The sequence below is a fragment of the Candidatus Zixiibacteriota bacterium genome (assembly GCA_040752595.1).
Lineage (GTDB): Bacteria > Zixibacteria > MSB-5A5 > WJJR01 > WJJR01 > JACQFV01.
Map to the genome: position 1 here is coordinate 57,672 of JBFMGX010000005.1, position 57,671 is coordinate 115,342.

General features: G+C 62.1%; 47 protein-coding genes, 4 tRNA genes, 3 rRNA genes and 1 pseudogene (2 of these 55 cut by a window edge). 7 read left to right on the forward strand and 48 right to left on the reverse strand.

Annotation, left to right across the window (positions count from 1 at the left end; translation table 11 throughout):
• Positions 1 to 668: the 3' portion of a phosphotransferase gene (locus AB1792_02600; protein MEW5701108.1), read on the forward strand. Its footprint begins 337 nt before the window's first position; only the last 668 of its 1,005 coding nucleotides appear in the window; its start codon lies off the left edge, out of view; the stop codon is at positions 666 to 668.
• Positions 669 to 845: 177 nt separating this feature from the next.
• Here AB1792_02600 and AB1792_02605 read toward each other — a convergent pair whose 3' ends face one another.
• The 25 genes and pseudogenes from AB1792_02605 to AB1792_02725 all read right to left on the reverse strand — a co-directional run bounded on the left by AB1792_02605 (position 846) and on the right by AB1792_02725 (position 28,668).
• Positions 846 to 1,535 carry an SIMPL domain-containing protein gene (locus tag AB1792_02605; GenBank protein MEW5701109.1) on the reverse strand — a complete coding sequence of 230 codons (690 nt, stop codon included), beginning with the start codon at positions 1,533 to 1,535 and terminating at the stop codon, positions 846 to 848.
• A gap of 102 nt (positions 1,536 to 1,637) precedes the next feature.
• Positions 1,638 to 1,972: pseudogene (locus AB1792_02610) on the reverse strand (HepT-like ribonuclease domain-containing protein).
• The gene (locus AB1792_02615; GenBank protein MEW5701110.1) at positions 1,959 to 2,255 is read right to left on the reverse strand and encodes a nucleotidyltransferase family protein; all 297 of its coding nucleotides are present in this window, start codon (positions 2,253 to 2,255) and stop codon (positions 1,959 to 1,961) included. Before AB1792_02615 ends, AB1792_02610 begins: the two are co-directional and overlap by 14 nt.
• 298 nt (positions 2,256 to 2,553) lie before the next feature.
• Positions 2,554 to 2,670 (reverse strand): 5S ribosomal RNA (gene rrf / locus AB1792_02620).
• Between the two features lie 285 nt (positions 2,671 to 2,955).
• Positions 2,956 to 6,585: ribosomal RNA gene (locus tag AB1792_02625) — 23S ribosomal RNA — on the reverse strand.
• Positions 6,586 to 6,723: 138 nt separating this feature from the next.
• Positions 6,724 to 6,799 (reverse strand) — tRNA-Ala (locus AB1792_02630).
• A 61-nt stretch (positions 6,800 to 6,860) separates the two neighbouring features.
• Positions 6,861 to 6,934, reverse strand: a tRNA-Ile gene (locus tag AB1792_02635).
• Between the two features lie 161 nt (positions 6,935 to 7,095).
• Positions 7,096 to 8,655: ribosomal RNA gene (locus tag AB1792_02640) — 16S ribosomal RNA — on the reverse strand.
• Together the 16S, 23S and 5S rRNA genes with 2 tRNA genes alongside form the textbook arrangement of a ribosomal RNA operon.
• A 425-nt stretch (positions 8,656 to 9,080) precedes the next feature.
• Positions 9,081 to 10,697 (reverse strand): DUF2723 domain-containing protein, encoded by a 1,617-nt coding sequence (locus AB1792_02645; GenBank protein ID MEW5701111.1) that lies wholly within the window; start codon positions 10,695 to 10,697, stop codon positions 9,081 to 9,083.
• Positions 10,698 to 10,744: 47 nt separating this feature from the next.
• Positions 10,745 to 10,817 (reverse strand) — tRNA-Thr (locus tag AB1792_02650).
• Between the two features lie 42 nt (positions 10,818 to 10,859).
• Positions 10,860 to 10,932: transfer RNA gene (locus AB1792_02655), tRNA-Phe, on the reverse strand.
• A 111-nt stretch (positions 10,933 to 11,043) separates the two neighbouring features.
• Entirely contained in the window at positions 11,044 to 11,652 is a 609-nt protein-coding gene (locus AB1792_02660) for a hypothetical protein (GenBank protein MEW5701112.1), read from the reverse strand.
• Between the two features lie 137 nt (positions 11,653 to 11,789).
• Positions 11,790 to 12,941 carry a hypothetical protein gene (locus AB1792_02665; protein ID MEW5701113.1) on the reverse strand — a complete coding sequence of 384 codons (1,152 nt, stop codon included), beginning with the start codon at positions 12,939 to 12,941 and terminating at the stop codon, positions 11,790 to 11,792.
• Positions 12,942 to 13,340: 399 nt separating this feature from the next.
• Complete coding sequence (locus AB1792_02670; GenBank protein ID MEW5701114.1) at positions 13,341 to 13,826, reverse strand: tetratricopeptide repeat protein; 486 nt, start codon at positions 13,824 to 13,826, stop codon at positions 13,341 to 13,343.
• A complete protein-coding gene (locus AB1792_02675) occupies positions 13,817 to 14,305 on the reverse strand; it encodes a GNAT family N-acetyltransferase (GenBank protein MEW5701115.1) in 489 nt (162 codons plus the stop codon). Before AB1792_02675 ends, AB1792_02670 begins: the two co-directional genes overlap by 10 nt.
• 9 nt (positions 14,306 to 14,314) lie before the next feature.
• A complete protein-coding gene (locus tag AB1792_02680) occupies positions 14,315 to 15,154 on the reverse strand; it encodes an exonuclease domain-containing protein (GenBank protein MEW5701116.1) in 840 nt (279 codons plus the stop codon).
• Positions 15,155 to 15,221: 67 nt separating this feature from the next.
• Entirely contained in the window at positions 15,222 to 15,707 is a 486-nt protein-coding gene (locus tag AB1792_02685; GenBank protein ID MEW5701117.1) for a hypothetical protein, read from the reverse strand.
• A 138-nt stretch (positions 15,708 to 15,845) separates the two neighbouring features.
• A complete protein-coding gene (locus tag AB1792_02690; GenBank protein MEW5701118.1) occupies positions 15,846 to 16,784 on the reverse strand; it encodes a PorV/PorQ family protein in 939 nt (312 codons plus the stop codon).
• Positions 16,785 to 16,898: 114 nt separating this feature from the next.
• A complete protein-coding gene (locus tag AB1792_02695; protein MEW5701119.1) occupies positions 16,899 to 17,390 on the reverse strand; it encodes an LptE family protein in 492 nt (163 codons plus the stop codon).
• A gap of 202 nt (positions 17,391 to 17,592) precedes the next feature.
• Positions 17,593 to 18,858 carry an imidazolonepropionase gene (hutI, locus tag AB1792_02700; GenBank protein ID MEW5701120.1) on the reverse strand — a complete coding sequence of 422 codons (1,266 nt, stop codon included), beginning with the start codon at positions 18,856 to 18,858 and terminating at the stop codon, positions 17,593 to 17,595.
• Positions 18,859 to 18,889: 31 nt separating this feature from the next.
• On the reverse strand, positions 18,890 to 21,190 hold the full coding sequence (locus AB1792_02705; protein MEW5701121.1) for a TIGR03936 family radical SAM-associated protein: 2,301 nt from the start codon (positions 21,188 to 21,190) through the stop codon (positions 18,890 to 18,892).
• A 313-nt stretch (positions 21,191 to 21,503) separates the two neighbouring features.
• Positions 21,504 to 21,698, reverse strand: coding sequence for a hypothetical protein (locus tag AB1792_02710; protein MEW5701122.1), 195 nt, complete (start codon positions 21,696 to 21,698; stop codon positions 21,504 to 21,506).
• Between the two features lie 34 nt (positions 21,699 to 21,732).
• The gene (locus AB1792_02715; GenBank protein MEW5701123.1) at positions 21,733 to 22,239 is read right to left on the reverse strand and encodes a hypothetical protein; all 507 of its coding nucleotides are present in this window, start codon (positions 22,237 to 22,239) and stop codon (positions 21,733 to 21,735) included.
• Between the two features lie 82 nt (positions 22,240 to 22,321).
• Positions 22,322 to 27,802 (reverse strand): PKD domain-containing protein, encoded by a 5,481-nt coding sequence (locus AB1792_02720; protein MEW5701124.1) that lies wholly within the window; start codon positions 27,800 to 27,802, stop codon positions 22,322 to 22,324.
• A gap of 26 nt (positions 27,803 to 27,828) precedes the next feature.
• Positions 27,829 to 28,668, reverse strand: a complete 840-nt coding sequence (locus tag AB1792_02725; GenBank protein MEW5701125.1) for a cohesin domain-containing protein — start codon at positions 28,666 to 28,668, stop codon at positions 27,829 to 27,831.
• 195 nt (positions 28,669 to 28,863) lie between these two features.
• Between AB1792_02725 and AB1792_02730 the strand changes: the two genes are divergently transcribed.
• The 5 genes from AB1792_02730 to AB1792_02750 all read left to right on the forward strand — a co-directional run bounded on the left by AB1792_02730 (position 28,864) and on the right by AB1792_02750 (position 35,905).
• On the forward strand, positions 28,864 to 30,843 hold the full coding sequence (locus AB1792_02730) for a serine/threonine-protein kinase (GenBank protein MEW5701126.1): 1,980 nt from the start codon (positions 28,864 to 28,866) through the stop codon (positions 30,841 to 30,843).
• Between the two features lie 100 nt (positions 30,844 to 30,943).
• A complete protein-coding gene (locus AB1792_02735; protein MEW5701127.1) occupies positions 30,944 to 31,969 on the forward strand; it encodes a CsgG/HfaB family protein in 1,026 nt (341 codons plus the stop codon).
• Between the two features lie 122 nt (positions 31,970 to 32,091).
• Positions 32,092 to 33,456, forward strand: a complete 1,365-nt coding sequence (locus AB1792_02740; GenBank protein MEW5701128.1) for a tetratricopeptide repeat protein — start codon at positions 32,092 to 32,094, stop codon at positions 33,454 to 33,456.
• Positions 33,457 to 33,506: 50 nt separating this feature from the next.
• The gene (locus AB1792_02745; protein ID MEW5701129.1) at positions 33,507 to 34,631 is read left to right on the forward strand and encodes a hypothetical protein; all 1,125 of its coding nucleotides are present in this window, start codon (positions 33,507 to 33,509) and stop codon (positions 34,629 to 34,631) included.
• 155 nt (positions 34,632 to 34,786) lie between these two features.
• The gene (locus tag AB1792_02750) at positions 34,787 to 35,905 is read left to right on the forward strand and encodes a hypothetical protein (protein ID MEW5701130.1); all 1,119 of its coding nucleotides are present in this window, start codon (positions 34,787 to 34,789) and stop codon (positions 35,903 to 35,905) included.
• A gap of 294 nt (positions 35,906 to 36,199) precedes the next feature.
• On the opposite strand, the gene AB1792_02755 is transcribed toward AB1792_02750, so the two are convergent.
• The 5 genes from AB1792_02755 to AB1792_02775 all read right to left on the reverse strand — a co-directional run bounded on the left by AB1792_02755 (position 36,200) and on the right by AB1792_02775 (position 41,211).
• The gene (locus AB1792_02755; GenBank protein ID MEW5701131.1) at positions 36,200 to 36,580 is read right to left on the reverse strand and encodes a holo-ACP synthase; all 381 of its coding nucleotides are present in this window, start codon (positions 36,578 to 36,580) and stop codon (positions 36,200 to 36,202) included.
• Positions 36,581 to 36,894: 314 nt separating this feature from the next.
• Complete coding sequence (locus tag AB1792_02760; GenBank protein ID MEW5701132.1) at positions 36,895 to 37,857, reverse strand: DUF4340 domain-containing protein; 963 nt, start codon at positions 37,855 to 37,857, stop codon at positions 36,895 to 36,897.
• A gap of 58 nt (positions 37,858 to 37,915) precedes the next feature.
• Complete coding sequence (locus tag AB1792_02765) at positions 37,916 to 39,493, reverse strand: GldG family protein (protein MEW5701133.1); 1,578 nt, start codon at positions 39,491 to 39,493, stop codon at positions 37,916 to 37,918.
• A gap of 27 nt (positions 39,494 to 39,520) precedes the next feature.
• Complete coding sequence (locus tag AB1792_02770) at positions 39,521 to 40,237, reverse strand: ABC transporter permease (GenBank protein ID MEW5701134.1); 717 nt, start codon at positions 40,235 to 40,237, stop codon at positions 39,521 to 39,523.
• Between the two features lie 35 nt (positions 40,238 to 40,272).
• A complete protein-coding gene (locus tag AB1792_02775; protein ID MEW5701135.1) occupies positions 40,273 to 41,211 on the reverse strand; it encodes an ATP-binding cassette domain-containing protein in 939 nt (312 codons plus the stop codon).
• A gap of 396 nt (positions 41,212 to 41,607) precedes the next feature.
• Here AB1792_02775 and AB1792_02780 point away from each other — a divergent pair, with 396 nt between their 5' ends.
• Positions 41,608 to 41,823: a hypothetical protein gene (locus AB1792_02780; protein MEW5701136.1), complete on the forward strand. Its 216-nt coding sequence runs from the start codon at positions 41,608 to 41,610 to the stop codon at positions 41,821 to 41,823.
• A 136-nt stretch (positions 41,824 to 41,959) separates the two neighbouring features.
• Here the strand turns inward: AB1792_02780 and AB1792_02785 are convergent, their stop codons facing one another.
• From AB1792_02785 to AB1792_02870, 18 genes are all read right to left on the reverse strand, one after another.
• Complete coding sequence (locus AB1792_02785; protein ID MEW5701137.1) at positions 41,960 to 42,586, reverse strand: OmpA family protein; 627 nt, start codon at positions 42,584 to 42,586, stop codon at positions 41,960 to 41,962.
• Positions 42,587 to 42,923: 337 nt separating this feature from the next.
• Positions 42,924 to 43,709, reverse strand: coding sequence for a hypothetical protein (locus AB1792_02790; protein ID MEW5701138.1), 786 nt, complete (start codon positions 43,707 to 43,709; stop codon positions 42,924 to 42,926).
• Between the two features lie 37 nt (positions 43,710 to 43,746).
• A complete protein-coding gene (locus tag AB1792_02795) occupies positions 43,747 to 44,427 on the reverse strand; it encodes a site-2 protease family protein (protein ID MEW5701139.1) in 681 nt (226 codons plus the stop codon).
• Between the two features lie 188 nt (positions 44,428 to 44,615).
• On the reverse strand, positions 44,616 to 45,881 hold the full coding sequence (locus AB1792_02800; GenBank protein MEW5701140.1) for a Glu/Leu/Phe/Val dehydrogenase: 1,266 nt from the start codon (positions 45,879 to 45,881) through the stop codon (positions 44,616 to 44,618).
• Entirely contained in the window at positions 45,872 to 46,522 is a 651-nt protein-coding gene (locus AB1792_02805) for a DNA-3-methyladenine glycosylase (protein ID MEW5701141.1), read from the reverse strand. The genes AB1792_02800 and AB1792_02805 overlap by 10 nt, the downstream gene beginning before the upstream one ends.
• Before the next feature lie 54 nt (positions 46,523 to 46,576).
• The gene (uvrC, locus tag AB1792_02810) at positions 46,577 to 48,457 is read right to left on the reverse strand and encodes an excinuclease ABC subunit UvrC (protein ID MEW5701142.1); all 1,881 of its coding nucleotides are present in this window, start codon (positions 48,455 to 48,457) and stop codon (positions 46,577 to 46,579) included.
• 161 nt (positions 48,458 to 48,618) lie between these two features.
• Positions 48,619 to 49,236 carry a C40 family peptidase gene (locus tag AB1792_02815; protein ID MEW5701143.1) on the reverse strand — a complete coding sequence of 206 codons (618 nt, stop codon included), beginning with the start codon at positions 49,234 to 49,236 and terminating at the stop codon, positions 48,619 to 48,621.
• A gap of 17 nt (positions 49,237 to 49,253) precedes the next feature.
• Positions 49,254 to 50,198, reverse strand: coding sequence for a UbiA family prenyltransferase (locus AB1792_02820; protein ID MEW5701144.1), 945 nt, complete (start codon positions 50,196 to 50,198; stop codon positions 49,254 to 49,256).
• A 14-nt stretch (positions 50,199 to 50,212) separates the two neighbouring features.
• Positions 50,213 to 51,022: a phosphatidate cytidylyltransferase gene (locus tag AB1792_02825; protein MEW5701145.1), complete on the reverse strand. Its 810-nt coding sequence runs from the start codon at positions 51,020 to 51,022 to the stop codon at positions 50,213 to 50,215.
• Between the two features lie 161 nt (positions 51,023 to 51,183).
• Positions 51,184 to 51,984 carry an isoprenyl transferase gene (locus AB1792_02830; protein ID MEW5701146.1) on the reverse strand — a complete coding sequence of 267 codons (801 nt, stop codon included), beginning with the start codon at positions 51,982 to 51,984 and terminating at the stop codon, positions 51,184 to 51,186.
• Positions 51,985 to 51,991: 7 nt separating this feature from the next.
• The gene (gene frr, locus AB1792_02835; protein ID MEW5701147.1) at positions 51,992 to 52,558 is read right to left on the reverse strand and encodes a ribosome recycling factor; all 567 of its coding nucleotides are present in this window, start codon (positions 52,556 to 52,558) and stop codon (positions 51,992 to 51,994) included.
• 316 nt (positions 52,559 to 52,874) lie between these two features.
• Positions 52,875 to 53,633 (reverse strand): UMP kinase, encoded by a 759-nt coding sequence (gene pyrH, locus AB1792_02840; GenBank protein ID MEW5701148.1) that lies wholly within the window; start codon positions 53,631 to 53,633, stop codon positions 52,875 to 52,877.
• Between the two features lie 20 nt (positions 53,634 to 53,653).
• Complete coding sequence (tsf, locus tag AB1792_02845) at positions 53,654 to 54,247, reverse strand: translation elongation factor Ts (protein ID MEW5701149.1); 594 nt, start codon at positions 54,245 to 54,247, stop codon at positions 53,654 to 53,656.
• A gap of 262 nt (positions 54,248 to 54,509) precedes the next feature.
• The gene (gene rpsB / locus AB1792_02850; protein MEW5701150.1) at positions 54,510 to 55,289 is read right to left on the reverse strand and encodes a 30S ribosomal protein S2; all 780 of its coding nucleotides are present in this window, start codon (positions 55,287 to 55,289) and stop codon (positions 54,510 to 54,512) included.
• A 167-nt stretch (positions 55,290 to 55,456) separates the two neighbouring features.
• Entirely contained in the window at positions 55,457 to 55,849 is a 393-nt protein-coding gene (rpsI, locus tag AB1792_02855) for a 30S ribosomal protein S9 (GenBank protein ID MEW5701151.1), read from the reverse strand.
• A gap of 61 nt (positions 55,850 to 55,910) precedes the next feature.
• The gene (gene rplM, locus AB1792_02860) at positions 55,911 to 56,342 is read right to left on the reverse strand and encodes a 50S ribosomal protein L13 (GenBank protein MEW5701152.1); all 432 of its coding nucleotides are present in this window, start codon (positions 56,340 to 56,342) and stop codon (positions 55,911 to 55,913) included.
• A gap of 78 nt (positions 56,343 to 56,420) precedes the next feature.
• Positions 56,421 to 57,257, reverse strand: coding sequence for an alpha/beta hydrolase (locus tag AB1792_02865; protein ID MEW5701153.1), 837 nt, complete (start codon positions 57,255 to 57,257; stop codon positions 56,421 to 56,423).
• 122 nt (positions 57,258 to 57,379) lie between these two features.
• On the reverse strand, positions 57,380 to 57,671 hold the 3' portion of the coding sequence (locus tag AB1792_02870; GenBank protein MEW5701154.1) for a S8 family serine peptidase. 2,660 nt of this gene lie beyond the right edge of the window; only the last 292 of its 2,952 coding nucleotides appear in the window; the start codon falls outside the window, past its right edge; its stop codon occupies positions 57,380 to 57,382.

Here is a 57,671-nt window from a genome sequence, read left to right on the forward strand (position 1 = left end):
TTCGGACGTATCTCCGCCATCACCTGCAATGGTACCTCGACAATACCACAGTGGGTCCCATCACCCGGCTGCGGGGCCAAAGACGCGCGTGGCGCCGGGTGCCCACACCCGGCGCTGCTGTCGGGTGTGGGCACCCGACAGCACCGAGAAAGAGCTGTAAGACCGGTTGGAGCCAGGTCGGTGATCCCGCTGAGAGCTTGCACCGTGCGGCCACAGCATCGCTCGCGCTGCTTGAGGCGCAACCGCCGTTCGATCGACGCTTCGATTGCCTCGTGCACAATGATCTTGTGCCGGGGAATATCATCGTCACATCCGAGGGTGCCCGCCTGATCGACTGGGACTGGGCGATATGTTCCCATCCCGCGCTCGATCTCTGCGGCGTTATGTCGCCGTTCGTGACTTCCTGGGAGGGCGAACTAGCGTTGCAACACGAGCAAGTCGCGGCGTTCCTCGAGCGCTATCTGCAACCGTTCAGCCGTGCCGAGTCGCGCATCATCATGCGTGGCCTTCTCGATGCCTGGCAGGCATTCAACACGATCGTCGCCAACTGGACCTACCGCAATGCCGATCCCGCCCGTCCGCATTTCCGCGACCCCGCCTTCTACCGTCGCTCCTTCGCCCACGCCGCCGGGATGTGGGCGTTCATGCGCGCGGAAATGGCAACCTGAGGGATCCACAGACGAGATGGTGGGCGGAGCCCACCCTACAGATCTCGACGGCTTCGTCCTCGTAGGGTGGGCTCTGCCCACCAACGATCCAGCTCCGTCGCGTGCCCGCCATCTCTGATGGCGGTTCCGCGCGACCACGGTCCGAGACCGCGGGCACACCTGTTGGCAGGACCTGACTCATTCAAACAGGAAGCTCACAGTCACGGTTGAGACAATTTCCTTATCAATCGAGCGCTCGTCACTCATCCCCATGTCCGACACCTCCTGGGAGTTGAGAGCGCGGATCTGAAAGACGCCGACGCGCGCAGATGCCGGCGCACCGACCTTGCGTCCGGTTATTTCCGCAAGCTGATGCGCCCGCAGCTTCGCATTCTCCGTCGCTGCCCTGATCATGTCGATCTTCAGCGCATCCAGGCCCGTAAACAGGTAGCGCGGACTCCCGGAATAGAATTCTATGCCGGCTTCCACAAGCGAAGATGCCGTGCGGGAGAGACTCGTCACGCGATCAATGTCATCAAGGGCGACTTTGAGGGTCTGCCGCAGGCTGTAACCCGTCAGAACCCCCTCTCGGTTCATGTTCTTGGCGATTTGAACGGCGCCGATCTCGTATTGCCCTTGTTGAAACCCCTCTTGTCCGAGGAAGGCCTCGGTCTTCGCCAGATGCGACTTGAGCTGGGAGTATGCCTCTTCGATGTTGGCGGCAGTGACAGAGACTGTCCCCTCCCATAGGCCGCGGTTGGATCGTATCGGCTTCGACGCCGAGCCGGTGACGGTGATCGTCTGCCCGAAAGCCTTGACCTTGACGAATGCCTTGGTGACGATCAGAGTGCTGATAACAACTGCCAGCCCGAGAAGGAAGCTGGCCACGATGATCCCTCCCTCCCCTTTATGGGAACCCTGAGCTTCTGACGTTTTCGCCTCCCGTACTTCCTCGACGTGCGGTGCTCGCCACGCGAGCTCATCTCATCCTCACTCCAGAATCCTCTCCAACGCGGCGATCAGCGGCGGTAGGTCGTTGGTCACTACATCCCAAAGAATGTCGAAATCCACCTCTTCGTAGGCGTGGATCAAACGGTTGCGAATGCCACCATCTGGGGCCACTGGATTGCCGAACTGTTGGCTCGGGCCTCAGCGCTCACGCCACTGGCGGCCTCTCCAATCACTGTGAGAAGGCGCACCAGCGCGAGATTCAGCTTCCGATCCCGATCGAGGTCTGTTCGGCTGAGCCCGCGACACATCTCGATGGCCTCACGGGCATACTCCAACATGTCCTGCATCCGGCCGGGATCATCACGCAGCGTCATATACCGCCTCCGCCGTCCGGATCACGTCATCGCGATACCGCTTCCCCAAGAACCCAGCGGTATTGAAATCGACCTTCCGGCCCAGAATCTCGGAGAGCTCATCTCCCATCCCGAAAAACGCCAGCCCCGGCGTCTGGCCCGGCTCGAATTCGACCAAGACGTCGACGTCGCTGTCGGGGGTGAAATCGTCGCGCAGGACCGAGCCGAAGAACGACAGCTTGCGGATGTGATTGCGCCGGCAGAATTCCCGAATGCGCGCGTGATCGACCGGTATGCGCACCATGGCACGGACCTCTGCCGGTAATTACGGCGGAAACGGCGGCATGGCAATCATGAAAAGAGGGCCATCAAGAAACAGCAGATTCCTCACTTCGTTCGGAATGACAGGGGAACGCCCAGGGGGATCCTGTCACCCCGAGCGTGGGGAGGGGTCTGCTGTTTTCGCCGGCGATGGCCTGTAGGGGCGCATCGCGATGCGCCCGTCTATCCTGGAGAGGACGGGCGGTTCGCGAACCGCCCCTACATGTCCCGCCAAAAACAGAAAGCCCCATTCGCTGTGTGCGAACGGGGCTTCGATTTACTCCCGGCGGCGATCTACTCTCCCACCCGCGCGAGCGGGCAGTACCATCGACGCAGAGGGGCTTAACGGCCGTGTTCGGAATGGGAACGGGTGTTTCCCCCTCGCCATTGCCACCGGAAACTTGTGGCGTTGATCAACCCTGACCAGGGTCAGGGCCACATCCTCTCGTTGCCGAGACCAGGATAAGAACCCTCACCCCAGCCCTCTCCCTCCAGGGAGAGGGGGATTAGAACCGATCGGTTCGCCGACAACTTCATATGGGAAGTGAATAGTGCACTGATTTCTTCTGACCCTCGCCCTTCGACTATGCTCAGGGCGAGCCCCACCCTCTCCTGGAGGAGAGGGAAGGTCAAATCGATCAACCCACCCAGGGATTTCGTCTGAAATCCCGTGGGAATTTTATTCGGTCAAGTCGCACGGCCGATTAGTATCGCTCGGCTGAACCCCTCACGGGGCTTACACCTGCGACCTATCAACCAGGTAATCTACCTGGGGCCTACAGACTCCGAAGAGTGGGAAACCTAGTCTTGGGGTGGGCTTAGCACTTAGATGCATTCAGCGCTTATCCCTTCCGGACGCGGCTACCCGGCGGTGCCACTGGCGTGACAACCGGTACACCGGAGGTCCGTCCATTCCGGTCCTCTCGTACTAAGAACAGCTCCCCGCAAGTTTCCTACGCCCGTATCAGATAGGGACCGAACTGTCTCACGACGTTCTAAACCCAGCTCACGTACCGCTTTAATCGGCGAACAGCCGAACCCTTGGAACCTTCTCCAGCTCCAGGATGCGATGAGCCGACATCGAGGTGCCAAACCTCCTCGTCGATGTGAACTCTCGGAGGAGATAAGCCTGTTATCCCCGGAGTACCTTTTGTCCGATGAGTGACGGCGCTTCCACGCGCAACCGCCAGATCACTAAGCCCTGCTTTCGCACCTGCTCGACTTGTTGGTCTCGCAGTCAAGCTCCCTTGTGCCTTTACGCTCTGCGGCTGATTACCAAACAGCCTGAGGGAACCTTTGGGCGCCTCCGTTACCGTTTAGGAGGCAACCGCCCCAGTCAAACTGCCCGCCTGGCAATGTTCCCGAGCCGGATTCACGGCCCTGGGTTAGAATTCCAATATAACAAGGGTGGTATTTCAACGGCGACTCCACCGAGTCTAGCGACCCGGTCTCAACGTCTCCCACCTATGCTACACATGCCACATCAAAACCCAATGCCAGGTTACAGTAAAGGTTCACGGGGTCTTTCCGTCCCGATACGGGTAAGCGGCATCTTCACCGCTGCTACAGTTTCGCCGAGCCCCTCGTTGAGACAGCGCCCAAGTTGTTACACCATTCGTGCAGGTCGGAATTTACCCGACAAGGAATTTCGCTACCTTAGGCAGGTTGTTACAGATCCCGGCCATCACCAACCATCGAGGACAGCGGGCTTTCAGCCCGCTGCGCAGGGGGCTGGAAGCCCTCTGTCCTCACACGGGCGTGTGATTGCATGGACAGGATCGGCCCGATCGTTTCCGTCGGGCTCTGCATGTCGCCATGCAGGTCGGACTATGTCTTGACGCACAGACTCAACCTACTGTCATCCTGAGCCCGATTCGCACCTTGTGCGAATCGGTCGCGAAGGATCTGCTTTTCTTGGACAGCAGATTCCTCGCTGCGCTCGGAATGACAAGAGCGCGCGCGTCTCCGGCGTATAGTCTCTGGGGATTCCGCAAACGAACCGTCTTGCCGGGCACGGCACGCCGTGCCCCTACAAGAACTGTCAACTGCGGTCTTTCCTGCTGGTTGTCCGCACCGAGGACGTTGTCACACGCGTCGGGGACGTAGACGGGCGCGTTGCCATGCGCCTCCACAAGAGCCACAACGCCTGTAGTCTCGGATACACGGAGGTTCCAGCATATAGCCGGATTTGGTAACGGCCCTATTTTCGTTCTGCGGTTGCAGAACAAGGGTAGCGAATCGGATAAAGGGGACGTGATTGAACCGTTATAGTTACGGCCGCCGTTTACTGGGGCTTCGATTCAGAGCTTCGTCCGCCTTGCGGCGAACTGACCCCTCCTCTTAACCTTCCAGCACCGGGCAGGTGTCAGTCCGTATACGTCGCCTTCTTAGGCTTCGCACAGACATGTGTTTTTAGTAAACAGTCACCCAGGCCACTTTACTGTGGCTCCATTCCGCCGCCGTGGCGTGCACGACGACGTACTCAGGAGCACCCCTTCTTCCGAAGTTACGGGGCCATTTTGCCTAGTTCCTTAACGAGGGTTCTCTCGAGCACCTTAGGATATTCTCCTCACCCACCTGTGTCGGTTTACGGTACGGGCTCCCGAAGACACTCGCTTAGAGGTTTTTCTCGGCAGCGGGCTGAAGACCAGTTTGCGGGCTTGCGCCCTCCCCATCGCCTCTCGGAGTCATGGTGCGGTGGATTTGCCTGCCGCACCCTCCTACCAGCTTGGACCCGGACATCCGACACCGGGCTGGCCATTGCTTCTGCGTCACCCCATCGCTCAAACGCGTCCTCAGGAGGTACAGGAATGTTCGCCTGTTTGCCATCGCCTACGCCTCTCGGCCTCGGCTTAGGACCCGACTGACCCTGAGCGGATTAACCTTCCTCAGGAACCCTTGGGTTTTCGGTGGACGGGTTTCTCGCCCGTCTTATCGCTACTCGTTCCGGCATAATCACTTCCCAACGGTCCAGTCGTCCTCACGGACGGCCTTCGCCCCGTTGGCAATGCTCCCCTACCAAACCGCCCGAAGGCGGAGTTCGCGGCTTCGGCGGCACGCTTAGTCCCGGTAATTATCGGCGCAGGATCACTAGACTAGTGAGCTATTACGCACTCTTTAAATGGTGGCTGCTTCTAAGCCAACATCCTAGCTGTTTTAGTAGTCCTACATCCTTAGTCACTCAGCGTGCACTTGGGGGCCTTAGCCGGCGATCTGGGTTGTTTCCCTCTCGGACGCGAAGCTTATCCCTCGCGCCCTGACTCCCGTGGAACGATACCGCGGCATTCGGAGTTTGATTGGGGTCGGTAACCTTGTGGGGCCCCTAGCCCATTCAGTGCTCTACCTCCGCGGCTCTATGACACGAGGCTAGCCCGAAAGCTATTTCGGGGAGAACCAGCTATCGCCGAGTTTGATTGGCCTTTCACCCCTAGGCACAGCTCATCCCCCGGCTTTTCAACGCAGGTGGGTTCGGACCTCCAGCGCGTTTTACCGCGCTTTCATCCTGGCCATGCCTAGATCACACGGCTTCGGGTCTGCCGCATACGACCATATGACGCCCATTTCGGACTCGCTTTCGCTACGGCTGCGCCAGTGTTTGGCTTAACCGGCCATATGCGAGCAACTCGCCGGATCATTATTCAATAGGCACGCGGTCATCCCGCCCCGGTCCGAAGACCAGGGAAGGACTCCCACAGCTTGTAGGTATACGGTTTCAGGTACTATTTCACTCTCCGTCAGGAGTGCTTTTCACCTTTCCCTCGCGGTACTGGTTCACTATCGGTCACGGGTGAGTATTTAGCCTTATCGCGTGGTCGCGACGGATTCAGACGGGATTTCACGTGTCCCGCCCTACTTGGGTGCCCATCCTGGGAAGTCACATCCATTTCGCCTACAGGCCTTTCACCTTCTGTGGCGTATCGTTCCAGATACTTCGGCTATGAATGTGATTGGTAACTCCCCGGCCTCCCGGCATGGAGGCCACGAATGAGTCCCGCTACCCCGGCCGCACAACGGACGCCGCCTTTAACGTGCCAACCGGTTTGGGCTGTTCCCTGTTCGCTCGCCGCTACTGAGGGAATCACTATTGTCGTCTTGTCCTGAGGGTACTAAGATGTTTCAGTTCTCCTCGTTCGCTCCCGCCCGCCTATGGATTCAGCGGGGGGTGATTCCGTATGAACGGAACCGGGTTGCCCCATTCGGAAATCCCCGGATCAATGCGTGTTTGCCGCTACCCGAGGCTTATCGCAGCTTACCACGTCCTTCTTCGCCTACCCGTGCCAAGGCATCCCCCGTATACCCTTGGTAACTTGACCGAAAATCCTTGGGTGGCTCGATCGACTCTCTCGGTCGAAAGAGAAATCGAGACACTTCCCGTATGAAGTTGTCAAAGAACCGTCCGGCTGCGATCCCCCACCGGCGACCGCGAAACTTGTCGGGGCATGCACTGCCGTTGGTGGAGACGACCGGGATCGAACCGGCGACCTACGGCGTGCAAAACCGTCGCTCTCCCAGCTGAGCTACGTCCCCAGATCCTCTCCTGCCGACATCGCGCCTGATGGTGATATGCGGGCCGACCCGCGCATGACTATGGGCCTAAGTGGAGTTGAACCACTGACCTCGCGCTTATCAGGCGCGCGCTCTAACCGTCTGAGCTATAGGCCCTGCCCGGCTGCGACCCGGAGGTCCGAGGCCTGTGGCTTGAACCCCCGCTCAAACTGGCAGTATGGAAACAAATAGCGTGACAGGCCGTCGGCCGATTCGATGCGATCGACCTCGGTTGTTCTGTTCCGCCCGAAAGCGGAACGTCACACCGTACTCCTTAGAAAGGAGGTGATCCAGCCGCAGCTTCCGCTACGGCTACCTTGTTACGACTTAGCCCCAGTCATCGGGTTTACCTTGGGCATCGCCATCCCTTGCGGGTTAGAACGATGACTTTGGGTACCCCCGACTTCCATGGCTTGACGGGCGGTGTGTACAAGGCCCGGGAACGTATTCACCGCGGCGTGCTGATCCGCGATTACTAGCGATTCCACCTTCATGGAGTCGGGTTGCAGACTCCAATCTGAACTGAGGCCGGCTTTAGGGATTGGCTCCACCTTGCGGTCTTGCGACCCTCTGTACCGGCCATTGTAGTACGTGTGTAGCCCTGGACGTAAGGACCATGAGGACTTGACGTCATCCCCACCTTCCTCCCCGTTGACCGGGGCAGTCTCCCCAGAGTTCCCGGCATGATCCGCTGGCAACTGAGGACAGGGGTTGCGCTCGTTGCGGGACTTAACCCAACACCTCACGGCACGAGCTGACGACAGCCATGCAGCACCTGTGCGGCGACTCCCGAAGGAGAGGGGTCATCTCTGACCCGGTCCACCGCATGTCAAGCCCAGGTAAGGTTCTTCGCGTTGCGTCGAATTAAACCACATACTCCACCGCTTGTGCGGGCCCCCGTCAATTCCTTTGAGTTTCAACCTTGCGGCCGTACTCCCCAGGCGGGGCACTTAATGTGTTAACTGCGGCACCGGAGGGGTCGATACCTCCGACACCTAGTGCCCATCGTTTACCGCCGGGACTACCAGGGTATCTAATCCTGTTTGCTCCCCCGGCCTTCGTGCCTCAGCGTCAGTATCGGTCCAGGAAGCCGCCTTCGCCAACGGTGTTCCTCCTGATATCTACGCATTTCACCGCTACACCAGGAATTCCACTTCCCTCTCCCGTACTCAAGACCGGCAGTTTCGAATGCCAGCCCGCGGTTAAGCCGCGGGTTTTCACACCCGACTGACCGGCCCGCCTACGCACCCTTTACGCCCAGTAAATCCGAACAACGCTCGTTCCCCCCGTGTTACCGCGGCTGCTGGCACGGAGTTAGCCGGAACTTCCTCTCCGGGTACCGTCAGGGCCGTCCCATTTCCTGAACGACCGTTTCTTCCCCGGCGACAGGGTTTTACACTCCAAGGAGCTTCGTCACCCACGCGGCGTTGCTGCGTCAGGCTTTCGCCCATTGCGCAATATTCCCTACTGCTGCCTCCCGTAGGAGTCTGGGCCGTATCTCAGTCCCAGTGTGGCCGGTCACCCTCTCAGGTCGGCTATCCATCACGGCCTTGGTGGGCCATTACCCCGCCAACAAGCTAATGGACCGCGGGCCCATCCACCGGCGACGGCCACCCGAAAGTGACCGCCTTTGAACCGGAAGGGATGCCCCCTCCGGTTGTCGTTCGGTATTAGACCCCCTTTCGAGAGCTTATCCCGAACCGGTGGGCAGGTTGCCCACGTGTTACGCACCCGTGCGCCGCTTTACTAACGCCCCGAAGGACGCTTTCTCGCACGACTTGCATGTATGAGGCACGCCGCCAGCGTTCGTTCTGAGCCAGGATCAAACTCTCCGTGAGAAATCAACTCATCATCGATTCTCAGGAAGACGATCCGTGATGAACGTCTTCATTGTCCGAATTCGGCCTTGAAGATCGTGTGAGGATCTCCATAGGCCCGCATCAAAACTGCGTCTGGCCTGTCAACGCTATTCTCTTTTCAAAGAGCAGAAGACACCCTTGCCGCTCGCACGGCAAACTCTGATTATACAGGCGCAAGAAACAAAGTCAAGCGGAAAAAACCACAGCCTCTCCGCTCGCTCGCTTTTCCAAGCCCTATACGTGGTGCCGCATTACTCGTTTGCACCACTTCGAGTTATCGACAAGTTGCCCCAAGAATCGAACCCGGATGTGAATTCGTTCGCCTTGGCGGCACCACGCTCAAGTCGCGTCAAGACGCTATATCGCAATGGCTTACATTCTGAATGGGCGGTCTCGTGCCGGTGTCACTGCCACTGCACTCTGAGATCCTCCACAGCCACGACCCCATCACGAGCGACAGCAATCGGCCCCTTTCGCCATCGGTCCAGGACTGGGTCGTACAGGCGAACTGAGGTCGAATCACGCTCGTCGATCAGGAGAACCGTCCTGATTCGGGGCGGCAACTCCAGCACAGTCAGGGAATCCCGAATGGAGATACTGAGGTCTTCACACCGACCGGCGGAGCATGTCCAGCACCACCGCTGCCAGTGGCGGTTCACGAGCGCACTGGGTGCGGTGTAGTAACCCAGTACGTTGACTTGAAGCTCGCGTTCGTAGGCGTGGATGATGACCGTGCTGTCGGCAGGGAAGGCACTGATTGTATGCAAGTATCCCCTTAGGATGTCCTGCCATTTTTGCAAACCCTGGCGGGTGAAGTCGGACTGGTACTTATAGACCTTGGCGGCCACCGTCGGCCAGTTGCGCAACTGGAAATAGAACTCCGGGGGTTGAGCGGAGGGATACTTCTGGGATGGCGGTGGACACAGAGCGAACCAGCCGAACTCGATGACAGCGGTCGCCGCGAGCGCCCACCGCCATCCCCTTGAAACCCCGCGCCCCCGAACGACCCCGGTCAGGTATGCCAGAACGGGCACAAGGAAGCCCAGCATGTATCCCATCTGACCACAGTGAACAAGCAGGAAGAACAGGGCCGCCGGGCCGATCAACAAGAGCCACAAGCCGGCATCGGAATCGGCTGGCGCTCCACGAGCACGCCGTTGCCGCCGGCGAACAACAGCGACAAAAGCCAGGGCCAGCGGTGGCAGCAGTGGCCAGAGGAGTTGAAAGGCGGCCCCGCACCACGACAGCATGTTGTAGAAGACACCAGACAAGTTGTGCGAGAAGAGAGGCGAGCGGGTGAGAAGATAGTACTCGAACATGTCGCGAGATGCCGTCTTGTATTTCGACCACCCCTCACACAGGTACATCAGGGGCACGAACCAAAGCGTGACGCCCAGAACCGCGCCCGAAATCAGCCTGGTCCAAGCCACATCGCGACGCACCCGCCACAGATGCCGGAGGACGGCCGGTGCCGCCAGCAAGGCCGTGAACTGACGTATTCCCCCGGCTCCCGCCCACACCAGCCCAAGGAGAAACGCGCGTCCTGCCGTCGGGGAGTCGCGGTGCGAGAGGATGGCGTGGGCAATCAGCAGCGTCACGGCGGCATCGGCGGTGTAGACGGACGCGGTGCTCCCATAGTACCAGAAAAGGGGATGGAAGAGAACGACCGCGGCGATGAGAATCGTGTCGATGTGACCGATCATCCGGCGAAAGACGCTCGCGACCAGCGCCAGCGTCAACGCCTGCATCAGACCGTTGACAATGATGTAAGCAGAGTTGGGATCAGAGATCCACTGGTGGACGAATCGTGCCAGCAGGACGAAGAGGACATAACCCGGCGGGTGCGGGGAACCTCGAGAGAGATCGAAGACAGCCAGCGCGCGGGCATAATTGACCGCATCGGCGTCGAGCAGCCAGTCGGAATGGGTCCACCACCGGGTGAGAAGTAGCGCCGCCAACGGCAGGGCAAACACCAGGTACGTCGATGGACGGCGCGCCATGTGTCCCGGATGCAAAGACACTCTCCCGACATCCTCTTGAGAGTGGCAAGAGCGAGGGCGGAGCACAAAGCCACCGAGCGGGATCGAACCGCTGACCTGACGATTACGAATCGTCTGCTCTACCAGCTGAGCTACGGTGGCGTGGTCGAAGACAACCTGTGGGCCAGGCAACGATCACCAAAGTGCCGCCCCGCAGAGTTGAACTGCGGACACACGGATTTTCAGTCCGTTGCTCTACCAACTGAGCTAGGGCGGCATGCCATGCCCACATGGCCCCCACTTCTGTGAGTGGGAAACCGGGGCGCTTGATAGCCCAGAGCTTTGCCTGAAGTCAATGTCATTCTGGGAGGTGACCCGGTCGTCCTCGTTAGCGATCCCCCGCCTTGCCGCTCTCCTTTGTCGTCTTCTGACCGGTCTTGGGCGGCCACGGCGGCGCCGGTTTCTTGATCAACTCGAATTCCGGCTGAATCGAATTGAACGAGTTGGTCACAAACAGGAGGTTGTTCTCCGGAGGGAGACGGACTGCGGCCATCTTGAAGGCTTCAGTGGGAAAGGCAGACTTCGAGCTGAAGAATAAAGTTGCCAGCAATCCCTCGCCTGGGGGAATCGCCCCCGCCAGAATGGCCACGGAGTCCATTCCGGCCAGCATGTTCACCAGCAGCGTCTGGTTCTCCTTCTTGTACAGGGGCTGAGTGACGTGAAAGGAAGCCGCCCGCCCCTGTGTGGTCAGCAGTGAATCCAGCATGACGGAGTCGGCTCCCGGCGCGAACTTGAATGGCAGTGTGATTCCGACAACGGGGTTCACGTTCGTCATCCAGACTGTCACAATCGCTTTGTTGGGGGTCGCACCCGGGCCAAGGTACGCCGTGATCTTGTCCACCGAGGACTTCTCAGCGGCATGGACGACCAGACCGCCTGCCACCGCCAAGACGCACGCGGCCGCCACGAATGCGCTGTGCCTTATCTTCTGTCCCATGACTTGCTCCTCACATGAGTTCGGTCAGACCATCATCTCATTTATCGTCCGGCGCCGCATGGCGCTCCAGCGACCCAAGAACCCAATATACTGGTTTCCCTCCATCGTGGCGTCTGTTTCCGGTCCCCCACGAACTGTCACGGTCCGGCCGCTCCTGACCGTCGCGGCACCCGGCGCATTACCCGTTCATCATTCCTGCGCAGATAGTCGCCGATCGCCTCATGCCAATCTGCGGCCGCTCCCGCAAGGTCGCCGCGGAGCTCCCGCAGCTTGGCGCGAATCAAGGCCAGTTCCGGGTCGTGACGGCTGGTCTTCTCAAGGTGAGAGACCGCCTCGCGCACCAAAAGCGTGTCGCCGACAATCAATGCACACCGTGCCATCACGAAGCGGGGCGGCGTGAAGGTGGAATCCAGCGCCAGCGCTCGCGCGGCACAAGAGCGGGCCTCTTCGCAGCGCCCGCACAGCTCTTCGACCGCCGCCAGCGTGACCCAACCCCACGGATTGGTCGAATCGGCTTGGACCGCTGCCGCCGCCGCGGCGCGGGCCGATACCGTATCCTGAGCCTCCCAGTGCCACCACGACAAGAGAATCGACGGATCGGCCATGGTGGAGCAGGCCGACTGGACGCGACGAGCCAGTGCCTTGGCGCTGTCCCCGGCACCGCTTTGCCAGAGGAAGCGGGCATGGCTCAGATCACGACGACACCGGTACTCGATCGAATCAGGCATGACGGCGTGAGTCGTGTCCGTCATGGCGCCGCAATACGTGGAGATGATGCGGTCGCGCTGACGCCTCGACCATCCCACCTCCGCCAATTCCACGATCCCGCCCATACGCGCGATGATCACGGTCGGCACCGAAAGAAGACCCCAACGACGGACACGGTCGTACTCGGCATCATACCAGACCGGACCCTGGTATCCGGTTTGCCGCAGCGCCGCCTCAATCGATGCGGCCTCGCGTGAGTCGATGAGAGCGTGATCGACGTTGATCGGCATGATCTCCCAGCGCGCCGCACTCTTCGGTTCCGCGGCGACCAGGTCTTTGACCGCTCTCAGCGACGACGGAGACCAGCGCGCCCAGAAGATGATGATCGCCGGGGCCGAGGGAGTCCAGAGTCGTGCCTGTCCCTGCACCGTGTGACGGACAAACGACATGATGCGATCGCCGACCCACAGCAAGCGAAGGGACTCGGAAGCGCCGGCCTCCGGCGGATGCAGCATCGGCGCCGCCAGGATCAGCAGCACGAGAACCATGACGTTCAGCACGCGGCGCCGGCCGTCATTCAAGATCCCCCTGCTCCTTCTTGGAGCGTCTGACAGAATGAGAAGTCCGGGGTGCGTTGGGGCTTCGGCATTTTCAATGCGTCTGCGACAGCCCCTCACCCCTTCGACTTCGCTCAGGGTAGCCCTGCCCTCGCCCCACAAGGGAGAGGGGATGACAACCTCTCCCTCCGGCTTGCCCCGAGCGGAGTCGAGGGGGAGAGGTCGATCCGTCCGGAGGACGGATCGGGTGAGGCAGTTCTTTCGCCCGCTCACTTCGTCAGGGGCCCTTAGAACGATGGCGCTGATGCTCTCTTCATGGGTCGAGATAAGGGATCCTCTGTTTCCCGACACAGGTGCGGAACACCTCGCCCGAGGAGACGCCGGGAATGCCGGGGCACTTGTGCGCATGGTCTTCAGCATCCGTTAGAACAATCCCCGCCGGGGCAAGAGCGACAGCGCCCAGCGATAATAGTAGATCGCCGAGTCGGCCTGGCCCTGCGCCTCATACACACGGCCGATGAGGTAGTAAGCCTCGGGATTGCGCCACTGACCCAGCTTGGTGAACTTCCATGCGTACACGCCTGCGGAATCCGCCTGGCCACCAGCGAGAAAACTCTCCGCCAGTCCAGCGAGCGCATCCGCCGCGGCGGGCTGCAACTCGTGGGCGCGACGAAAGGCGGAGATGCGCGCCGTCATCCGACCGAGCGCGGCGTACACCTCCCCCAGTGCCAACCACAGATTCGCGTCGGTGGAATCCGCGCGGATTGCGCGGCGTACCATTGCCAGCGCCGAGTCGGCATGCCCTGTCCGAATGAGCGAAGCGGCGACGGCAGGAACATCGCGCTTGTTAGCGGGAGCATCCTGCGCCAGCGACGGCACCGCAGTGACCGTGAGCAGTGTCAGGAGCACAAGACGCAATCCGATCCTGGCAGACCGCCTACACATCCTCGCCATCCCGCTTGGAAAAGTACTCGATCTCTCTCATCAGGTTTATATCCCGCAAACAAGTACAAGGCGCGTGATGCATGGTTGTCGGCTTCGATGTGCGCACCGATGATGAACAACCCCCGCCGGCGCAACTCACGCTCGGCCGCCTGCAACAGTCGTGCACCGAGACGCGCCTGTCGGTTCTCAGGATGGACCGCCAGACGGTTGATCCAGCCGCGTCGGGTGTCGTCGGTGGCGATCACCGACCCGACGAGGTTTGTTGCCGCGAAGGCTCCCAGGAAGCCCTCCGGGTTTGTGCGCTGTTGCCGCGACAACTCGGCCAGGGTGTCCCGCCCGGCGGAACGGATCGCCACGCCCGAGTCACGCCACAGTCCCCACAAGCGCGGAATCTCCCCGGGCCTGAGGGGTCGGATCACGATGCCGTCATCGACCGGCTCCATCGTCGTTTTCTACTCCCGAAGATTCCAGTCGATGATGCGGTCCAGACGAAACCGACGCTCCTCGTGTCGCAGCAGGCAATCGGCCACGAGATACATGTGCCGGCCGACACGCACCGTATCCCGGACGAGAATCGACCGATGAGTCCGTGACCCGTCCGCCGACAGGTACACGATTTCGATCGGTCTTTGCGTGGCGATCATCTCCGCCAGCGAGGGCGGGAGGACCGGCTCCACCATCCCCGTCCGCCTGGATGAGAACGACTGGGTCACGGAGGTCAATTCCGCCACCGTGGGGTCGGAGTCGGGAAACACCCGTCGAATGATCGCTGCCAGGACCGCTCGTGTCGTTCGACAGTCCCCCAATGCCCGGTGCGCGTCAGGGTCGGGAATCCGAAAATGACGCGCCAGGGCACCCAGACGATGGGACGGCAGCCGCAGGTACCGGCGCGCCAGCGCCACCGTGTCGATTGTGGGGCGTTCCGGGAAGACCCGTCCCAAGCGGGCGTATTCGGCCCGGAGAAAACCCAAGTCGAAGGGGGCGTTGTGGGCCACGTAGACCGCATCCGCAAGCGCGGCATCGACGTGATCAGCGACATCCGCGTACGTGGGTGCGCCCACGAGCATCTCCGGCGTGATGCCATTGACGGCAAATGCCCCCTCCGACAGCGGCCGCTGCGGATCAATGAGCGTTGACCATTCCGCTGGTCGGTACCTGCCGGGTTGGCGGATCAGAGCCATCTCGCACACGCGGTCATCAAGATCCGGGCGCAGCCCGGTCGTCTCAACATCGATGAAGACCAGCGTGACCTGGGAGACCGGTAACGGGCCAAGTTGAACGTCCGATTCCATGGCATTGATCGTGAAAGACCGTCATCGATGGCGGGTGAATCCCGGGCACGGTCGACGGGAAGGCGCTTCACATCGTCCGAAAGCTGGTGATCACCCAACGACCGTCGCGATAGACGAGACGCATCTTGTTGTAGTACTGCACGCGCGTGAGTCGATCCAAGAACGACACTTCAACCAGGGCACTGTCGTCCAGAACCTGGGATGCTCCCAGAACGATCTGATTCTCCAGCCAGCGCTTGCGCAATACGCCTTCTCCCGTCATGGACGCGAGCAACAGTTGCCCCCAATCGGGTTCGCTTTCACCCGGCTGCGACGGCGCCAGATCGGCCCGCACATTCTGGGCCGCACTGGGCAGATCGATCAGCCGCGAAAGCTGGAGCGTGTCCGATCGCTCCATCGCGGCGAACATCTCTTTGACCGTGTCCTTGGGATCAGGACTGCTTGGGCCGCACGAGCCCAAAGCCAATCCGAGTGAGAATACCAAGAGCAGACAGCAATGCGGCACTCCGCCGATGACACTCCATCTCGCCGTACACGTCCATCGATCACTCATGATCGGCCTCGCTTTGGCTGCGGACGCACTTCCCGGCGCAATCGACGTTTTCGTCGACGTTCCGGTGATGTGATTTAATGAAATGGGACGCTCCCCGCCAGCAACATGTACGGCGGGTTAGCGACGGGCGGCGATGAGCTACAAGCTCGTTCGCAGGGTGAAACGGTGGGAATCGCCCAAGAGCGAATAGGATCCGTAGGCGTAATCAATGACGACCCGGTCGATGACGAAGCCAAGTCCCATGGTCATCCCGGCCCACTTGTCCCGTCCCGAGCCGGTGTCGATCTTCCCGACCAGGGTGTTGTACCCGGCGCGCAGATAGAGCGGCGACAGCGCGCTGAGTTCGAGACCGGCGGCGGCACCGAAATCATCATCCCTGGGTTTGAGCAGGTCAATTGCGGCCAAGAGCGGCGCCCCCTGGAGCCGGTGCGAGATCCCGGCGGCGAACGTGATCGGCAAATCGTCCTTAGGGCCACCGTCGGTCAGGGCCCGTGTCTGCACACCGGCATTGCGCACCGCCAGACCGAGGCGGGTGCGATTGTCTCCCAACTGATGCAAAAGCCCGACATCCGCCGCCAGCCCGAGGGAGGAACTATCATCCATCGACTCGGTGATGAAGCGCCCGGTGACGCCCCACTGCGTGCGCGCCCCCAGCGCACCGGCCAGCGACACGCCAATTGCCAGGTCCGAGGCGCCGAAGTCGGACCTTGGATTCCCCTCGCCGTCGCGGGCGATGAAGTCGCCGTAGTCCAGGTACTGCACGGATAAACCCAAACGGCCATTCTGTCCCACGCCGATGGCGCCGGCGAGGTAACCACTTTGAATATCAACCAGCCAGTTGTTATAAGTGGCCAAGAACTGTCTGGGCGGCGTCTTGGCCAGGGCCGCCGGGTTGTAGGCGACGGCACCCAGCCCATCACCCAATCCGGTTTGCGCGGAGGCCATCCCCTCGGCCCGTGCATCCGTGCCGATCTTCAGGAACGTGTACCCCGCATCCCCGGGGCTCCCGGCGATCGCCATGGAGGCAGTGGCTGCCAGAATGAGAAATGCCCAAGTGAACAGGCGTGTCTTTGACATCGTATCCCCTCTGCAAACCCGCTGAGAAAGGTAATGGGCAAAAGCCCCAACTGGTAGTTCAACCATCCAGCCCGGTTCGGGTTCCCAGCGACCTGGGCACCGGGCGCTCCACTATCACCAGCTTTTGATTGTCCGATTGAGCAGGTCCTCGGCCAGTTTGGCGATCGCCCGTTCCTGCCCCTTCTGCTCATCCTCGGAATCGGCCTTGTAGGGGCCGAAACCACGCATCCGCTCGACCGCCCAGACCGGTGTCTCTTCACCCTTCTTGGTCAGATCGGCAGTCACCCAGATTTCGACAATGTACTCGCTGACACGGTCCGTGGCGTCAAACGTGTAGGCGCGGCGCTTGTAGTCGACGATCCGACCGGTCAGAATCGCCTCGGCCGCCGACGCGTCCACCACCTTGACTTGATTGTCCTCCACGAACCCGTTGATGATCCCCTGTGTCAGATCTTCTGCCAAACCGAATTCCGGTGTCTGGTTCTCGAAGATCGGCACCGTGATCGACGCCACCAGCGCCGTCCGCCCGCCGGAGAACGAGTAGGGCGCGCAACCCAGGAGCCCTATGCCGATCAGGAGTAGGGCGGGCTTTGCCCGCCGAATCATCGTGTCTGAGGATCGCCGAGAGATAGTTGCCATTGTCAGTTCGAGTCCCGCCGTTCTCCGGCGGGGCGGGAATCTGCTGTCCGTGCAAAAAGCAAACAGCAGATCCCTCGCTTCATCCCGCGCTCGAAGAGCGCGGGATTCGCTCGGGATGACAGTCGGGGGCCAATGATCAAGTTCATGGTCATTCCGGCAATGCACTTGGCTAAGATCGAACATATCCGCCCTTCACCACGACCGCCGCAAGATTGATGCCGTAGTGGTAGGCGATCTCGCGATAGTCCTGCGCGTTCCACACGACAAGATCGCACTGCTTTCCCACGGCCAATGACCCGATCAGATCGGCGCGTCGGATCGCCCATGCGGCATTGATCGTGGCCGCGACCAACGCCTCGGCGGGGGACATCTTGTAGAGCACGCAGGCCTGATTCATCGCCACAGGGAGTGATTCGGTCATGTTGCTCCCGGGATTGCAGTCGGTCGCCAGGGCCACCGCAACACCGGCGTCGATCATCTGCCGCACCGGGGGACGCTTCGGCAAGTCCAGATAGTAGGCCGTGCCGGGCAACAAGACGGCGATGGTCCGGCTCCCGGCCAGCGCCGCGATCCCCTCCCGAGAAATGTACACCAAGTGATCGGCCGAGACCGCTCCCATCTGCGCCGCCAATGCCGCCCCGCCGACATCGGACAACTCGTCGGCATGGAATTTTAGGCCAAAGCCGAGCTTCTGCGCGGTGCGTTGAATCCGCTCCGTTTGACTGCGGTTGAAGACTCCCGTTTCGAAGAAGACGTCATTGAATTCCGCCAATCCCTCGGCGGCAATCGCCGGCAAGATCTCCTCGCAGACATTTGTCACATAGGCATCGGGATCCGACTTGTACTCCGCCGGGACTTCATGTGCCGGGAGCGCGGTCGGCACCCACTCGATCGGGTGACTGTCATTGATGGCCCGAATCACCCGTAGCAGCTTGATTTCATCGTCGCGATTCAGGCCATATCCGCCCTTGGCCTCGGCCGTGGTTGTGCCATGCGCCAGCATGCGATCGGCCACGCCGCGCGCCATGTCGCAGAGCGAATCGAACGAGGCCTGACGCGTGCGGGCGACAGAATTGATGATTCCGCCACCTTCGCGGGCGATCTCCTGATAGGTCTTGCCGGTTGCCCGTAGGGCGAACTCCATCGCCCGCGGCGCGGCGAATACGGGGTGTGTATGGGCATCGATCAATCCCGGCGTGACCACGCGTCCAGCGGCGTCGACTTCTTTCCCACCGGTAACCAGACGCACGTTGTGGCTCAGTTGGTCCGTGGCTCCGACCCAGACAATCCGGCCATCCAACGCCGCGACTGCGCCATCGGGGATGATGTACAACTCCGCAAGCGCCTTCCCTCTTCTGGAGGAACTGTCGCCCGCCGGATCGGCGATGGTGACCAATTCACCGGCGTGGGCGAGGATGAAGTCGGCGTCGCGCATCAAGTCCAACCGTCCGGATCGGTGCCGATGGTCAGATCGATTCGAATGGACTACGTACCACCCCGCCCTGCCGAATCAAGAGCGCGGTGCGGGCAATCACGGTCTCCGCCAATTGATCGGAGGTCAGGCCGAACAGCAATGTCGCCCAGTCGCCGGGACGGAGATTCCCTTCCCCGCCGAGGCGAAGGTCGAGGTCCCATCGCGTCCCCCGCTCGGTCGACTGAACGCTTGTCCCCAGCAGGTTCTTGCGCGGATCGATCGGCTTGCGGTCCAAGCGGTCGGGACGCCGCCAGCGGATCTCCTTCTGGGCACCGAACTCCTGGATTCGTCTTTCGGCCGCAGCGATCTCCACCGGGATGATCGCCTGATACACTGCCTCATTGATTAAATCGGACAATGCCGGAACACCGGCGGCAAACCCGCGTGCCTCCTTGATGGTCACCCCGTCCGGAAGGCAGCGTCCCAGCCGTTCGGCAAGCTCCGGCTCATAGTCTTCTTCGAGCACCAAATCGAAGTACTCCGCCTCGGAGGTCAATCCGAAGGCCAAGGGCGGCCCGAAGGACAACTTGAGACGCGGATGGAATCCCTCCGAGTACGCCGCCGGGAGTCCGGCGCGACGAATCGCCCGCTCGATGGCGCGCACGAGATCGAGATGCGAGTAGAAGCGCCATGAGGCATCGCGCGCCCAGCGAACACGCATCCGCACCAACGATGGCGCTGTCAGGCGCCGCGTGAAGGCGGCCTTGCGCTTGCGACGCCCGAACAGTTCCTCCCCGGGACCGGCGAGAAGGGATTCGCTCCCCTCATCACGGACGGTTGGAGCGGGAGGTTGTGAGTCATCCGACCAGACCGGTGCCTTCCGGCAGAAGGGGACATCGGGTGCGGCGCTCATCCCCGAGTCAAGACGCACCCACGAGAGCCAGTCGAACGGGAGCGCATCCTCGGTATTCCGATCGGACAACTCAAGGCGCTCCAGCCGGGGCCACAGATCGTGATCCGATGCCGCCAGCCAGAGTCCCGCGATCAGATCCTCCAGACGGTATGTTCCGACGGCGGCCCACTTCGAGAGATCATCTTTGAAGTGCCGGAATTCCCCGAGGAATCGCCGCAGATCATCCTCGTCGGGTGCGCTCGGCGGATCCTGCCAGCGATCCACGGGCGCGGGACGATACTCCAGCCGCAGGGAACGCTTGTCGGAAAAACCCTCGGTGGCGGCATGCCATCCCTCAATGATCGGTCGGACCACAGGAAACAGGGATGACAGTTCACGGAAACTCGCGAACGGCAGAACAAGTGTCAGCCCCTGCCAACCGTCGTTGAGAGCGCGGCGCCCGACGTCGATGAAGAGACCGACATCGGCGTCGGCGGCCATGCGCAGCCGCAGGATCGGCTTGAGCAGGTGCGGCTTATAGGAGCTCCAATGCGCCGCGAACGACGGCAAAGTCAGGGCCGGCCAGTGGGCGCGCACCCGTTTCATGTTGAAACGCCGCCCCATCTCGGTCAGCGCCGCGGCCACGGCTTCTCCATGGTCCCAGCCCGCTCCACAGAATCTCACGCCGTCGATCCCGGTCGCCTTCAAACCGTCGAGGGCATCGCGTGTGACGGCTGCCGCAGTGCGCGGGCCCAGCACGCCGCCGCCGTTCGGCATGGCCAGATCGACATCGGCGAAGTCATCGCCGATCTCGATCCGCGTCACCCAGCGCGGTGTCGCAGCGAATGGGCCTCCCATCAGCGGCGGATCAGACCTGCGGCCACTCCAGAACTGAGCCCAATCATCAGCATCGCGGCCATTGCACGAAACGGCGGGATCGGCCGTCGCGCCCGACAGTAGGTCGAGCGAGGATCTGGGCAGCCATCCACCGGGCGCGGGTATGACCCAATCAACATGGCCGAGGAGGAATCTCGGCGACCAGTGCCCGTCGACAACGACGCCGATGCGGGGCCGATGACTATCGCCGAGACCGAGCTTACGGATGATGCCGGGTATGAGCGCCGCCCGGAGTGGATCATTGACCCAGAATACGATCCAGTCGACCTCACATAGGTTGACAGCGCCGTCGATGGCGAATGGCGGCAGGCCGCGTTGGGCCAACTGTTGCCAAACATCGGCGGCATACCCGACCGCGCGCGCGCAGCGCACGTCGGACCGTCCCACCAACTGGAAGTACCCGCGCCGCCAGCCGGGATCGGACATGGCGATCTCGTAGCGGTCGGGGTGAAACCACACGACCGTCGGACCATGGACGGCTGACGAGGAGCCGGGAATACCGCCCTCACCGCCGAGATAGCGCCCCGGCTTGAGGACGTGGTAGAAGAACGCGGGACCGGGCATCAGATCCGTGGATTCAGTGGGAAGAGGACAACGCAGCGCGTGGCAGATCGAGTGTCGGCTTCACAACGTCCGAAGATCGCATCTCTGGTCACTCGACAAGGGCCTTAAGGGCGTGTTGAAAAAGCCACCGTTTCCGTGGCGCCGGGCGCCCACGGCCGGCGCAAGTGGCTGTGCATCAACGGTCGGGTGTGGGCACCCGACCGCACATGTGCGGAATTGGGAGGTTTTTCAACAAGCCCTTAAGCCCCTTGCCCACGACCGTAATCACGATTCCCTCGCGCCTCCGCGCCATCGCGACCGGCCACGAGTCCGATCAGGAGTCGTAGACTGCCTTCTGATTGCACTTGCAGACCACGACGATGCGCGTACGGAACTTCCACGCTCCCGTCTGAGCGTCCTGCTCCGGCTGCACGGTCTTGACCGGCTGCGCTGCCCCGCCGCACACCGGGCACAGTGTCTTTCCCTTGTCCTTCTTCAGCTTATCCTGGAACGTCTGTTTCTTGGCCATGACTGCTCTCCTTCATAAACTCGTATTATACTTCTCATCGTCCCTGCTCGCCAGTCCTTTTCCACAGATGCGGCTGCTCCTGCCGATTTCCGACTCCCCTAAGCAAGCACGCCAACCGCGAAGATCGCATAGAACAGCGCTGTCGCCGCCACCTCGAGGCGAGGTGCTGCTGCTGAACCTCCCGGAATTCCGGCGAAGGCGCCGTGACGGAGACAGGGGCGAGCTTGTGGAACCTGGGCTCCACGACGTTGTCAATGATCGGCCCCACAACGAACATCGCAGCGACGAGGACGATCTTCACAATGAGGAGAGTCGAGAATCCATAACCGATCAGGAGCCAGCCGATACCCGACACGGCCAGGATGACAAGCCCGAGGACAATCTGCCTCGTGATCGGCTTGGCAACCCGGTGGTAGACGGGAATACAGGACGGGTCGCGTCGGCACTTGAGCACAAGCACGAGCTTGGCAGTCGCCGCGCCGAGGCCGAGCGCCAATCCGATCAAGTGAGCGACTCTGAGTAGCGTCGGTAATACACTCATCCATGACCTCCCGCTTCCACAGGCCCATGTAGGGGGTGCCTCACCGACAGCGCCATGGGGTTGGTGACGTTCCTCAGGGCCTCTATTTCAGCAGCACCATCTTCCGTGTCTGCTGGTAATGCGGCGTTGCCAAGCGGGAGAAGTAGATCCCTGAGCCCACAGCGTAGCCCGTGTCGTCGCGGCCGTCCCAGAGCGCGCGGTACCTCCCCGCTTCCTGCTCGCCGTCAACAAGGGTGGTGACCCTGTGCCCGAGAATGTCGAACACCTCGAGGCGGACCGCGGTTCTGGCCGGCAACGAATACACGATGACTGTGGCGGGGTTGAAGGGATTCGGATAGTTCTGCTCGAGCGCAAAGTCACGCGGCAGCGCCCCCGGCTGACCGGCCCGTGCCTCTTCCAAGAGGACACGCAGCGCCGATTGTCCGGGCGGATTCCCCTGACAATCCTCAAGCCCGGCGATGAGTGCATCCAACACCGATGCCGGCCATTGTCTCGTCTCGGCCAACCAGGTCTCATGATGCAGCTTGGCCAGACCGGTGTCGCGGTCGAAGTACTCGGCAATGGCGCAGATGTCAATGGAGTCGATTCGGTCGTTCCCGTCCGTATTCGCGTAGGTTGCCGCCCGCGGCGTCCATGAGTGAGCTGGCTGGATCGAAAGCCCGGGGTAGATATGGGGCCACTCTGGGCCTGTCAACCCATAGAAGAGGCCCAACGGGAGGATGTCCGCCTCGTCGATCCTTCCGCTCCGGTCGGCGTCCCCCGGATAGACCCCCGGGCCGGTGTAGAAGACGAGCCGGTAATCATCATGCGGGGGGCCATCCTCGACACCGTTGCTGTCGCCGTCGAGCCGGTTGCCGTTCGTATCGGTGACGATGGCCCGCAGGATCACGGTGATCGTGTCATCGGGGAGAAACCACCGATCCGGCGAAAAATCGAGCGACAGACCCATAAGCCGCGCCTGCCCGGGAATAGCGGCGTTGTCCCGTCGGGAGCGCACGGAGAGAATGGTGTCGAGGGGGATGGTGACCATCGTCTCCGAGAACGTGAAATGGACTTCGTCGTCGATCGTCGCTTCGGTACCCTGCGCCGGAGAAGTCGATGCCACCCGTGGCGGCGTCTGCTCCCCGATACCCCGCCCGGAGACGCGGATCGTGTCGTCGGCCGCAGCCGGGTCATTGGAGCGAACCCGTACCCATCCCTTGAAATCCCCCTTGGCCAGGGGACTGAACCGTACCTGCCACTTCAGGCGTTTCTGCGGAGCCAACGTGCCGCCGCTCCCCGAGAAGATGTCGAACGGCGAACCGGACGTCGTCGGCGTCTGAATCGTCAGCGTGCACGCCTCCGCAACGGTGGAGGTGTTCGTAAGCGTCACCGAATCGGTGCGCGAGAATCCGACTTGCGCCGAATCCATCACCAAAGGAGACGGGAAGATCGACAGCAGCGGATCTGCCACGTAATGAAGCGATCGGGTGGCGATCTTCTTGACGGGCGCGTGAAGATCGTCGGTCCGGGCCGAATCGGTCGCCGCGAACTCCACGGTGTAATCACCTGTCGCCAGATCCCGGGTTGGAATGGCGCGCAACTCGGACGTGAGTGATGGAACGCCCGATGACGGCGAGAAACTGAAAGTCATCGTGCCCCGCCGTGGCTTGGTCGTCAGACGCGCAGCGAGGGTAACGGTGTGGTCGTATGGAATGACCAAGGTGTCGACTCGCACCGAATAGCGAATCGTATCTCCACTGGTTCCCACTGAATCGACAATCGCGGCCGCAAACCCGCCGACGACGATCTCTCTCGACGCACTCGTGTCGGCCCCGCAGGGATTGAGCGCGATCAATCTCGCCTGGTATACTCCGGGTGGATAGCGGTTCGTCGGATTGCGCAGATTCGACGTGTTCCCATCCCCGAACTCCCACTGCCACGACGAGGGGATGTTCGTGGACTGGTCGGTGAAGGCCGCGGTGAACGGCTCATAGCCGCTGTCGGACGACACCGCGAAGGCCGCCAGCGGCTGATCCCCGACGCCCACCGAGTCCGTCGCCCGAACGGTGTCCGTTCCGCACATGCTCTCGAGAACGAAGAACGGGTGATAGTAACCGATGGCTCCATAGGCGTGCTCGGCGACCGGTCCTCCCATCGCACTGCCGTCGCCGAAGTACCATTCCGATGAGATGTACTGGCCGGTCACGGCGGCGCTGCAACGCACCGTGCTCTGGCCGGCGCAGAGGAAGGTCGGCGTCACGGACACAGTGGCGGTCGGACGCGGGACCAGCTTGATGTAGTCGCGACGAACGGTCACCGTCGTGCCGCAGGCACTGGTCGCCGTCAACTGGACACCGAACGTGTCGGCATCCGTGTACGTATGCGTCGGCGTTGAGTCGGTCGAGAAGTGGTTGTCGCCGAAATCCCATTGGAATGCCGTGATCGGCTGATCGGAGAGATACCCGAATGTCACCGTGTGCGGAATGCACACCGGGCCGGGCGGCGGATCGACCCAATCGGAGGTGATGCTGATCGTCGGCGGCGGCTTGACGGTGATATAGCTGGTCTTGGTCACCGTTGTCGTGCCGCAGGCACTCCGGACGCGCAGTATCACCGTCCAGACGCCGGCGGAATCATACCGGTGGGTCACGACGGCGGTGCTCGAATCCACGACGCCGTCGCCGAAGTCCCAGACATATCGCAGCGACGCATTGATCGGGCTGGGCGTGAATGTCACGTCTAACGGCTTGCACCCGACCGTCGTGGAAGCCGAGAAATCGGCGGTAACCGGCGCGACCACATGGACAATGCCGTAGGCCGTATCGGCGTCCTTGTCGCCCCAGGCGACGAGGCGAACCGTGTAGTCACCCGCGCTGCCATAGGCGTGGACGGGGTTCTTGGCCGTCGATGAGCCGCCATCCCCGAAGGTCCATAACCAATTCTCATCGATGCAGGTCGAGTGATTGATGAAGACCGCCGTGTACGGAGTGCACACCGTCGTATCGTTCGGGTAGAAGATGGCGTGCTTATCCTCGTCGTAAAACTGGTCCGCCCCAATGTCCACCTTCCCGGCCGTCGTGCGGCTCTGATCGCCGTCGATGTCGTAGAGTAGACTGCCGGGTACCGATGTGATGCTGCCGTTGTTCCGTGCGGGAGAACTGCACGTGAGGTGGTAGTCTCCGGACGGCGCGTTGCGGAAGAGCGGGTCGGCGAAGATCCAACCGCAATTCGACACGCTCACCGGGCAGGTGTTGCCGTCGCCGTTGTTGTAGTACAGGTTGTTGCGCGCGAAGGCGCCCGCACCGAGCGTCGTCGCCACGAACCCACTACCCGGGCCATTGAACGCGACGATATTGTTGTCGAAGGCAAGGAGATTGGTCTGGCCGTCACCATTGATGTCAATGATTCGGATTCCCGCGGCGGCCGAACCCGACAGTTCGTAGTTACCGACGATCGTGTTGTTGACGACCTTGACATTGGCATCGTCGCGCAACAGCAGCGCCCCCGGCGAGCCGCCGTCCCCCTGATTATCCACGATCCAGTTGTTGGCGATCAACCCACCGAGACCATGGAAGCTGATTCCACCGGATCCGGCTGTCGCAACATTGCCGGCAATGATGTTGTTGCTGATGACCGCACGAGTCGGGTACTCAACGTAGATTCCCCCGGCGCACCCGGCGCAAACCGCTGAGAGCGAATTGTCACGGATCGTGAATCCATCGAGCATCGCGCTGTCGGCCAGACCGCCCACTGCCATCGTGACGACCGGCACGATCGCCGATCCGCTGCCCACGATGGTTGTCACAAACGGCCCCTGCTCGGAACGCAGCAGGGTCGTTTGCATCTCGGGAAAATCAATCGGCCCCTGGTAGATCCCGGGGCGGACCATCACCGTCTTGTCCGGCCCCGAGACGTCCAATGCGTACTGAATCGTGCGGAACGGCGCTCCATATGACCCGTCACCGGTCACGTCGCTCCCTGCCGTGTCGACCCAGATGACATCAGGAACAACGATGTCGACCGCCGCGGTCAGTGTCGCTGCAAGCGAATCGGAGTTGCAGGCATTGTCGGTAACAACAATCCAAACCAACTGTGTTCCTGCATTCGCCTGGAGAAGACCGGGACCAACACGATGCACGGCGGCGTAGTTGCCGGTTCCTCCCGGGTCGGTCAGAGTGAGCTTCAATGGTGCGGCGTACCATCCCACGAGCGTAGCGGTGACGTCACAGATCTCTCCCGGTGGTTCCGTGAGACTGTCGACCGAGATGCGGATCGAGTCTCCGGGATCGACCACGACGTTGCCGTTGGGATCGTACTGAAGCTGGAAGCCGCGGGGCAGGCCGATCCCGCCGGGTGCCACAGACGGCTTTTCAGTGTCCACGCCGGAGACAAACAACGAACACAATCCGACGTTGCCCACTACGTCCTTCAACTCGAAGAACACGGATGAAGCGAGCGACGTGGGCAGTTCCTGTGGGAGTGCGACACCGGTCGTGGGGATCTTCAGCCAGACCTCCGCACCGCTGGAATCGGGATACGAGTATCGTTGCGCGCTGTGGCGCTTCATCGACAAGGGTGCGACAGTGGGACCAAACTCGCCCAGGAAGGCCTTCGGCCAGCCGGTGGCGTTGGTGTCGGTCGCGTTGTCAGTCACGGCGACATCCAACGTGACAAGAACGGAATCGCCCAAGCTGATGATGGTCTCACCGGCGTCACAGGGGTCCGCGCACCCCACTTCCTTATGCACCATGAAGGCAATGCCTTCCGGCGGCCGATTGTCGATGATGATCGGGTAGGCGTTTGTCCCCAGGGGCAGCGGTAGGGGCGGGCACGAAAGACCAGACACCGACGGCGGACCCCACTTCCGTCCGGACGCCTGCCCCAACTGAATCCGTCGATCCCAAACCTCCACGGCGAGGGTGGCATTGTCGTATGTCGCATCGTCCGTGGCTGAGGAATCTATGTCGACCAGGAGATGGTACCAGGCGGAAGAGAGTCCCCCGACCAGATCATGGAGCCCCAAGAAGACGACCGAATCACTCAGATCCGCCTGAAACGCATCCAGCACGTCCACGGAATCCAGAAGGACGTCCGCGCCATCGAGGTACGCATTGGTGTCCGTTGTCCCATTCTGGTCGCGGTACAGGTACATCCTGGTGATGGTCCATGGAAGATAACACATACTGTGCACGCGCACCGACAACAAGGTGTCGATTGTCGCCTTCTCATTCCCGATCCGGAAGCTCAAGATGGGAACACGGCGGCTGTTCGGTGAGGCGTAGCTGTACCAACGTGACTTGTATGCGCCGGCCCGCCATTCCGGATAAGCACATGAATCGGAGGGGCCGACAGCGCTCGGCTGGGAAACGTAGGAGTAGGCGCTATCCCAGTCCTGAGACACGGCCGGCGTCGCCCACGCCCACAGCACCGCCATGGCGCCCGCAACCCACAGCAGGCCCTTGGTCAGAACCCCACGTGTGGTTGTGGGCCACCACGTAACGGACAATGCCGCGGTCGAACGTGTGTGGCGGGCACCCATCACGATCATCGCCCGGTCGCCGTCGTCCCTGCTCAACGGCACACGAAATCGAGGGTTCAGCGCGAGTCTTACTCCACGCGTACGGTCGCCGATTCCAACACCAGCGCTTGATGGCCCGTCACCGGCTTGCCGTACCGATCCTGAAGCACCGCCGTGGCATCGAGCGTCAACTCACTCGTTCCCGCGCCCACCTTGGCGAACGTGAACGACACCAGCCGCCCCGGCAGCGTGTCGGTCGAGACACCAGGGGGAACTGCCCCCGATGGCTCGCGCATGCGACTGACGGAATACGCGACGAAATCCAGTGTGTCCTTGACGAACTCAAGAAGCGGCAACCCCGGCGAACCCGTCCCCCGCAGAAAATCCCCGCCGGTCGCTCCGGCAAAGCGGAGAATCGTCGTGTCGTAGCGGACACGAAACGCCGCGCCGAACAGGGAATCGACGTTGTAGACGTCGATATAGACCCCCACGAGATTCTCAGTGCTCAGAGTCGTCGTCTGAAACATCGGCCCGACGCGGAGCATCAGGACCGCCGGACGCAGGAGAATCGAGACCTCGAGGCGCGAACCGGGGACCACATGTCTCGCCGCGCTCCCCTCGTAGAGGAGGACGCCGCCCTGATCCAGCGCCCGCAGGATGAACAGAACGGAATCGGCGGGGACAATGCTGATCGTATCCCGCACCTCACCATCGACGAATCTCAGCGTGTCGATGCGATCGGGCACCAGGGAATTGGCATAGCGGACCGTCAGAGTCACGACGCGGACGCGGGATGCCAGCGCCGGGGTTTCCAGTGCGATGTTGAGCTTCAGGGCGACGCCGGGATCGGGGCCTGTCGGCGTGTCACCACACCCCACGATGGCTACGCACGTGAGCAGCGCGGCGGCGATACAGAACGTACACCTCATGAGCCCGTTCCTGAAGACCCTTCTCATCACGGTTAATGTCCTCTTCGGCCTGATATTTTGTCAAGGGACATTCGGACTTCGCGCCAGCGAATCGCCTGTTGACACCCCCCTGAACCCTGCCATACGTTCCGGACACAACCCTGTGGTGGCTGCGGTTCAGCGGGTTACAGGATGATCGACACCTGAGGCAACGGGATGATCGGCAGAACGTTCGGCGACTATCGCATTCTGGAAAAGCGCGGCGAAGGGGGCATGGGGATGTTCTACCGTGCCGTCGACGTTCGTCTCGACCGGACGGTCGGTCTCAAGACCCTGCGCGCCGAGCTCGTCGACGAACCCGGAGTCTTGGAGCGTCTGCAAGCCGAGGCGAAGTCGTTGGCCCGACTCGATCATCCGAACATTGCGCGGCTTCTCCACTATCTGGTCGCCGAGGGGCAGCACTTCATCGTGATGGAGTATGTCGATGGTCCCGACCTGGCGGCCAAGGTCCGGCAGGAGGGATTGCTGCCTGTGCCGACTCTGGCCGCGATTGTCCACCAGATGTGCGCCGCCATCGGGTACGCCCACAGCAAGAACGTCATCCATCGAGACATCAAGCCGTCCAATGTTCTGGTGACGGCCGACGGCACGGTCAAGGTCACCGACTTTGGAATCGCCAAGATCCTCGGCGTGTCGGCCAAGACCCGTACCGGGATGGCGGCCGGCTCGCTCCCCTACATGGCTCCCGAGCAGGTGCGCGGGACCGGCGTCGACGCCCGGACCGACATCTACCAGTTGGGTGTCGCACTCTTTGAACTGACGACCGGGCGGCGTCCCTTCGAAGGGGAAACAGAATACGAGTTGATGACGATGCACTTGGAGACCCCGCCTCCCCGGCCGTCGTCGGTCAATCCCCAGCTTGGGCCCGGCATCGACGAGGTCATCCTCAAGGCGCTGGCCAAATCGCCGGAAGACCGTTTCCAGACGGCCATCGAACTGGATGGGCAACTGCAGGCCGCCGTTGGCACAAGATCTGAGGGCACCGAGCTACGTGCCGCGACGTCACCTGCTCCTTCGACCGTGGCCAGGGGCGAGAGCGGTGGACAGTCAGATTCCAGAGAGCACCGGGAAGCGGCAACGATCTTCCCGCAAGCACCACGACCGGCTCCGACGGCGTCACCACCCGGCACGGAGCCGCTCGGGACCCTGCCACCGAAGAAACGCAGAAACGCGTGGGCATTACTCGGTGCCGCGACGGTCATGATCGCCGCGGCGCTGTTGTTGTGGCATCCCTGGACACAGCCACCTCCGACAGGGGAACCAGAGCCATCGACGGTAGTGCCCGCGGCTCCGGTCACCGCTCCAGCTCCAGCCCAGATCACATTGACCGCCAATATCCCCGGTGAAGGCCGGGACCGTGTACGCCTCCTCACGCTGACGACCACTCATCCGGATCTGGGAGCCCGAATCGACACTATTGTGGCCTCCGATGGAGGCGTGCATCAATTGATGGAGCTTCCCGCGGGTGGAAGTCTCCGCTTCACCTTGAAGGGAATCGACAGAGACGGGCAAGTCGCTGTCGAAGGGGAGGCGATCCGCACCGTGGCTGTGGCAGAGACGGCAACCGTCGAAATCCCGATACGGGTCCGCCCGCTGCTCGCGATGGGCACCCCCCGCGACACAACCCGCGAGACAGCCAAGCCGCCGCCAGCCGTCACACAGCCGACTCAAGAGCCGCCAAGGAACAGCCCGAATCTGACCGTCGACGTGCAGCCCTTCTCGTTGCGCGGCGACGTCGATCAGGTGTGGATCGATGGGCGCAAGTTAACAGGTCGACTGCCGCTCCCGACACGTGCTGCGCCAGGCGTGCGGTTTGTCCGTTGGCAGATCGGCAGTGATCGATTCACGGACACGGTAACGGTCGGCGACGTCGCGACCGGCTGCGCGTTGTTCGTCGAGGTGGGCGAGGGGCGGCTCAACGTGACCGCGCCGTTTGCCGACGGGGGGTTCGGAGAGATCTGGTTGGACGGCATCGACATGGGACAGGGGACTCCCGGTGAGTTGCGCGCCATACCGTCCGGCCCCCACGAGTTGACGATTGTCCGGGATGGATACCGGATGCGTGACGGGCCGCAGATTGTCCGCGTCAGGGCGAATGACCGCACGCGGGTCTCAATCGAGATGGTCCCGAAGTAGATGGGGCGTCAGGAATTGGATGTTGTCACGCTCCGATTCGGCGTATAATGGTCTGATGCTCGACGGCTCGAGGCAACCGATATTCGGGGGAGGAAAAACGATGGGTAGACACAGGCAGAGACTGCCGTGGATCGCAGCCATTGCCGCTGCGGCGCTGTTGGCATGGATGGTACCGGGGCGGGCGGATACGCCCGAGCTCCTGGCGCAGGGGCAGAAGCTCTACACGCAGGGCAAATTCGCCGAGGCCATCGACCTGTTGGCCAAGTTGGCGCAGGACTCGACGCTCGGGAATGCGGAGGCCAAGTCGGTCTTCTTGCTGCTGGCGAAGGCCACGGCCGCCAAGGGTTTTCCCGATCAATCCGAGGCGTACTTCACTAAGGTCCTCGACATCGACCCAAAATACCAATTGGACACGAAGGTGGAGCCGCCGCAAGTGCAACGCGTCTGGTTCAAGGTCGATGAGGCCCGCCGTGCCGCCGGACCGCCCGATCCTGGAATCAAAACCATTGCTGTCCTTTATTTTGAGAACAACTCGGTGGCCGACCGTGACGCCATGGCGGGCCTCTCGAAGGGCCTGGCCGCGATGCTGGTCACCGACCTGTCGCGCCTCTCCGACCTCCGGGTCGTCGAGCGGGAGCGGATTCAGTACATCCTCGATGAAATCAAGATGGAGCAGAGCGAGTACTTTGAGGAATCCAGTGCCGTGCGCGTGGGCAAGCTGCTGGGGGCGCACACATTGCTGATGGGCTCGTTCTCGAAGCTGGACAAGAAGAAGTTGCGCATCGACGCGCGACTGGTAAAGACCGAGACCGGCGAATTGATCAAGGCCGAGAAGGTCGAGGGGGATCCGCGCAAGCTGGCGCAATTGCAGAGCGATCTGACGTTGAAAATCGCCGGGGACTTGAATCTGACCGTCAAGGAGATGCAGGATAAGGCCATCCGTGCCGATGGCGGTCAGCCGATTGAGGCGGTTCTGGCCTATACACGTGGTCTGAACCTCGAGGATGAGCAGAAGATGGCGGCGGCCTATGAGGCGTACAAGGAAGCGCTGGCGGCCTACCCCAACCACGAGGCGGCGCGCGACCGGTTGGTGGCCCTCGAACCATTGGTCGCAGCGGGAGGTTGAGAACAGCCCCGCGACACCCGCTGGAAGATAGTCGGGGGGAGCACGAGTTGTCCTCTCGCGACCGAGGTCGGCGCATTGCCGCCTTGACATTGCGTCGGGCGACAAGTATCCGTTGAACACCCATGATCAAGGAACCCCGCCAGAGGACAGGTTTGCGTCGCACCGCCGCCGCGTTGTTGATCCTCTGTGGCGTGTCGGCCCTGGCGTTTTCGGGATGCGCCGCCACTGCCGACCGCGGCTCGATGGCGTCCGGAACGACCGACGACTATGCACGTCAGATTCCCAAGTTGACGGAGCAGACTCTCCTCGCACCCGACGATCCGAAGGCATGGACCCGGCTCGGCGAAGCCCAGTACCACGCCGGACAGATCGCGGCGGCACGAGAGTCGTTCGACAAGGCGCTATCGCTGAAGTCGGCGCTTCCCCAGGCGCACTTGTACCTCGGCTACATCGCCGAATCGCAGGACTCGGTCGACCAAGCGCTGAGTTATTATGCGATCTATTTGGATGAAGCGCCGGGCGGCAGGACGGCCGATGCCGTCGCGCGTCGGCTGGAGGCGCTGCGTCGGGCCCGGGCCGCAGCCTTCGCCCGCAATGCGCTGGCCCATGAACGCGAGCTGAAGCCGACCCGCTACCCTGACTCCACCATCGGCGTCGTCTATTTCAACTCCGAGCGTCTGGCCGAGCCGATGCGCCCTCTGGCCCGCGGATTGGCGGAGATGCTGGTGACCGATTTGTCCAAGGTGCGGGCATTGCGAGTCGTCGAGCGTCTCCAGACCGAGAAGTTGCTGGAGGAACTGAAACTCTCACATACGGCGGCCTTCGACACCTCGACCGCGCCCCGCCTGGGGAAGCTGCTCGGCGCGGCGCATGTTCTCGGCGGTGACATCGCGGAGTTGTCGCAGGGGCGGCTGCGCTTTGATCCGCAACTGGTGTCGACGAAGACCGGCGATGTCGATCTCACGCGCGAGCAGGTCGGTGGCGTCGATCAGTTCTTTCAGATTCAGAAGCAGATCGTCCTGGACGTGCTGAAGGAGCTGCGGATTGAGCCGACGCCGGAAGAGAAGCTGGCGATCGGTAAGATTCCCACCGAGAACTTCGCTGCGTTCCTCGCATTCTCCCGCGGTCTCGAATACCAGGACATGGGAATGTACTCCGAGGCGCGACGGGAATTCCAGCATGCCGCGTCGGTTGACCCCGGCTTCCAGGCCGCGAGCGAACGCGCCAAGGAGATGGCACCGCTCACGATCGGCCAGGCAGGCGATCAACCCGAGAAGCTGGAGACCTTCGTCGCGACAACCAGCGAGACCAAGGAAGCGGCGGTGGGAGCGCCGGCTGCCACCGAAGACCGCCTCAGTCGGTTGCTCGACAACTCCGGATTCGTTCCCGAGACCCAGGCCGCCGGCGCGACCGACAACCCCTTCACCCCTCCCAGTGGATCCACTCTGATCATCATTCACGGCCGGTTCGACGGGGGTCCGCAATGATGCGGCGCTCTTGGACATCAAGCCGGATCGTTCGGCGTTCGGGCTCATGGTTGGCAGCACTGACATGGTGTCTGGTCCTCTCATCTGGGGCCGGCGCGCAGATCGTGCACGGGCAGCGGCCGCAGATCACACAGGGGTTGGACTACATCTCGTGGGAGGCCTCGGGCGCCAAGGAATTCACGATTTCGCAATGGTATGTTCCGATCACCGTGCGCGCCGGATTGCGTGAGAATCTCGAGTTGGGCATCTACTCGGCGGCCGCACGGTCGGAGTCGGACTTGAGCGAGACCGACAACACGCTGACGGGCTTGATCGATTCCAAACTCCAGTTGTCCGCTTCATTCCTGGACGACGGCCTGCTTCTCTCCACCGGGGTTTCTCTTCCCACGGGCAAGACAAAGCTGGACGAACCTGAGAGCGACCTGGTGGGGTGGCTGACCGCCGACTTCTTGAACTTTCCCGTCAAGAACCCCGGTGAGGGCCTGAACATCTTTGGGCAACTCGGCATGGCGGCGCCCTTGGGTCGCTGGGTATTCGGGGCCGCCGGTGCCGTCTATGTCGCCGGCGAGTATTCGCCCTACGACAGTGATCTGAAGTACACCCCCGGCTCGCGTCTGGTGGGAAACGTCGGCATCGAGCGCAATTGGGAGAACCGCCACCGCTTGGCAACCGATTTCGTGGTGATCTACTCGACTGACGACAAGGTAGCGGGCAAGCCGGTCTTCCGTGATGGGGTGCAACTGGATGGACGGGTCATCGGCCAGACCACGATGGGGTCTCTCACAGTTGACGGTGCCTTCCGGGCGATCATCCGCGGCAAGGACTATCTGCCCGATGGCGAGGGCAGTCTGGTCAGCGAACTGAACAACCGCAACGGCAATGATCTGCGATTCCATCTGGGGATGAAACTCTCTTTAGCCCCAGGGTTCGCCGTCAATGTGTCGGGAGAGGCAAAGCTCCTGGCCGCCAACAACTACCCGGATAGCAGCGATTTCTTCGAGGGCGACGCTCATCTCACCGGCATCGGCGGCGGGCTGACCATCGGGCTGGGACGGCAATCCCGGCTTGACATCGGCGCGCGCGCTTGGACCGGATCATCCGACCAGGCGCTGGGCCTCAAGAACCTCGACTTCAAGGGTCTTGAGGTCTTCCAGCGGCTGTCGGTGACACTCTGACCGATTGGTCACATACCATATGCGGATACGCCATGAACTGCGCGGCCTCTGTGGCGCCTCCGAGAAGAACCTCCGTTCCGGTGGCAATACCGCTCCTTCTTCTATCCCTCCTCGCTGACTTCTCCTTCGGTCGTAGTCCCCAAGCCGAAACACCCGTGGCGACCCAAGCCGCCGCGTACATCCCCCGATTCTGCATGATCGAGGGTTGGGAGGATTCACTGCGTTCGCACAACCAGCCTTCGGGATCATTGCCGCCCGACAAGGCCATGGCTGCGAGTGTGGCCGACCTTTGCCGGTTCTTTCATGCACGGTTCACACCGTCCAGCATCTGGATCGCCAACCGCTCGCCATTGGCATGGCCGGCGATCTTCAGTGAACCCCGGATCAATCCGACACGGCAGCGCTTGGAGATCGAGTCGCTTCTTTCCGCCAACCACCTCAAGAATCGCGAACTCGTGGCCTTGGAACCGGCCCAAATCGCGGACTCCTTGAAGGCCGCGATCGCCGCCGGAACACCGGTGCTCGCCAATGCCCCGGGGTCACCCGTGCTCTTCGGATATGACGACCGGGAGCCCGATCCGTGGTGGTGGTTGAGCTTCGATGGTCGGACGGAGCTGATTCTCGAATCCGAACGCCTGTCGCGGCTGGTCTTCTGGGATGATGACCCGGCGGCGGGCGTCATGTGGGTCGTGACCGGCATCGATCCATCGGCACCAAGGTCCGCATCGGGGCCCAGCGCCGATTGGGAGTTCCTCCGCCATGTCTCCGTGTCCGCGCGCGGCGACCTGGCCCGCGGCATCCAACCATACCCACTCTCAATCCGAGACTTGCGCGACCAATTCGCCGAGGCGCCGCTCTCCGTGTTCCCCACGGATCTGACCGCCCCATCCGACCCCTATGGGGTCCGTCGGGCCATCACCGCTCGTGAACAGGCAGAGACAGTCCTCGAACGCCTGACACGGTCGGAATCCGACACCTCGTTATCCGCTCCTCTTCGCCTGGCGCAGTACTGCGGCCACAACTCCCTGATGGCACTGCGCCAATTGGCGGACACACTCTATGGCGATCCGGTCGGCGTGGCCCCGGATCGGCTGCCGATCGACCATGTCGATCCCAAGACGCGATTGGCGGTCGCGAACCTACTGACCGAAGTCTTGCGCTGGGAAAAGCAGATGGTCGAGCAGATCGACCGGGCGCTTCTAGCGAGCGAAGTGGATGAAACTCCGCCCCCCAAGAAACCACCGGCGAAGAAGCCCGGGCGACGGCGACGGTGAGTTCGTTGCACCGATCAGTGTACACGCACAAGAGGTCGTCCGGTATCGGACGGCTTCTTGTGCATGGCACCCAGGGCCCGGACCAGTTGGTCCGTGTCACCGGCCGATGACCAGAATCGGCTTCATGACACATATGGGACGCTGTGCCACGGGTCTTCAGACCCGTGTCTCTCGCCTACCCACATCGTGAATTCACGGGTCTGAAGACCCGTGGCACCTTGTAATTGTGTCCCGACCGAGGGGACAAGTCCCATTGCAGTGCCCCACCCGAAGGGTGGGAAGGGAGCACTGCAGCTACGCGCTCTCTAGCACGACGGTTGCCGAGGCGAAAGTCTGATCGTGCGACAGACTCACAACCGCGCGATGACATCCGATTGCCTCGGCGCGGCGCGCGGCGGCATTGCGGAATTGCAGGCCGGGACGGCCGCTGGACTCACGGGTGACTTCAATGTCGGTGTACGAGATTCCGCCCGGCCAGCCGCGACCGAGGGCCTTCATCGCCGCCTCTTTGGCCGCGAATCGGGCCGCTAGTGACGAAACGGGATCAGGACGCGAAAGACAATAGTGCCACTCATCGGGCGTGTAGACCCGACGCGCCAATCGCTCGCCGTGGCGTTTCCAAGCACGCTTGATGCGCGCGATTTCGATCTGATCGATGCCGAGGCCGACGATCATGCTGTTTTGGTCTCCCCGACAGAAACCACGACCGAAAGACTCCCTCACCCGATCCGCCTCCGGCGCCGTGCCTGCCGGCAGGCAGGGATCGACCTCTCCCGGAGGGAGAGATTATCATCCGGGGTCGCTTTAGGATACAACGGAAACGATCGCAGAGTCAGCGTCCACGGACACGCAGCGTCCGCGCATCCCACACTTCGTTCGGAGCGAGTCCCTCAAACGTCAATCCAACCTCGGGAATGCTGGAGTTTTCTGTCACCCCGAGCGAAGCGAGGGGTCTGCTGTTGTTTGAAAGAGGCCACCCCCCCAGGACACTAGCTTCCCGACGCCGATTTCGCCACCAGGTCCTCATAGCGGCAGACCAAGCGGTCGTAGGAGCCCTTGAAGAAGATGAACAAGGGCAGGGGACGACCGGGGAGGAATGCATACATGCGCGTCTCCCCGCCGGGTTGCGCGACTTCCGGATTCCACAACAGCGTATCGGCCCGACCATCTGCCCGACTCACGATCAACTGCGCGCCGGGATGATCCATCTCGGCCTTGACCGTGCCTCCCTCCGGCGCAAAGGCATCGGCGCGCAAAGGACAGAGACGATGCAGGCGGACATTGAGGATCGCCGTGTCCACCGGATGCTCGCCCACCACGCCGGTGGCCGACACCCGCCAGGAACGGTCGGTCGCCCGGAAAAGGCGCGTCTCACGCTCGGCGGTGATCCACCGAATCGTATCAATCTGGGCCGAGTCGAGATCAAACACGGTCTTTGAGACCCAGTCGGAAGGTACGCGACGGAACAGCCGTTGGAAGTCGCCGCGCGCCATGTAGACCGAATCTGATCCCACGCGGCGCATGTAAGTGTGGTTGTAGTCCGCCCCGGCCTTCCCGACCACATAGCGCGCCACCGGTTCCCCGTGGACATAGAACTCCATCATCGTGCCGCGCAGGGTGTCGACCTCGAAGGTTCTTTGCTTTTCGCTTTTCGTAGAGATCAGGTTCTCCAGCACCATGTCGTTCGTCGTGTGGAAGATGTCGGTCAGCACGCGATCGTCCGCCGGGTACGACCAGTCGGGATAGATGCAGAACCACTGCCCGCCGCGACGCGCCAAGTGCGTCCAACTGGCGTACTTGACGGCGATAGAGTCGACTGCCAGCGTATCGACCTGAAAGAACTCGCGCCTTTCGATCACCGATAGCTCGCGTCGCTCGGAGCCGGAGTAGAAGTACCAGATGGCCCAGAGCACGACGGCCAGGGCAAGGAGCAGCAGCGTGTTGCGCTTCATGTCGGAATCCGCGGAATGATGACGCCGTCACGGCCACCCAAGTCGAAGGCGTCCCGGTTCATCCTCTCTTGGCACGGCGCCGAGACTGCCAGCGCCAGACACCGACCAGAACCACCAGCAGAGGCGGACCAAAGACGTTGGCGTACTTGACCAGCGAACGTGTCCCCTCGGAGACCTCTGCCAACGGGCGCGAGGTCACTTCGCGTGAACGGATACTGATGAGCCCGCCTTCCTTGGTGAGCCAGTCCACGATGTTCAGCAGAAACGCCAGATTCGAGGCACTGCGACTCCCCTGATCGTTGCAGAAATCGGCATCACCGACGACGACCATGCGGCCATCCGTCGCGGCCCGGAGCGGCGCGGGGATCTTGGTCGGATCAGCGCCTGCATCCGGCGGCGGCCCTTGCGGAAACGCGGTCGCGAAGCTGCCGGTGATCGCCGCCGCCAGAATCATCCCGGCGCGATCGAAGTCGGGCTTGTCGAACTTCTGCATCGGCGAAACATAGTACGGCGACCGACGCACCCCGGAGTGGTCCGAGGACCAGCAGATCGGGACGAAACTGAATCCCATGCTGTCGGCAAGGGTCGAATCAAGAGCGCTAACGAAGGGAAAGGTCACCCCCTCCAGGTCCTTGCCGATGAGATTGTCGGGATTGAAATGCACGACCTGCGGCAGGTAGGGGAAGTCGACGACGTTCTGGTACCGGATGAACCCCTGCTGTTGCATGATGGCGATCTGGCCGCACCGGGCGTCGATCACCAGCCCCGGCTGGAAGCGAATGCCATAGTGGGCGAGGAACTCCGGCCAGTTGGTCTGCCGGTCCACGGCTGTCTGTTGCTGCAGGTCGGCCGCCACGGGATCGTAGAAGGCCGCCAGCTTCCCGCCCCGCATGATGAACTGGTCGATCGCATAGCGATCCCAGGCCCCGACCGAGTCGGTCGGACCACAGATGATCAGGGTCGCGACCTTTGGATCGATCGCCTCGCCCGCAGGGATGGTGACCGGCTCCACATCGTAGAGCTGCGACAATGCCTGTGAGACCATCTGCATCTGCGACGCCAGATCGGTCTCACCGTGACCGGTCAGAAAGCCGATCGTCGGCAAGGTCTTCGCCGTGACCTTCTGGATGGCGCTGGAGATCTCGTATTCGAGGTTCCGGGTCGACTGTACCACGGGGATGACTTCGCGCTTGTCCTCATAGAGGAAAGCCACCCCCATGTAGACCTTTTTCAGTTCGATCTTGTCTTTCTCGTAGGCGTTGACCTGCATCGGCGGGATGCCCAAGGCCTGGGCCTCCCGCTCGCGGTCTGTCTTCATCGGATCGATGAACTCATAGCGCAGGTTGCCGCCGGAGTAGACGCGATACTCGGCCAACTGATCCTTCAAATAGCGGGCATTGGCATTGTACGGGGCGGGAAGGTCATCGGAGAAATAGAGCTTGACGACGATCGGATCATCGAGCGACTCCGCCAACCGTCGCGACGCCTCGGAGAGGGAGTAAAGCTTGGCGTCGGTGAGATCAAACCGCGCAAAGACGAAGACGCCGATGAGGTTGAGCGCGATCACGCTGGCGATGACCAGCGGGACCGAGGTCAACGTCCCCAGACCCTTTCGTAGGTTCTTCGAAACCGCCATCCTGTTCTCTCTCAACTCACCCGACGGCTACTTCCAACGACGGGCCTCCAAGGAACGCACCGCCAGAAACAGAAACCCCGCGATCAGCGACAGGAAGTAGATCAGATCACGGGTATCGACGACGCCGCGGGCGACATTCTCGAAATGGTAGCTCACCGACAGGTACTCCAGAACCGATGCCACCGGTCCGGGGAAGAAGACCAGCACCTTGTCGAGCATGAACAGGGCAAAGATGATCACGAACCCGGTGATGAAGGCGACAATCTGATTGTGCGTCAGGCCGGATGTGAAGGTGCCGATCGCCAGGTAGCTTCCGCCGAGGAGTATCAGACCGAGATAGGCACCGACCACGGCGCCCCCATCGGGATCGCCCAAGATCGACAGTGTCAGCGGATAGGAGAACGTCAAGAGCAGCGCGGAGGCCAGAAGTCCCAGCGCGGCCAGATACTTGCCCACGACGATTTCGACGTCGCGGACGGGCAGCGTAACGAGAAGCTCCAGTGTCCCGCTCTTCTTTTCCTCGGCGATCAACCGCATGGTGATGGCCGGGATGAAGAACAGGAAAGCCAGCGGAAAGACGACCGTGGCCAGATCGCGCATGTCCGCCTGACCGATCAGAAACAGCCCCGCGGAGAAGAACCACCCGCCGATCAGCAGAAAGAGGGTCAGGATGACGTACGCCACCGGCGAATTGAAGAAGCTCTTGAGCTCCTTCAGCGTGAATGTCCAGATGTTGGCGAACATAACTACCGCGACACCAATCGCAACGGCTAAATCCCTCAACCGGCGGTCAGTTGCCGGAACACATCCTCCAAACGCACCGCCTCCCGCCGCATCTCCAGCAAGATCCAGTTCCGATCGCGGGCCATCGAGAAGACCGCTTCACGCAGATCAATCCCGCCGCCCGTCTCGATCACGAAGCGCGGAGCTCCATCATCCGCGCCCGCCCGCTCAGGGACCGAAACCCGAGCCGCCCCGGGAAGCTGTTCGAGTGCCGCTCGGATCTGATCTTGTGGTCCTCTGATCTCTACGAACAGACGTTCCTGCCCCCGGGCCGCCGCCCGCAATGATTGTGGCGTACCGTCCGCCACGATTCGCCCGCGATTGATGATCAGCACGCGGTCGCATGTCTCTTCAACTTCGGGCAGGATGTGCGTACAGAGAAGGAGCGTCTTGGCGCGTCCCAGCTCCTTGATCAGGGCGCGAATATCGACAATCTGATTCGGGTCCAGCCCCACGGTCGGTTCATCCAAGATCAGGATCTCAGGGTCATGGACCATCGCCTGCGCCAACCCAACACGCTGCCGGTACCCCTTGGACAACTCGCCGATGTCCTTGCGCACGACCTCCCCCAAACCGCACATCTCCACCATGCGGCGGTTGCGACCGGCATGCTCGGAGAAGGGTATACCACGCAGCCGCTGGACAAAGACCAGATAGTCCAGCACGTTCATGTCGGTGTAGAGCGGATTGTTCTCCGGCAGATACCCGATCTTGCGGCGCACTTCCAGGGAGTGCTCGAGGGCATCGAGTTCATCGACCAGGACCTGGCCATCGGTCGGCGGCATGAAGCAGGTGATGATCTTCATCGCCGTCGTCTTCCCCGCCCCGTTGGGCCCGAGGAACCCCAGCACCTCGCCGGTGGGGATGGTGAAACTCACGGCGTCCAAGGCGCGCGTGGGGCCGTAGTTCTTCGTCAGGTTCTTGACTTCTATCATCGCCGCATCAGTACTGGAGCTCACAGACCCAAGGCCGGGATTCTGCCTTCAAGTTTCCACAAAAGCAAGTCATTTCTGGTACCAAGCAGGTCACGGGCCATGCCCGTCATGTCGACGCAACGTATTGATATTCAAACAGTTGTGACTGCACGCCCACGCGGCGTCCTGCCGCATTGGTACGTTTTTACTGGCCAAGCCCGAAGGGGTTCCACATGTTGTCACGGTCAGGGAGGGCACATGGCAAGACGAGTGCTGATCGCCGTGGCTTTGGTTGCCCTTGCGATTGGGGCTTTGCCCTCATGTTCATCGACACATCCCCGGCGGCACAAAGGCCCACCTCGGCCGGCTCCCGAGAGCACGGGAGGGGAGCAACCCGTAGGGGAGGTCCGCGTGGGCATGACCAGCCAAGAGGTACGTCAGGCTTGGGGAGAGCCACGGGATACCACCACGGCGCGCGATGATCCTGAGACCGAAGTCTGGGTCTATGAACGACGGCACTTGCGGGGCGCGACCGGCGGAATCTCGTCGACAAAGGCCGTCTTGGAACGAGTTCTTGTCACCCTGACATTCAAGCGCAACACTCTGACGCACATCGACGAGAAGCCGCTGTAAGGTCGTCACGCGACTGTGCACCGGGCGTCTGTCATGCCACCGCAGTCGTGTGCGGCATTCGACGGCACAACAACAACAGGACGGGCGGGCCGACTTCCGACCCGCCCGTCGATGTCATTCGAGCAGTGGCGATTTCCTATTGGGCGTACCCGAGAACGTCGATCGTCACGCGCCGGTCCCTCAGACGCTTGTTGACATCGGCACTGGGGGCATTGGCAGCGGCTTCCCGTCCAAACGTGCGGATCGCCAACCGGCCGTAGTTGATGTTGTGCTTGCTGACCAGATACGTCCGGGCGGCGTCGGCACGCTTCTGCCCCAGCACTATGTTGTAGTCGGCCGTGCCAACGGAGTCGGTGTACCCGCCCATCTCCGCAATCAGATCCGGGTCGGATTTCAACTTCTCGGCGACCCGATCCAGCGCGGCATAATCTTCCGGGCGAATGTCGTACTTGTTGAAATTGAAGTAGATCTCCTCCGTCATGAGGATCGTGTAGTCTTTGCGGCAGCACTTCAGCGCCTTTTCGGCGGTCGTATTGGCCTGGTCTGCCAGTTTCTCATTCGCAGCCAGTCTCTGCTCCAGATCCTTGATCTTGTTCTCCAGCCGACTGACATCGACGCCACCACCACCCTGGGCTTGCGGCGTCACGCCGGGCTCCGGCTTCCCCTCGTCGACCGTCGGGCATTGGAAGGCGCAACCGGCCAGAAAGGGCGCCACCGCGATTAGAACGACCAAGCCGAGACACCAACTATGACTGCGTTTCATCCCTCCTCCTTTCAGGAGTGATCACAAAGTCCCAAGTCGAAGCGCAAACGGGGCCGCCACATCGACACCGGCGCCCCCACTGTTTCCCCCTGACCCCACCATCGCTATCGGCACGGTGAGGCACTTGTTGAAGTGCCCACCCGCCAAAAAGTTGCGGAAAGCTATCGAACCGGTGGAATCGCGTCAAGGGAATTCTCGCAGCCGGATAAGACCAAGCGCCCGAGCCCCGCAACAGTGTCAAAGTCGGCTCCCGAGCTTGCCTAAATGCGAGGAGGATCCCAGGGTTTCATCCCATTCTGGTCGCGGATGTCCCTCGTCCAGTCCAAGGACCAGGGCTTCAATAACCCATGTGGCTGGGCCCACCCGGTTCACTGAGAGGGGTGAACATCTTGTCCGGCAGCGGCAAGTTGTACTCCTGGCGGATGATCTTCCACCGGTGCTCTCCCCCCTTCTCCTCACCTCGGACATGCAGTTCCTTCAGTAGCCAAAAGGGGAACTCGTCGGAGAACCGGTCAAACCATATCTCGGCGAGGACGCGCCTATCATCGACAGGATCGACGGCCCGAATGAACTTGGGGGCCTCCCGCCGGCGATCCCAGCGCACGTGCCAGTCGGCATACGTGGTCGCGGCGCTGTATTCCTCTGATCCGGAAGTCATCAACTCGCCGACGACATCCCCGCCTCCCCATCCGCCGGAAAACAGATCCCGCCAGGAGCTTGAGAAGAACTCCGCCATGGGCATCTGGTAGTTCCCGAGGTTGGCGAGACGATCAGAGACCAGGCGCCCGTCGCGATGGTCGACGAACCAGAAATCATCCCCCAAGACAACGGCCGTGAAGGCCGGCACATCAAAAGGCCCGGTCGCCGCGATACGGAATCGCCCGGGAGCCCTGTAAGCGATATCGAGAAAGAACTCGGCGTGCGGTGGCGTGCCGATCGCGCGCCATCGGACGCGGTACGCCGCCGATTGTACCATCTGCGCTCTCACATCGAGTCGGGTCAGAACATGCCCGCCGCCCTTCGGAACGATCAGACTGCGGGAGGCACCGCAGCCCGTCATGATCGACATGAGCATGACCAGGACCGCCGACAACAGCGCCCTCTGTTTGGTAGCGGCAAGCACGAAGCGCCTCAGGTGGGACGGGAAGACAGCGTGTTCCTCACGCCTGCATCATGCCATACAAGACGCCGAGGGGGAGTCCGGAGAACATGCGCGCGGCCAGACTCACCAACGGGCCGACGACCATCCAGATCGGCGAGAAACCGGCGACAAACCCGACGAAGATGATCAGCATCAGCACCATCGGACCGACGCGCTCCAGTTGCCAGAGGCCGCTTTCCCACTCAGCCGGCGCCAACCCATACAGGATCTTCGAACCATCCAGAGGGGGGAGCGGAATCAGATTGAAGAATGCCAAAGACAGGTTCATGATCAGTCCCATGCCCACGATCTGTCCAAAGGCATGATAGAGACCCGCGGAGGCGCCGCTCCCCCATCCATTGGCGATCATGACCCGCATGACCAGCCCGCAGACAAAGCCGAGGAGGAGATTCGACGCCGGTCCCGCGGAGGCGGTCAGGAACATCCCCTGTTTGGGATTGTCGAAGCGTCGGACATCGACTGGGACCGGTTTGGCCCAGCCAAAGCGGAACCCCGACAGCACCAGCATGAGCGTGCCCCAGATGTCCAGATGGGGCAGCGGGTTGAGCGTCAGGCGGCCGAGCAGGCGAGCCGTCGGATCGCCCAACCGGGCCGCCATCCATGCATGCGCTGCCTCATGAAAGGTCAGCGAGAACAGCAAGACCGGCAGGAATATGATCAGGAAGGTCGGATCGGTCATCTGTCATCCAGCGAGAAGCGGACCCGACGGAGATCCCTCACCCGCTCGGACCTTCGGTCCAAGCGACCTCTCCCGGAGGGAGAGGTAATCAGTCCCCTTTCCTCTGTGGGGGATAGGGCAGCGTGGGGGTGGGCATTCGAATTCATGGGCGATGAATCTCCATCACCAATTGACGTACCCCGAATCGCTTACGCGTACAGCCCCCGCCACGCGATCACCTCGCCCACGCGTCGAATCGCCAGCATGAAGGCAGCGACCCGCAACGATGTGTTGTATTCAGTCGCCAACTTCAGGACATCGTGGAATGAACGGTTCATGATCACTTCCAGTCGGTGGTTGATCTCCTCTTCATCCCAGAAGTACCCCATCCGATCCTGAACCCACTCGAAGTAGGAGACAGTCACCCCCCCGGCGTTGCACAGAATGTCGGGAATGACGTACACGCCTTTCTTGTTCAGGATCGTATCCGCCTCCGGAGTGGTCGGACCATTGGCGCCCTCCGCGATGATCCGGGCCTTGATCTTGGCGGCGTTCTTGCGGGTGATCACGTTCTCCAGCGCCGCTGGAATGAGAACATCGCAATCCAGCAGGAGGAGTTGATCCAATGCAACCGGCCTGCCACCCTTGAAATCGACAACCGTCCCCTTGCTGGACATATGCTCCAACAGGGCAGGCAACGACAGACCGTTCTTGTTGTACACGGCCCCGTTCACATCGCCCACGGCCGTGATCGTGCACCCATCCTTCGCCAGCAGATCAGCGGCCACCGAACCCACGTTGCCGAATCCCTGCACGACGATTTTCAACCCCTTGAGCGGGAGACGCAGGTGCCGGGCCATCGCCCGCACGCAGAACTGCACGCCGCGACCGGTCGCCTCGCGACGTCCCAGGGACCCTCCCATCGCGATCGGCTTGCCGGTGACGACGGCGGTCTCGGTTCGACGCTGGTGCATGCTGTAGGTGTCCATCACCCATGCCATGATCTGCTGGTCGGTGTTGACATCTGGAGCCGGCACATCCCGGTCCGGTCCGATGACATCCATCAACTCAGCGGTATAGCGCCGGGTCAGACGTTCCAGCTCCCCTTTGGACATCTTGTGGGGGTCACAGGTGATCCCGCCCTTGGCACCCCCAAAGGGAATGCCGACGACGGCGCACTTGAACGTCATCCACGCCGCCAGCGCCTGCACTTCATCCAAGGTCACGCCGGGATGATAGCGGATCCCCCCTTTTCCCGGGCCGCGGATGACCGAATGCTGGACACGGTACCCGGTGAAGATCCGCAACGACCCATCGTCCATCGTCACCGGCAACTCGAGAATAATCGACCGTCGGGGCCTCTTGATCACATCGAGAAGCCCCGGATCGAGTTTCAGCAGCTTGGCGGCGTCGTCGAACTGGCGCATCGCGCTCTGAAACGTCGAGACCGGAATGTCGGTGCTCTTCATCGGCATTTTGGCAGCTCCTGTCTTATCAATATGTCATGACACGCCTTGTTCCGTGTGGGCGTGTGACCGCGATGATGGTGGGAGACCCAAGGATTGTCCGCCAGATAGAAACGCCAGGGGATGTCCGCGCCGGCATCCACACCGATCCGGCCACTGCGGGCCACTGCCTGGTCTCTGTCATCTGCCCCGCCGACCAACAGGCGCGGCCCCTGCAGCGATGCGCCGTTGTCGGCGCCGTTGATGCGCAACGCCGCCGTGAGTTTCCCCGGACCATTGGTCAGATCGTGGTCGCGCGAGACCCGGCGGCGACGGCGGATCGCCGGCAGACCCAACTCCGGTTCGAGAGCGCGAATGAGCACGGCAGCCGGAAACCCCTCGCGCTCGGTGACGAAGTTCAGCATCCAGTGGTTGCCATAGGTGAAGTAGACATATGCCCGACCGGGTGGGCCATACATGATGCGGTTGCGATGGGTCAGCCCCCGGTGCGCGTGGCAGGCAGGATCGGCTTCGCCGATATAGGCCTCGACTTCCACGATGCGTCCACCACAGAGTCGACCGTTGCCGCCCACCAGTAATCGTCGCCCCAGCAAATCGCGCGCGACCTCCAGAGTCGGACGCCGGTAGAATGCGGGCGGTAAGGGTCGCATATCGCCTCGTCGCGCCACTGGTGACGGGGAAATTGCGATCAGCAGGCGCCGGAATCAACTGCTTTCGTCATTGGTCGAATCGGTCCCATTGGCGGAGGTCGTCGCGGCGGGATGCAAGTGCGCCCAGACCGCGTGCGCCAGCGTTTCGCTCAGTCCACCCTCGGTTCGCAAGCTCTCCACCGAGGCCGCGGCGACGGCGGCCACCGATCCGAACCGGGACAACAGCGCCTGGCGTCGCGCCGGACCGATCCCACGGATAGCGTCGAGCTCCGACTGGATGACCCGTTTCTTGCGCCGCTCGCGCTGGAAGCCGACGGCGAAACGGTGCGCCTCGTCGCGGATGCGCTGCAACAGGCGCAGTGATGGCGAGGATTTCGGAATGGAAAGCACGGGACCTGTGCCCGACTCGCCGCCAGGCAGGACCACCTGTTCCAGCCGTTTGGCCAGTCCGATCACCGGAATCTCGGGGATATTCAGAGTCTCCAGGGCCCGCGTGGCGGCTCCCAATTGCCCCACGCCGCCATCGATCAGCACGAGGTCGGGGAATTCACTCCCCGTCTCCACCAGATCGGCGAAGTACCGGGACACGAGTTCGCCGATCATCGCGAAGTCGTTGCGACCGACGACGGTTTTGATCTTGAAATGCCGGTAGTTGCGCTTGTACGGCTTGCCGTCGCGGAAGTAGACCAGTGCGCCGACCGGGTCGGTCTCCCCGAGATTAGAGACATCGAACGCACAGATCGACCGTGGCGGCACCGCCAGACGGAGATCGCGCTGCAACACATAGATGCTCTCCGGGATCTGGACAGCGGCGGCGGCCTTCTGTGTCAGGAGTTCATTGAGCGACAGCCGGGCGTTGGTCACCGCCATTTCCAGCAGCTCGTGCCGCTCCCCGCGACGCGGCACCAACAGGCGCACCGCCCGTGGGCGGTCGCGCGACAACCACGCGGCGATCAACTCCTCGTCGGTGCAGTGCTCCGGAAAGTAGATCTCATCGGGAATCGCCGGTGAGTTCAGGTAGTATTGTTTGACGAATCCCGCCAGCACGTCGGCATCGGCGTCATCGGTGCCGGCGGACAGTTGGAATGTCTGCCGTCCGATCAGAAGGCCATCACGGACCTGTAACGCCACAGCCGCCACCGTCCGCTCCGACCGCGCCAGCGCCAGGACATCGCGATCGACCATCTGATCGGCCGCCACTTTTTGCTTCTGACGCACCGACTGTACGGCGCGCAGCTTGTCCCGCCACAGCGCCGCTTCCTCATAGCGCATCGCCTCGGCGGCCTCGTTCATCCGCCCCGTCAACTCGTCGATCAGCCGCCCTTCCTTTCCTTCGAGGAATAGACAGGCGGCATCGATCAACTGCCGGTATCCGGCCGCGGTGATCTTGTCCTCGCAGGGGCCGGGGCAGCGCTTGATGTAGTAGTCGAGGCAGACACGGTATCGACGACGGGTCGGCGACGGAATGATCAGGTTGCAGGCGCGAATCTGGAACACCCGTCCCAGCATCTTGATTGTCTGCCGCATCCCCTTCACATCCGTATAGGGGCCGAAGTAGCGCGACCCGTCCTTGCGGAGACGCCGCACAACCAGCATGCGTGGGAACGGTTCGTTGGACGTGACCTTGATGTAGGGGTAGCGCTTGTCGTCCTTCAGCGAGACGTTGTAGCGCGGCTTGTGCTCTTTGATGAGGTTCGCTTCGAGAATCAGCGCTTCAATCTCGGAATCGGTGGAAAGGATGTCGAAATCGGTGACCTTTCCCAGCAGGCGCTCCGTCCGGGGATGATCGGGACCGCTCTCGCGGAAGTACGAGCGCACGCGGCTGCGCAGACTCTTGGCCTTGCCGATGTAGAGGATCGTCCCCTCTTCATCCTTGAAGAGGTAGACGCCCGGCTGTGAGGGGAGAATCGCGAGTTTGTCCTGCAGGCTGGCCATGCGCGTTCGTGCGGTTGTACGTGAGACTGGTCGAAATCGTGTGGAATGGCCAGCGCCTCAGGGTCGTGGGACTGTAGCGCAGGAGCCCTGCGCTCCTGCGATCCTGTCAGGTGCAGAGGGCACCTGACCTACAACTGCAACTCATGTCCGTCTTCGGCGCGTTATTGCTCCTGGCTGCGCAGCGCGGAAAGGACGCGTCGCGCCCCGACATAGGCGTCGCGATACGGTGGCGCATCCAACGACGTGATGATCACTCCCTCGGTCTCGGAGGCATGGAGAAACCGCCGCTCCCCCATGTAGAGGCCGACATGCGAAGGCGCCCGCGAACCGAGGTCGAAGAAGACCAGGTCGCCAACCGCCAGGTTCTCGGGTGTGACGATCCGGGGTAGATGATACAGGCCCCGCGTGGAGGAGGGCACCCGCGTGCCGGAGTATTCGCGGTAGACGACGCTCACCAGATTCGAACAATCGATGCCGTAGCGATCACTGCCTCCCCGCTTATAGGGTGAACCGACGTACCTCTCGGCGACGCGTGCAAAGACGCGGGGATCGACCGCCCGACTGTCGGCCACCGCCGGCATGTCATCTGCATCTGTGTTGGTGGCATCATCGGTGCTCGCGGCGGCCGGTTGATCCCCGCGGGACGGTGATGTGTTGTAGATCGGATACGGCGAGCACGACAGACTGAGAGCGGCAAGCGCGCCGGTCACCGCGGCATGATACAACACGCCGCGACGACGCCGTGTCTGCGACGGCCTCGTTGGCCTGGCCTGTTCCATTTCCCCTACCCCCTTCTTCAGTTCCCCGCATGCAAAGTGGGGTAGGTCATTCCGAAGCGCCAGCGGAAAAAAAGACGGGTCAGACAGAATCCGGCCACAAGCAAGATCAGGTAGTATGGGTAGGCAACCACGGCGGCCATCGAGAGCGCGGCGACGGCCGCTTTCGCCGCCCCGGTAGCGAGTTCGCCTCTTCTCGCCGCACTCCAGATGAAGAATGGCAGCGCTACGAGGGCGGCTCCGAACAGATGGTCGTCTTCGAGCACCCATGCCATCATTGTGGCGGCGCCGACCAGCAGAGAGGCCAAGTTCATTGTTCGGTGGGCGCCCAGCGCGACTGCCGCCGTCAGCTTCCCTGAGAATCTGTCCCCGTCGCGATCCGGGACGGTCGTTGCCAGGTAGACCGCACCGACTGCGAAGAGATATGGGACCGAGGCCTGCCACGAGATGATCGGTGGCTCGCCGACCGCCGCCCGACCGAAAAGGAAGATCAGCGAACCATGCCCCACGGCATTCGCCAAAAGACCCGCCCAAGGATGGTTCTTCCAAGCATGACGTCCGACGGAATACGCAATGCCCATCGATATGCCCACGACAGTCAGAGCCGGATACCAGAGACCAAAGACGACCGACAAGGCGAGCGCCGCCAGATCGAGTGCGACGGTGAAGATCCATGCTCCCCGAACCGGGATGATGCCTTCGGGAAGGAAGAGCAGTTTGCGGTTGCGCCGGTCAGAGTCAATGTCACAGAGTTGATTCAGGGTGTAGATGCCCCCAGCCAGACATGTCAGATGGAGGAAGAAGACGAGCCAGCGCCACGCGGGCATCCGGCCGGGATCAACGACACCGACCGTTCCCAGGAGGGCAGTCGTCCATACCGGAGGGAGAAGAACCGGCCGGAGAAAGAACAGATAGTCGAGTGGTGTCCGTACTCCGCGGATCGTAGGCGCAGACGGGTCCGTCATCGCGTGGTCGTCCGTCAGCCGGAAATGCCCCACAGACGCAGGAAAGCGAGAAGTCCGGGAGCTGCGAACAAGGCGGAGTCGAAACGGTCAAGCACGCCGCCATGGCCGGGGATGAGGGCCGAGGAGTCCTTCACGCCCGCCGCCCGTTTCCAGATTGACTCGAACAGGTCGCCGATCTGTCCCACGACGGCGATCATGATCGCGGCCGCAATCACGAGGATGGCGGGGGCATCAATCCACTCCCGCCAAACATAGAACAATCCGATCACGACTGACGTCGCGACCTGGGCGACAGCACCCGCAACGGTCTTGTTGGGGGAGATGACGGGTGCCAGTCGTGCCTTGCCCAACCAAACGCCGAAGAGGTAGGCCGCCGTGTCGCCGATCCAGAGATTGGCAAAGAGGAAGATCAGCCAAGAGAATCCCGCAGCGGGACCGACATCACGCAGCATCACCCAAGCTCCGAATCCGAGCCCGATCCAGATCGTCGCGATGATCTGTGCCGCTGCGCCCAGCGCTGCCCGGCTGGCGTCACGGCGCCAGATCGCGGGAGCGGCAGCGACCAAGAGGACCGCGACCAGCCAGACGACCCATGGTACTGACTCCGGCAGGACAGACCCAGGCACCGCCAGAGCGATTACGGCGGTCAGACTCACGGGGAATCCACCCCCGAGTGTTTGTGCCAGCTTTCCGGCTTCGTGGACCCCGAGCACGATCAGGACGGCCACCAGACCCCGCAGCCACCATCCCCCCTGATGGAAGATCCAGAGGAGGGCGGGGATCGCCACAATGGCGACCAAGAGACGGATTAAGAAGGCACGCATCTAGCGCATCTGGCGACTGAGGGGATGGCCAGTGTTCGGGAGGGCGAAGCTCCCGCTGAGCCGGGCTCGTCTGCGGTGATGAAGACCTGCTCGGCAGGAGCCTCGCCCTCCCATGAAGGCCTGTGACTTGGCGACTGGCTCAACCTGACCCAACAACCACCTCAACCGCGCGGTTTGGTGACCAGGCCGAAGCGGCGTTCGCGTGATTGGTAGTCAAGAACCGCGCGCAGGAAATCCTCGCGGCCGAAATCGGGCCAGAGCGTGTCGGTGATATACAACTCGGTGTAGGATGTCTGCCAGAGCAGGAAATTCGAGAGCCGACGCTCACCCGAGGTGCGGATGAGGAGGTCTGGATCAGGGAGCCCGTTGGTCTGCAGAAAGCGCGTGAAGATCTGTTCGTCGATCGCCTCGGGGTCGATCACACCATCCCGCACCTTGGCCGCAATCTGCCGGACGGCGTGCAGGATCTCGGTCCGGCCGGAGTAGTTGAGCGCCAGATTCAGCACCAGCCCCGTGTTCTCACGCGTCCGCTCGATCGCCTCCGTGACCGCCGCCCGTCGCGACGGCGGCAGGGCATCGATATCTCCGGTCGTGATCAGGCGCACGTTCTGCTCGGCCAACTCACGCAGCTCGCGCTTGGTCGTTTCGTACAACAGACGCATGATCGCCGAGATCTCGCGTTTGGGCCGTCCCCAGTTCTCGGTCGAGAAGGCAAAGAGGGTCAGGGCGGCGATCTTCACTTCGTCCGCCGCCATGACGACGCGCTTGACGGCGCCGACGCCGGCACGATGCCCGGCCGAACGCGGCAGACCACGACGTTGCGCCCAGCGACCATTGCCGTCCATGATGATCGCCACATGCCGGGGGACCGGGTGGGGTCCCGCCAGGACGCACCGCAAAAGATCGTCGGTCGACGATCCCGTCGTTGGCAGACAGCGTTGGCCGGTCGCGACCTTCGACATCCGTTCCTCAGACCTCCATCACTTCCGCTTCCTTCGCCGTCACGAGCTTGTCGATCTCGGCGATGAACTCGTCCGTGAACTTCTGGATTTCCTCGGTGGCGCGATGGTGTTCATCCTCCGAGACGATCTTGTCCTTCTCCGCCTTCTTGAGATGGTCATTGGCGTCGCGGCGGATGTTGCGGATGGCCACCCGTCCCTCTTCCGCGTGCTTCTTGACCAGCTTCACCATGTCCCGGCGTCGTTCCTCGTTCAGCGGCGGCACCGGGATGCGGATCAGGTTCCCTTCGACCACCGGATTGAAGCCCAACTCGGCCTTCTGAATGGCCTTTACGATTTCACCGGTCAGCGGTTTCTCCCACGGCTGGACCAACAGCAGTCGCGGTTCCGGTGCCGAGAGCGAAGCGACCTGATTGAGCGGGGTCGGGTTGCCGTAGTAGGTCACGCGAACGGTGTCCAACAGCGCGACGCTCGCCTTGCCGGTGCGAATCGTGCCCAGTTCCCGTCTGATGGCCGCAACGGCCTTCTGCATGTGGTCCTTGGCATCGGCTTTAATGGTGGCGGCGGATATGGCCATGATCACACCCTCCCGGTAATCGTTCGACCTTCAACAGCACGCAACTGACACCCGGCGAAAAATATGTGCCCACGCGGGGAATCGGCAAGGCAAAACGCCCCATCGGCAACCGTCAGAGACACGCGCCGATGGGCAATCTGAGCGGTCCGGTCCCCACTCTCCACCGCCGGTGCACAGACACTTGCGCCGGGTGGGGGCACCCGGCGCTGCGAAACGGGGTTCTTGTCAACACGTCGCGGGATCGACGGCATCAACCACACCTTCGCACTCCCATTCGTGATACACTGTATCCCCGGGAACGGACTCCGAGGCGATGTCACTGGGGCGTGACGACCGTGCCCAGGGGCTCGCCGGCGACGACGCGACCGAGATTCCCCTCACCGGTCAGATCGAACACGATGATCGGTATGTTGTGGTCCATGCACATCGAAAGCGCGGTGGCGTCCATCACCCGCAGCCGACGCGTCAAGGCCTCGGTGAACGTCAACGATTCAAAGCGCGTCGCGGTCTTGTCAATCACCGGGTCCGCGGAATAGACGCCGTCGACCTTGGTCCCCTTCAGGATCACATCCGCACCGATCTCCAGGGCCCGCAGGGCGGCCGCCGTGTCGGTCGTGAAGTAGGGATGGCCTGTGCCCGCCGCCAGGAGCACGATCCGTCCCTTCTCGAGGTGACGCGTCGCCCGGCGGCGAATGTACGGTTCGCCTACCGATGCCATCGGCAACGCCGTCAGCACCCGCGTCGCGGCGTCGATTCTCTCCAGCGCATCCTGCATCGCCAGGGCATTGATCACGGTGCCGAGCATCCCCATCTGGTCGGCCACGGCGCGATCCATCCCCCGCGCCGCCGTGGCGACACCCCGGTAGATGTTGCCGCCGCCCAAGACAACCGCGACCTCAAGACCCCGGTCGCGGACGGACTTGATCTGCCCGGCCAGCGAACCGAGGATTTCCAGGTCGATTCCCCAACCGGTGGGCCCGGCCAGGATTTCGCCGGAGACTTTCAGCAGAATGCGATGAAACCCACCTGAGGTGAACCGGCCCCGTGCGCTATGGGCGGCATCGCCACCGCTCATGACGGCTCCGCGATCCGCCACTACTCGCCGAGGCGAAAACGGACGAAACGTTTGACGACCATGTTCTCACCCAGCCGCGCGATCATCCCCTGCACCAGGTCGCCCACGCTCTTGTCCGGGTCCTTGACATAGGCCTGCTCCAGAAGGCAGGACTCGGCATAGAATTTCTCCAGCTTGCCGTCGACGATCTTGTCGAGGATCTTCTCCGGCTTCCCCTCATTGATCGCCTGTTGACGGTAGATCTGCCGCTCGCTCTCGACCAGCGCCGAATCGAGTTCCTCGCGCCGCACCGCGGTCGGATTGGCGGCGGCCACCTGCATAGCGATCTCCTTGGCCAGTTGCCGGAATTCATCGGTGCGCGCCACAAAGTCGGTTTCGCAGTTGATCTCCACCAAGACACCCAACTTGTCGCCCGGGTGGATGTATGCGAAAACCAGCCCCTCCTTAGTGGCCCGTCCGGCCTTGCCGGCGGCGCGTGCCAGACCTTTCTCCCGCAGGTAGGCGATCGCCCGTTCCGGATCCCCGCCGCTTTCACTGAGGGCCTTCTTGCAATCCATCATGCCGGCGCCGGTTCGTTCCCGCAGCGCTTTCACATCGGCAGCCGATATCGACATCGTTCCCCTCTCACGCAGAAGTCTTTGTGTCACAGGTCTTCAGGAGTTGTCAGAGAAGCTCTCCCACAACGGGAGATTGCTTCGTCGGTGGTTCGCTACCGCGAATCACCTCCTCGCAATGACGTTGTGAGTTTTTGGTCGGCTGGCTGTCGTTGCGAGGAAGTCCGCCTCGGCGGACGACGAAGCAACCGCCCGACAGACAGAATTCCCTCCCAGTCAACTTCTTCAACACGCCCTTCAGATCCGTGCGTCGGTCCCAAGATCACTTCCCGGCCTCATCGGTGCCCGCCGCACTCCAGGCGCGTTCCCCGACCATCGCACCGGCCTCCGGCCTGACTTCCTCATCCGCAACGTCCTTGCGCCGGCTGCCGGCGCCCTCGATCACCGCGCCGGCGACCGCACCGGTCAACAGGCGGATCGATTTGATCGCATCGTCGTTTCCGGCAATCGGGAAATCGATCGGATCCGGGTCGGAGTTGGTGTCGACGATGGCGACGATGGGAATGCCCAGCTTGCTCGCCTCGGCGACGGCGATGCGCTCCTTGCGTGTGTCGACCACGTAGAGCAGACCGGGAAGACGCCCCATGTCCTTGATCCCGCCGAGGACCTTCTCCAGCCGTTCGATCTCCTTCTCGAGTTTGAGGCGCTCCTTCTTGGTGAGCTTCTCGAAGGTGCCGTCCTCGCGCATGGTCTCCAGATCGCGGAGCCGCTTGACCGACTGGCGGATCGTCGTGAAGTTCGTCAGCATGCCGCCCAGCCAGCGCTCGGTGACGCAGAACTGCCCGCAGCGCTGCGATTCGGCCGAGATCACGTCCTTGGCCTGCTTCTTCGTGCCGACGAAGAGGACCGGCCGTCCTTCCATGGCGACCTCGCGCGCCTTGCGACAGGCGGCCTCCAGCGAGATCAGCGTCTTGCGCAGATCGATGATGTAGATGCCGTTACGCGCGGTGAAGATGAAGGGCTTCATCTTCGGATTCCAGCGCTTGGTCTGGTGGCCGAAGTGCACTCCGGCGTCGAGCAGATCCTTGACTTCGATGGGCACGTTCACCTCGTGACATGGGTTTTGTGTTGCCTGGCCAACTCCACCACACGCCGCTGGTCACCATCCCACGGGCAGGAAGCCCGACCCGGGATGATTTCGGCGTGTGTGTGTCAAGAGCCGCCGCATCGCGACGGCTTCCGTTGTCATCCTCGTTCAGGTGCCGCTGACTAACGCTTCGAATACTGGAAGCGCTTACGCGCCTTCACCTGACCGTACTTCTTGCGTTCCACCGCGCGGGCGTCGCGCTCCAGGAAACCGGCCCGTTTGAGCTTCGGTCGCCAATCCGGATTCATCGCCTGCAGGGCGCGGGAGATTCCCAGGCGTAGAGCTCCCGCCTGGCCCGATTTTCCGCCGCCTTCCGCATAGCAGATGATGTCGACCTGCCCCTTGGCCTCGACCAGCCGCAACGGCTGCTCGATCAACATCACGAGCGTCTCGCGATGGAAGTACTCGTCCAGGGTCAGACCGTTGACGACGAACCGTCCGGTTCCCATTTGCAGTCCGACTCGTGCCGTCGCCTCTTTGCGTCGGCCGGTGGCCCAGAATGTGTCGACCGCCAAGTATCCTCCAGCTCTCTCTTGGTTCTTCCGTGGTCTTGCCCCGGCTCCGCCCTCAACCGTGTCAACTCAGGACCAACGGCTGCGGCTTCTGTGCCGCATGCGGGTGCGTCTCACCCGCGTAGACGTGCAGCTTGCGTATCAGACGACGCCCGAGGCGGTTCTTCGGCAGCATGCCGCGGACAGCGCGGCGCACCAATTCCTCCGGACGGCGATCCCGCAGCTTCCCGAGCGTTTCCCATTTCGCACCGCCAGGATATCCCGAGTAGTGGAAATAGGTCTTTTCCGTCTCTTTGCCGCCGGTCGTCCGCACTTTGGCTGCGTTCAGGACGATCACGAAGTCGCCCACATCGAGATGCGGCGTGTACTGCGGCTTTGTCTTGCCGCGCAGCACGCGGGCGATTCTCGCCGCGGCGCGACCGAGAACCTGATCGGCCACGTCGACCGTGTACCAGTCGCGCTGAATGCTGTCGGCCTTGGGAATGTACGTCTTCATCAATTGCCCTTCCCCATCCAAAGACAAAACACCAAATTTATCACCACGCCCGTGTACTGTCAACAGACAACTATCTCTTCACATCCCTGCCCCAACGTTCTCTTCCTGAGACTTTTCAGTCACATGCTGACTGAATGCCGCCAATCGGTCGAAGAAGTTCTCCCCGGCAACCTGATACAGATCGTTGTGCCTGCCCCCTGGAATCGGCCATAATTCCTTGACTCCCATCGCGATAGCGAACAGAACCGAGGCGTCTTCCACGGGGACCGTTTTGTCGTCGGTCCCGTGCATGATCAGGACCGGCAGGTGGAGCTTCGCGAGATTGGCCTCATTGTCGAAGCGGTAGTCCATGGCCCACCCCACCGGCAGACCGAACATGATGCGCTGCCCCATTCGCGCCGCGGAACGGAACGCGGCCTCCAGAATCAACCCGGCACACGGCCGGCGTGTCGCCAACTCAGTGGCCACCGCCCCGCCGATGGAATGCCCCCAGAGAACAATCCTGTGCGGCGCGACGCCGAGCGATGCGGTCATGTAGGCGTGTGCCGCCTCGGCATCAAGGTACACACCGGCCTCGGAGGGGCTCCCGTCGGACTCGCCTGTCCCCCGGTAGTTGAAAGCTACCACCCCCAGGCCGTGGAGGGCGACCGCCGAAAGCAACTCCGTACGGTCAGCCAGATTCCCCGCATTCCCACAGAAGTAAAGGAGGACCGGACCGGTGGCCGGCAGGCGTGAGTGCCACCCAGTGATCCTGACTCCGTCCGCGGTGGCCGTTGAGAACGAGGAGAACCCTGGGGGAGGAGGCGTAGCCCCTGTTTGCGGACGAAACGCGACACGTGGCTCTACCCAACGAACCGTCAACTTGAGGGCGACAGCCAGAAGCGCTATTCCCACAACCCAAGCCAAGACCGTCATCGGCACGCCGCGCACCATCCCAACAAGGAACCCCTGAAACAAGGCGTAAGCCTTGCCTCAACCCCTGATCCGGAGTGTAGGGAAAATCGTCGGTCAGAAAAACGGGATTCGCGTCGGGTCTTCTATTTGAGGAGGACCAACGTGCGGATTTCGGCCGGCCGCCCGGCCATCGTCAGCCGTGCGAAATAGATCCCGGACGCCAACGCACGTCCCTGACCACTGCCGCCATCCCAGTTGAGCAGATGCCGACCGCTCGGGAGAACGCCGTCGACCAGCGTCGTGACATGCCGTCCGAGAACGTCTACGATCTCCAATCGCACCGATTCCTCACCGGAACCCGCAATGGTCACCGGAATGGTCGTCTGAGCATTGAAGGGATTCGGGTAGTTGTGACCCAAGGCGAAGGATGGGGGA

What these genes read in the sequence shown, in the direction of transcription:
- AB1792_02800 (MEW5701140.1), bottom strand. Translation starts at nt 45,881, where the DNA reads ATGCCGATGAAGAGCACCGACATTCCGGTCTCGACGTTTCAGAGCGCG.
- AB1792_02615 (MEW5701110.1), bottom strand. Translation starts at nt 2,255, where the DNA reads ATGGTGCGCATACCGGTCGATCACGCGCGCATTCGGGAATTCTGCCGG.
- AB1792_02755 (MEW5701131.1), bottom strand. Translation starts at nt 36,580, where the DNA reads ATGATCGTCGGCCTCGGCATCGATCAGATCGAAATCGCGCGCATCAAG.
- rplM (MEW5701152.1), bottom strand. Translation starts at nt 56,342, where the DNA reads ATGAAGACGTACATTCCCAAGGCCGACAGCATTCAGCGCGACTGGTAC.
- AB1792_02815 (MEW5701143.1), bottom strand. Translation starts at nt 49,236, where the DNA reads ATGGAACAGGCCAGGCCAACGAGGCCGTCGCAGACACGGCGTCGTCGC.
- AB1792_02725 (MEW5701125.1), bottom strand. Translation starts at nt 28,668, where the DNA reads ATGAGGTGTACGTTCTGTATCGCCGCCGCGCTGCTCACGTGCGTAGCC.
- AB1792_02820 (MEW5701144.1), bottom strand. Translation starts at nt 50,198, where the DNA reads ATGACGGACCCGTCTGCGCCTACGATCCGCGGAGTACGGACACCACTC.
- AB1792_02830 (MEW5701146.1), bottom strand. Translation starts at nt 51,984, where the DNA reads ATGTCGAAGGTCGCGACCGGCCAACGCTGTCTGCCAACGACGGGATCG.
- hutI (MEW5701120.1), bottom strand. Translation starts at nt 18,858, where the DNA reads ATGCGCGACGCCGACTTCATCCTCGCCCACGCCGGTGAATTGGTCACC.
- AB1792_02740 (MEW5701128.1), top strand. Translation starts at nt 32,092, where the DNA reads ATGATCAAGGAACCCCGCCAGAGGACAGGTTTGCGTCGCACCGCCGCC.
- AB1792_02730 (MEW5701126.1), top strand. Translation starts at nt 28,864, where the DNA reads ATGATCGGCAGAACGTTCGGCGACTATCGCATTCTGGAAAAGCGCGGC.
- AB1792_02735 (MEW5701127.1), top strand. Translation starts at nt 30,944, where the DNA reads ATGGGTAGACACAGGCAGAGACTGCCGTGGATCGCAGCCATTGCCGCT.
- AB1792_02760 (MEW5701132.1), bottom strand. Translation starts at nt 37,857, where the DNA reads ATGAAGCGCAACACGCTGCTGCTCCTTGCCCTGGCCGTCGTGCTCTGG.
- tsf (MEW5701149.1), bottom strand. Translation starts at nt 54,247, where the DNA reads ATGTCGATATCGGCTGCCGATGTGAAAGCGCTGCGGGAACGAACCGGC.
- AB1792_02685 (MEW5701117.1), bottom strand. Translation starts at nt 15,707, where the DNA reads ATGAGTGATCGATGGACGTGTACGGCGAGATGGAGTGTCATCGGCGGA.
- uvrC (MEW5701142.1), bottom strand. Translation starts at nt 48,457, where the DNA reads ATGGCCAGCCTGCAGGACAAACTCGCGATTCTCCCCTCACAGCCGGGC.
- AB1792_02795 (MEW5701139.1), bottom strand. Translation starts at nt 44,427, where the DNA reads ATGACCGATCCGACCTTCCTGATCATATTCCTGCCGGTCTTGCTGTTC.
- AB1792_02780 (MEW5701136.1), top strand. Translation starts at nt 41,608, where the DNA reads ATGACCAGCCAAGAGGTACGTCAGGCTTGGGGAGAGCCACGGGATACC.
- AB1792_02825 (MEW5701145.1), bottom strand. Translation starts at nt 51,022, where the DNA reads ATGCGTGCCTTCTTAATCCGTCTCTTGGTCGCCATTGTGGCGATCCCC.
- AB1792_02715 (MEW5701123.1), bottom strand. Translation starts at nt 22,239, where the DNA reads ATGAGTGTATTACCGACGCTACTCAGAGTCGCTCACTTGATCGGATTG.
- AB1792_02705 (MEW5701121.1), bottom strand. Translation starts at nt 21,190, where the DNA reads ATGCCCGGTCCCGCGTTCTTCTACCACGTCCTCAAGCCGGGGCGCTAT.
- AB1792_02690 (MEW5701118.1), bottom strand. Translation starts at nt 16,784, where the DNA reads ATGTCAAAGACACGCCTGTTCACTTGGGCATTTCTCATTCTGGCAGCC.
- AB1792_02695 (MEW5701119.1), bottom strand. Translation starts at nt 17,390, where the DNA reads ATGATTCGGCGGGCAAAGCCCGCCCTACTCCTGATCGGCATAGGGCTC.
- frr (MEW5701147.1), bottom strand. Translation starts at nt 52,558, where the DNA reads ATGGCCATATCCGCCGCCACCATTAAAGCCGATGCCAAGGACCACATG.
- AB1792_02805 (MEW5701141.1), bottom strand. Translation starts at nt 46,522, where the DNA reads ATGCGACCCTTACCGCCCGCATTCTACCGGCGTCCGACTCTGGAGGTC.
- AB1792_02765 (MEW5701133.1), bottom strand. Translation starts at nt 39,493, where the DNA reads ATGGCGGTTTCGAAGAACCTACGAAAGGGTCTGGGGACGTTGACCTCG.
- pyrH (MEW5701148.1), bottom strand. Translation starts at nt 53,633, where the DNA reads ATGAGCGGTGGCGATGCCGCCCATAGCGCACGGGGCCGGTTCACCTCA.
- AB1792_02775 (MEW5701135.1), bottom strand. Translation starts at nt 41,211, where the DNA reads ATGATAGAAGTCAAGAACCTGACGAAGAACTACGGCCCCACGCGCGCC.
- AB1792_02680 (MEW5701116.1), bottom strand. Translation starts at nt 15,154, where the DNA reads ATGGAATCGGACGTTCAACTTGGCCCGTTACCGGTCTCCCAGGTCACG.
- AB1792_02785 (MEW5701137.1), bottom strand. Translation starts at nt 42,586, where the DNA reads ATGAAACGCAGTCATAGTTGGTGTCTCGGCTTGGTCGTTCTAATCGCG.
- AB1792_02770 (MEW5701134.1), bottom strand. Translation starts at nt 40,237, where the DNA reads ATGTTCGCCAACATCTGGACATTCACGCTGAAGGAGCTCAAGAGCTTC.
- AB1792_02865 (MEW5701153.1), bottom strand. Translation starts at nt 57,257, where the DNA reads ATGACGGTCTTGGCTTGGGTTGTGGGAATAGCGCTTCTGGCTGTCGCC.
- AB1792_02710 (MEW5701122.1), bottom strand. Translation starts at nt 21,698, where the DNA reads ATGGCCAAGAAACAGACGTTCCAGGATAAGCTGAAGAAGGACAAGGGA.
- AB1792_02675 (MEW5701115.1), bottom strand. Translation starts at nt 14,305, where the DNA reads ATGGAGCCGGTCGATGACGGCATCGTGATCCGACCCCTCAGGCCCGGG.
- AB1792_02660 (MEW5701112.1), bottom strand. Translation starts at nt 11,652, where the DNA reads ATGGGACAGAAGATAAGGCACAGCGCATTCGTGGCGGCCGCGTGCGTC.